The sequence below is a fragment of the Corynebacterium macclintockiae genome (assembly GCF_027570165.1).
GTDB lineage: Bacteria > Actinomycetota > Actinomycetes > Mycobacteriales > Mycobacteriaceae > Corynebacterium > Corynebacterium macclintockiae.
In genome coordinates, this window is the sequence record NZ_JAKMUV010000002.1 from 172,016 (window position 1) to 229,686 (window position 57,671).

The 57,671-nt window shown below is 62.7% G+C and carries 53 protein-coding genes and 7 tRNA genes (1 of these 60 cut by a window edge); 50 read left to right on the top strand and 10 right to left on the bottom strand.

Annotated elements, in window-relative coordinates:
* Positions 1-687 carry the 3' end of a protoporphyrinogen oxidase gene (gene hemG / locus L8U58_RS02440; protein ID WP_269954621.1) on the top strand. Its footprint begins 765 nt before the window's first position, so 687 of the gene's 1,452 nt are visible here — the last part of the coding sequence; its start codon lies beyond the left edge, outside the window; its stop codon occupies positions 685-687.
* 115 nt (positions 688-802) lie between these two features.
* Positions 803-1,519 (top strand): hydrogen peroxide-dependent heme synthase, encoded by a 717-nt coding sequence (gene hemQ, locus L8U58_RS02445; RefSeq protein ID WP_034970708.1) that lies wholly within the window; start codon positions 803-805, stop codon positions 1,517-1,519.
* Positions 1,520-1,560: 41 nt separating this feature from the next.
* On the opposite strand, the gene msrB is transcribed toward hemQ, so the two are convergent.
* The 8 genes from msrB to L8U58_RS02485 all read right to left on the bottom strand — a co-directional run bounded on the left by msrB (position 1,561) and on the right by L8U58_RS02485 (position 3,952).
* A complete protein-coding gene (msrB, locus tag L8U58_RS02450; protein ID WP_269954622.1) occupies positions 1,561-1,986 on the bottom strand; it encodes a peptide-methionine (R)-S-oxide reductase MsrB in 426 nt (141 codons plus the stop codon).
* The gene (locus L8U58_RS02455; protein WP_269954623.1) at positions 1,986-3,239 is read right to left on the bottom strand and encodes a glycosyltransferase family 87 protein; all 1,254 of its coding nucleotides are present in this window, start codon (positions 3,237-3,239) and stop codon (positions 1,986-1,988) included. The genes msrB and L8U58_RS02455 overlap by 1 nt, the downstream gene beginning before the upstream one ends.
* A 99-nt stretch (positions 3,240-3,338) precedes the next feature.
* Positions 3,339-3,414: transfer RNA gene (locus L8U58_RS02460), tRNA-Gly, on the bottom strand.
* A gap of 24 nt (positions 3,415-3,438) precedes the next feature.
* Positions 3,439-3,510, bottom strand: a tRNA-Val gene (locus L8U58_RS02465).
* A gap of 28 nt (positions 3,511-3,538) precedes the next feature.
* Positions 3,539-3,613 (bottom strand) — tRNA-Cys (locus L8U58_RS02470).
* Between the two features lie 43 nt (positions 3,614-3,656).
* A tRNA-Gly gene (locus L8U58_RS02475) sits at positions 3,657-3,732 on the bottom strand.
* A 23-nt stretch (positions 3,733-3,755) separates the two neighbouring features.
* A tRNA-Val gene (locus L8U58_RS02480) sits at positions 3,756-3,827 on the bottom strand.
* A 49-nt stretch (positions 3,828-3,876) separates the two neighbouring features.
* A tRNA-Gly gene (locus tag L8U58_RS02485) sits at positions 3,877-3,952 on the bottom strand.
* A gap of 249 nt (positions 3,953-4,201) precedes the next feature.
* On the opposite strand from L8U58_RS02485, the gene L8U58_RS02490 reads away from it, so the two are divergent.
* The 24 genes from L8U58_RS02490 (at position 4,202) to L8U58_RS02605 (ending at position 27,789) form a co-directional block, all read left to right on the top strand.
* Positions 4,202-4,276: transfer RNA gene (locus tag L8U58_RS02490), tRNA-Val, on the top strand.
* Between the two features lie 192 nt (positions 4,277-4,468).
* A complete protein-coding gene (locus L8U58_RS02495; protein WP_080719771.1) occupies positions 4,469-5,050 on the top strand; it encodes a copper resistance CopC family protein in 582 nt (193 codons plus the stop codon).
* Positions 5,051-5,098: 48 nt separating this feature from the next.
* The gene (locus L8U58_RS02500) at positions 5,099-5,422 is read left to right on the top strand and encodes a hypothetical protein (RefSeq protein WP_035002343.1); all 324 of its coding nucleotides are present in this window, start codon (positions 5,099-5,101) and stop codon (positions 5,420-5,422) included.
* 92 nt (positions 5,423-5,514) lie between these two features.
* Positions 5,515-6,222: a copper chaperone PCu(A)C gene (locus tag L8U58_RS02505; protein WP_269954624.1), complete on the top strand. Its 708-nt coding sequence runs from the start codon at positions 5,515-5,517 to the stop codon at positions 6,220-6,222.
* A gap of 5 nt (positions 6,223-6,227) precedes the next feature.
* A complete protein-coding gene (locus tag L8U58_RS02510; RefSeq protein WP_080719967.1) occupies positions 6,228-7,481 on the top strand; it encodes a Dyp-type peroxidase in 1,254 nt (417 codons plus the stop codon).
* 164 nt (positions 7,482-7,645) lie between these two features.
* Positions 7,646-9,649, top strand: a complete 2,004-nt coding sequence (thrS, locus tag L8U58_RS02515) for a threonine--tRNA ligase (RefSeq protein ID WP_269954692.1) — start codon at positions 7,646-7,648, stop codon at positions 9,647-9,649.
* A gap of 6 nt (positions 9,650-9,655) precedes the next feature.
* On the top strand, positions 9,656-10,216 hold the full coding sequence (locus tag L8U58_RS02520; protein ID WP_051892226.1) for an HIT family protein: 561 nt from the start codon (positions 9,656-9,658) through the stop codon (positions 10,214-10,216).
* An 8-nt stretch (positions 10,217-10,224) separates the two neighbouring features.
* A complete protein-coding gene (pgsA, locus tag L8U58_RS02525; RefSeq protein ID WP_269954625.1) occupies positions 10,225-10,890 on the top strand; it encodes a phosphatidylinositol phosphate synthase in 666 nt (221 codons plus the stop codon).
* The gene (locus L8U58_RS02530; RefSeq protein WP_034982005.1) at positions 10,890-11,834 is read left to right on the top strand and encodes a phosphatidylinositol mannoside acyltransferase; all 945 of its coding nucleotides are present in this window, start codon (positions 10,890-10,892) and stop codon (positions 11,832-11,834) included. Before pgsA ends, L8U58_RS02530 begins: the two co-directional genes overlap by 1 nt.
* The gene (locus L8U58_RS02535; protein ID WP_269954626.1) at positions 11,831-12,994 is read left to right on the top strand and encodes a glycosyltransferase family 4 protein; all 1,164 of its coding nucleotides are present in this window, start codon (positions 11,831-11,833) and stop codon (positions 12,992-12,994) included. The genes L8U58_RS02530 and L8U58_RS02535 overlap by 4 nt, the downstream gene beginning before the upstream one ends.
* On the top strand, positions 12,991-13,632 hold the full coding sequence (locus tag L8U58_RS02540) for a hypothetical protein (protein WP_338078536.1): 642 nt from the start codon (positions 12,991-12,993) through the stop codon (positions 13,630-13,632). Before L8U58_RS02535 ends, L8U58_RS02540 begins: the two co-directional genes overlap by 4 nt.
* An 85-nt stretch (positions 13,633-13,717) precedes the next feature.
* The gene (gene pdxS / locus L8U58_RS02545) at positions 13,718-14,620 is read left to right on the top strand and encodes a pyridoxal 5'-phosphate synthase lyase subunit PdxS (RefSeq protein ID WP_141747037.1); all 903 of its coding nucleotides are present in this window, start codon (positions 13,718-13,720) and stop codon (positions 14,618-14,620) included.
* Complete coding sequence (locus L8U58_RS02550; RefSeq protein WP_034968221.1) at positions 14,620-15,498, top strand: acyl-CoA thioesterase; 879 nt, start codon at positions 14,620-14,622, stop codon at positions 15,496-15,498. The genes pdxS and L8U58_RS02550 overlap by 1 nt, the downstream gene beginning before the upstream one ends.
* 20 nt (positions 15,499-15,518) lie before the next feature.
* Complete coding sequence (gene pdxT, locus L8U58_RS02555; protein ID WP_269954627.1) at positions 15,519-16,109, top strand: pyridoxal 5'-phosphate synthase glutaminase subunit PdxT; 591 nt, start codon at positions 15,519-15,521, stop codon at positions 16,107-16,109.
* A gap of 112 nt (positions 16,110-16,221) precedes the next feature.
* The gene (locus tag L8U58_RS02560) at positions 16,222-16,977 is read left to right on the top strand and encodes a YebC/PmpR family DNA-binding transcriptional regulator (protein ID WP_034968213.1); all 756 of its coding nucleotides are present in this window, start codon (positions 16,222-16,224) and stop codon (positions 16,975-16,977) included.
* 31 nt (positions 16,978-17,008) lie between these two features.
* Positions 17,009-17,572, top strand: coding sequence for a crossover junction endodeoxyribonuclease RuvC (ruvC, locus tag L8U58_RS02565; RefSeq protein WP_051893705.1), 564 nt, complete (start codon positions 17,009-17,011; stop codon positions 17,570-17,572).
* A complete protein-coding gene (gene ruvA, locus L8U58_RS02570; protein ID WP_043015195.1) occupies positions 17,569-18,207 on the top strand; it encodes a Holliday junction branch migration protein RuvA in 639 nt (212 codons plus the stop codon). The genes ruvC and ruvA overlap by 4 nt, the downstream gene beginning before the upstream one ends.
* 15 nt (positions 18,208-18,222) lie before the next feature.
* Positions 18,223-19,308, top strand: coding sequence for a Holliday junction branch migration DNA helicase RuvB (gene ruvB, locus L8U58_RS02575; RefSeq protein WP_034968199.1), 1,086 nt, complete (start codon positions 18,223-18,225; stop codon positions 19,306-19,308).
* A gap of 25 nt (positions 19,309-19,333) precedes the next feature.
* Positions 19,334-19,639 carry a preprotein translocase subunit YajC gene (gene yajC / locus L8U58_RS02580; RefSeq protein ID WP_034968196.1) on the top strand — a complete coding sequence of 102 codons (306 nt, stop codon included), beginning with the start codon at positions 19,334-19,336 and terminating at the stop codon, positions 19,637-19,639.
* Positions 19,640-19,789: 150 nt separating this feature from the next.
* The gene (gene secD / locus L8U58_RS02585) at positions 19,790-21,700 is read left to right on the top strand and encodes a protein translocase subunit SecD (RefSeq protein WP_269954628.1); all 1,911 of its coding nucleotides are present in this window, start codon (positions 19,790-19,792) and stop codon (positions 21,698-21,700) included.
* Positions 21,701-23,029, top strand: a complete 1,329-nt coding sequence (gene secF / locus L8U58_RS02590; protein ID WP_269954629.1) for a protein translocase subunit SecF — start codon at positions 21,701-21,703, stop codon at positions 23,027-23,029.
* Between the two features lie 45 nt (positions 23,030-23,074).
* Complete coding sequence (locus L8U58_RS02595) at positions 23,075-24,769, top strand: ABC transporter substrate-binding protein (RefSeq protein ID WP_269954630.1); 1,695 nt, start codon at positions 23,075-23,077, stop codon at positions 24,767-24,769.
* A 109-nt stretch (positions 24,770-24,878) separates the two neighbouring features.
* On the top strand, positions 24,879-25,424 hold the full coding sequence (locus tag L8U58_RS02600; RefSeq protein ID WP_051892223.1) for an adenine phosphoribosyltransferase: 546 nt from the start codon (positions 24,879-24,881) through the stop codon (positions 25,422-25,424).
* Positions 25,425-25,521: 97 nt separating this feature from the next.
* A complete protein-coding gene (locus L8U58_RS02605) occupies positions 25,522-27,789 on the top strand; it encodes a RelA/SpoT family protein (RefSeq protein WP_034976424.1) in 2,268 nt (755 codons plus the stop codon).
* Positions 27,790-27,871: 82 nt separating this feature from the next.
* On the opposite strand, the gene L8U58_RS02610 is transcribed toward L8U58_RS02605, so the two are convergent.
* On the bottom strand, positions 27,872-28,765 hold the full coding sequence (locus L8U58_RS02610; protein WP_070551423.1) for a peptidylprolyl isomerase: 894 nt from the start codon (positions 28,763-28,765) through the stop codon (positions 27,872-27,874).
* A gap of 113 nt (positions 28,766-28,878) precedes the next feature.
* Here L8U58_RS02610 and L8U58_RS02615 point away from each other — a divergent pair, with 113 nt between their 5' ends.
* The 3 genes from L8U58_RS02615 to L8U58_RS02625 are packed head-to-tail and all read left to right on the top strand — an operon-like array spanning position 28,879 to position 31,415.
* Positions 28,879-29,565 carry an MBL fold metallo-hydrolase gene (locus L8U58_RS02615; protein ID WP_070551420.1) on the top strand — a complete coding sequence of 229 codons (687 nt, stop codon included), beginning with the start codon at positions 28,879-28,881 and terminating at the stop codon, positions 29,563-29,565.
* Between the two features lie 22 nt (positions 29,566-29,587).
* Positions 29,588-30,892 (top strand): histidine--tRNA ligase, encoded by a 1,305-nt coding sequence (hisS, locus tag L8U58_RS02620; RefSeq protein ID WP_034968168.1) that lies wholly within the window; start codon positions 29,588-29,590, stop codon positions 30,890-30,892.
* Positions 30,840-31,415: a hypothetical protein gene (locus L8U58_RS02625; protein WP_269954631.1), complete on the top strand. Its 576-nt coding sequence runs from the start codon at positions 30,840-30,842 to the stop codon at positions 31,413-31,415. The genes hisS and L8U58_RS02625 overlap by 53 nt, the downstream gene beginning before the upstream one ends.
* Before the next feature lie 29 nt (positions 31,416-31,444).
* Here L8U58_RS02625 and ypfJ read toward each other — a convergent pair whose 3' ends face one another.
* Positions 31,445-32,404, bottom strand: a complete 960-nt coding sequence (ypfJ, locus tag L8U58_RS02630; RefSeq protein ID WP_269954632.1) for a KPN_02809 family neutral zinc metallopeptidase — start codon at positions 32,402-32,404, stop codon at positions 31,445-31,447.
* A gap of 125 nt (positions 32,405-32,529) precedes the next feature.
* Here ypfJ and aspS point away from each other — a divergent pair, with 125 nt between their 5' ends.
* The 21 genes from aspS (at position 32,530) to pyrF (ending at position 57,403) form a co-directional block, all read left to right on the top strand.
* On the top strand, positions 32,530-34,320 hold the full coding sequence (gene aspS / locus L8U58_RS02635) for an aspartate--tRNA ligase (protein WP_269954633.1): 1,791 nt from the start codon (positions 32,530-32,532) through the stop codon (positions 34,318-34,320).
* A 58-nt stretch (positions 34,321-34,378) separates the two neighbouring features.
* Positions 34,379-35,626, top strand: coding sequence for a phosphotransferase (locus L8U58_RS02640; protein WP_034974472.1), 1,248 nt, complete (start codon positions 34,379-34,381; stop codon positions 35,624-35,626).
* Between the two features lie 19 nt (positions 35,627-35,645).
* Positions 35,646-37,022, top strand: coding sequence for a replication-associated recombination protein A (locus L8U58_RS02645; RefSeq protein WP_269954634.1), 1,377 nt, complete (start codon positions 35,646-35,648; stop codon positions 37,020-37,022).
* A gap of 51 nt (positions 37,023-37,073) precedes the next feature.
* Entirely contained in the window at positions 37,074-39,737 is a 2,664-nt protein-coding gene (alaS, locus tag L8U58_RS02650; protein ID WP_034976440.1) for an alanine--tRNA ligase, read from the top strand.
* A 24-nt stretch (positions 39,738-39,761) separates the two neighbouring features.
* On the top strand, positions 39,762-40,229 hold the full coding sequence (ruvX, locus tag L8U58_RS02655; protein WP_269954635.1) for a Holliday junction resolvase RuvX: 468 nt from the start codon (positions 39,762-39,764) through the stop codon (positions 40,227-40,229).
* 99 nt (positions 40,230-40,328) lie between these two features.
* Positions 40,329-41,465 carry an endolytic transglycosylase MltG gene (gene mltG / locus L8U58_RS02660; protein ID WP_034982147.1) on the top strand — a complete coding sequence of 379 codons (1,137 nt, stop codon included), beginning with the start codon at positions 40,329-40,331 and terminating at the stop codon, positions 41,463-41,465.
* Between the two features lie 54 nt (positions 41,466-41,519).
* The gene (locus L8U58_RS02665; RefSeq protein WP_269954636.1) at positions 41,520-42,398 is read left to right on the top strand and encodes a shikimate dehydrogenase; all 879 of its coding nucleotides are present in this window, start codon (positions 41,520-41,522) and stop codon (positions 42,396-42,398) included.
* Positions 42,399-42,519: 121 nt separating this feature from the next.
* Positions 42,520-42,975 carry a prepilin peptidase gene (locus tag L8U58_RS02670; protein WP_043012135.1) on the top strand — a complete coding sequence of 152 codons (456 nt, stop codon included), beginning with the start codon at positions 42,520-42,522 and terminating at the stop codon, positions 42,973-42,975.
* A 75-nt stretch (positions 42,976-43,050) separates the two neighbouring features.
* Positions 43,051-44,289, top strand: a complete 1,239-nt coding sequence (gene aroC, locus L8U58_RS02675) for a chorismate synthase (RefSeq protein ID WP_192817084.1) — start codon at positions 43,051-43,053, stop codon at positions 44,287-44,289.
* Complete coding sequence (locus L8U58_RS02680; RefSeq protein WP_043012133.1) at positions 44,286-44,846, top strand: shikimate kinase; 561 nt, start codon at positions 44,286-44,288, stop codon at positions 44,844-44,846. The genes aroC and L8U58_RS02680 overlap by 4 nt, the downstream gene beginning before the upstream one ends.
* A 37-nt stretch (positions 44,847-44,883) precedes the next feature.
* Entirely contained in the window at positions 44,884-45,975 is a 1,092-nt protein-coding gene (gene aroB, locus L8U58_RS02685; protein WP_043012132.1) for a 3-dehydroquinate synthase, read from the top strand.
* A 23-nt stretch (positions 45,976-45,998) separates the two neighbouring features.
* On the top strand, positions 45,999-46,451 hold the full coding sequence (aroQ, locus tag L8U58_RS02690; RefSeq protein WP_034981989.1) for a type II 3-dehydroquinate dehydratase: 453 nt from the start codon (positions 45,999-46,001) through the stop codon (positions 46,449-46,451).
* 48 nt (positions 46,452-46,499) lie between these two features.
* Entirely contained in the window at positions 46,500-47,585 is a 1,086-nt protein-coding gene (locus tag L8U58_RS02695; RefSeq protein ID WP_269954637.1) for a M24 family metallopeptidase, read from the top strand.
* Between the two features lie 74 nt (positions 47,586-47,659).
* The gene (gene efp, locus L8U58_RS02700; RefSeq protein WP_034968099.1) at positions 47,660-48,223 is read left to right on the top strand and encodes an elongation factor P; all 564 of its coding nucleotides are present in this window, start codon (positions 47,660-47,662) and stop codon (positions 48,221-48,223) included.
* 22 nt (positions 48,224-48,245) lie between these two features.
* The gene (gene nusB, locus L8U58_RS02705) at positions 48,246-48,866 is read left to right on the top strand and encodes a transcription antitermination factor NusB (RefSeq protein WP_070551398.1); all 621 of its coding nucleotides are present in this window, start codon (positions 48,246-48,248) and stop codon (positions 48,864-48,866) included.
* A gap of 69 nt (positions 48,867-48,935) precedes the next feature.
* A complete protein-coding gene (pyrR, locus tag L8U58_RS02710; RefSeq protein ID WP_034976464.1) occupies positions 48,936-49,523 on the top strand; it encodes a bifunctional pyr operon transcriptional regulator/uracil phosphoribosyltransferase PyrR in 588 nt (195 codons plus the stop codon).
* Positions 49,524-49,526: 3 nt separating this feature from the next.
* Positions 49,527-50,492, top strand: coding sequence for an aspartate carbamoyltransferase catalytic subunit (locus tag L8U58_RS02715; protein WP_034968087.1), 966 nt, complete (start codon positions 49,527-49,529; stop codon positions 50,490-50,492).
* 72 nt (positions 50,493-50,564) lie between these two features.
* Positions 50,565-51,917 (top strand): dihydroorotase, encoded by a 1,353-nt coding sequence (locus L8U58_RS02720; protein WP_034976466.1) that lies wholly within the window; start codon positions 50,565-50,567, stop codon positions 51,915-51,917.
* A gap of 71 nt (positions 51,918-51,988) precedes the next feature.
* Positions 51,989-53,125, top strand: coding sequence for a glutamine-hydrolyzing carbamoyl-phosphate synthase small subunit (gene carA / locus L8U58_RS02725; protein WP_035001844.1), 1,137 nt, complete (start codon positions 51,989-51,991; stop codon positions 53,123-53,125).
* Between the two features lie 67 nt (positions 53,126-53,192).
* The gene (carB, locus tag L8U58_RS02730; protein WP_269954638.1) at positions 53,193-56,558 is read left to right on the top strand and encodes a carbamoyl-phosphate synthase large subunit; all 3,366 of its coding nucleotides are present in this window, start codon (positions 53,193-53,195) and stop codon (positions 56,556-56,558) included.
* Positions 56,559-56,578: 20 nt separating this feature from the next.
* Positions 56,579-57,403, top strand: coding sequence for an orotidine-5'-phosphate decarboxylase (gene pyrF / locus L8U58_RS02735; RefSeq protein ID WP_269954693.1), 825 nt, complete (start codon positions 56,579-56,581; stop codon positions 57,401-57,403).
* The last annotated feature ends 268 nt before the right edge of the window (positions 57,404-57,671 follow it).

Below are 57,671 nucleotides of genomic sequence, written 5' to 3' on the forward strand. Positions count from 1 at the left end.
AGCCTGGTGGACGCACTGGTGCGTCACGCGAACCCCGAGGTGCTGCGCAATGCGGCGGTGGAATCCATCGGCCGCACCCGTACTGGCTACTACATCGATCCGATCGGTGAGTTCGACGCGGTTATCGTGGCCACTCCCGCCCCGACCGCATCCGCGATTCTGCAGTACATGGCACCCACGGCCGCGGACGTGTTGGGCGAAGTGGAGCTTGCCAGCAGCGTAGTCGTGGGCATGCGCATGGCTTCTGCCCATGGCATCCCGGAGCGCTCTGGGGTTCTTTTGGGAAGTGACGCCCCCACCGAGGCGAAGGCTTTTACGTTCTCTTCCCGCAAGTGGCCGCATCTGGCCGAGCGGGGAGGAGCTTTCGTGCGCGCTAGCTTCGGCAACTTCTCTAACCCCTGGCACTTGGAAGTGGACAACCGTGCTCTGCTGAGTTTCGCGGTCGACGACTTGGAGCGCATCACTGGCGAGCGCAAGACCCCGGAGGAGTACTTCGTTCAGCGCTGGTGGGGTGGCCTGCCACGCTACGGAGTGGGCTACATGGATGCGATGGCGCAGGCCTACGACGACGTGCTCGGTGTGCGTGGGCTGGCACTGGCCGGCGCCATGCTCAACGGCGTGGGCGTGCCAGCTTGTGCAGCCTCCGGTGTGGAGGCGGCCCGGGAGATTATCCGCGAAATGGCGTGACCCTCCCCACGCCTACCCCCTCCCATGTACTGGGTCGCGTAAATTGGATTGCACATGCGGGTGTGGGAAAACCCGCGACACTCAAAACCAAGAAAGGCTAAAAGGCTTAAACACTATGAGTGAACTGAACGCGCAGGAAATCAAGCGCCTCAACGCCGTCGTCCGCTTTGCGAACTACTCGGTTTTCAAGGTTGAGCCGGGTGTGCTGGGGGAGCGCTCGGAGGTGGCTGCAGACTTCCAGGCATTCATTGACTCCTACGCGGACGCGGATCTGGAAATCCGCGGCGTCTACGACCTGTCCGCGCTGCGTGCCGAAGCAGATGTGATGATCTGGTGGCACGCAGAGAAGATGGAAGACCTGCAGGCGGCTTACCGTCGCTTCCTCAAGGAAACTCAGCTGGGTCAGGCTTGCGAGCCGGTATGGTCCAACACCTGCCTGCACCGCCCGAGCGAGTTCAACAAGGCGCACCTACCGTCCTTCATCATGGGCGAGGATCCGGGCGACTGGATCTGCGTCTACCCGTTCGTCCGCAGCTACGAGTGGTACACCATGGAGCGCGCGGAGCGTTCCCGCCTGCTGCGCGAGCACGGTCAGGCTGCACTGGGCTTCGATGAGGTCCGCGCCAACACCGTTCCTGCTTTCGCACTCGGCGACTATGAGTGGATCTTGGCCTTCGAATCCCCGACCTTGGAGCGCATTGTTGAGCTGATGTACAAGATGCGCTACACGGAGGCCCGCCACCACGTGCGCGAGGAAACCCCGTTCTTCACCGGCCGCCGTGTGAACGGCTCCCAGGAGAACCTGGCCGGCTTCGTAGAGTCGCTGGCTTAACTCAAAAAGGCGCCCACTGGGCGCCTTTTTCTTTGGCTCTTTTAGCCCTCGGTGGGCTTGAGAGTCAGCGCAATGCTGTTGATGCAATAGCGCTGATCCGTGGGGGTGGGGTAGCCCTCACCCTCAAAAACATGGCCAAGGTGGCTTTCGCAGCGTGCACAAAGCACCTCGATCCGGCGCATACCCAACGAGTTATCCACGCGGGTAATCACCGCGTCGGAATCTTTCGGATCAAAGAAACTCGGCCACCCACAGTGCGAGTGGAACTTTTCGCTGGAACGGAACAGCTCTGCGCCACAGCCCTTGCAGGCGTACACGCCCTCGGTTTCGGTATCGGTGTACTCGCCCTTAAACGGGGCTTCGGTACCCGCCTGGCGCAGCACGGTGAACTCCTCAGGGGTCAACCGTTCGCGCCACTGCTCCTCGGAGAGCTGGCGGTAGTCGACGGAAGGGTTCAGCTCTACCATTAGTCTTTCCTCTCACTTACCGATTCGGCTGGTGCCCGGTAGAACAGGCCATTCGTGTGCAGATCGCCGAGGGGGTGGACGCTGTGGCGTCGATCCCTAAGGAACCACAACACCGAAACCACCGCGGCAGACACTATCAACAATGACCAACCGATTGCGCCGCGAGTATACTCCGCTATACGGCCATAGTTGACCCACCGGTCGGAAAACCACTCGTCGAAACTGAAAAACAGGTACACGCCCAACCACGCCACCGGGTTGTGCATGGTGGAACGGGATCGCAGTACCGTGAAGATCATCGGCAACAGCAGCATCGAGTAGTACATCTGCCCCAGGCTGCTGATCAAGAACACGCCTGTCAATAAGACACCGGCCGTGGTTGCAGACCACATGACGGGGTCGCGGTCACGGAAGCGCAACAGCATCGCGAGGGCCACGATCACGCCCAGAGCCGCCAAGATCCGCCACAGCCAGATCGTCCAATCCGGGAAACCGAAGTACACGCCGACCCCAGGAATGGAGGAATTGGCGAAGTCGCGAACGCCGCCGAGGTAAGGCAGCAGCTTGTCGAAGTAATCGTTGGCGTTGGCGGTCAGTGGGAAGGCGATGGCGTTCAGCCCAACCGGAATCGCCACTGCAATGCCAATGGTGGAAAGCTGACGGCGCATCAGTGGAATGAACAGCAGGGGGAGGAACTGGGGCTTGACCGTGATGGCTAGGCCGATCACGAGCCCCGCCAGCAGGCTCCGGTTGTTAATGAGCAGCCAGAGGAATAGCGACTCGGCCAGCAGCAGCACGCCGTTGATGTTGCCGAAGCCCAGGGTGTTCGCGATCGATTCGGAGCTGAAGAGGAAGAAGACGCCGACGGGCACAACCCAGGAGGAAAGGCGGAAGCCGAACAACCTTGTCAGCACCATCACCGCGAGTACGGCCGCGATGGCGTTGCCGACCACGTAAATCGCGCGGGCGGCATCGATGTTGCCAACCAGCGACAGGGGGCTCAGCAGCAGCGTGGCGCCGGGGGAGTACAAGTAGTGGGGGTCGGTGGACGAATAGTCCTGGTCGTAGATCGCCTCGTGCGCGCGGAATTTGTACAGGGCGTTAATGACCGTCCCGAAGTCATCGGTCAGCCGTGCGTTCCAGGGGTGCAGGAACGCGCGGTGGATAAAAGTCATCACGGCTAGCGGCCAGAACACCACGCAGAGCAACCGGGAGGTGTCTACACGGGGAGAAGTAGATTTGTCGGCATTCATCGCGGAATGATTTTAGCCCCGGAAGTTCCCCGCGCCCCGGTGCCACGCCGCTGGTAAGAAAGCAAAAAGAGGGAGGCGCGGAGCCTCCCTCAAATTTTTTGGAGCGGATGACGAGACTCGAACTCGCGACCCTCACCTTGGCAAGGTGATGCGCTACCAACTGCGCTACATCCGCATTCGGATCCTCGGGGGGATCCTGTGCGCGATACTGGGATCGAACCAGTGACCTCTTCCGTGTCAGGGAAGCGCTCTCCCGCTGAGCTAAACGCGCCTAATAGTTCACTTTGTGTTTAAGAATGTGGAGGTGGAAACGGGAATCGAACCCGTGTACACGGTTTTGCAGACCGTTGCCTAAGCCACTCAGCCATTCCACCGCGGCAAGTGAAGTGCTTGCTCGTGGTCCACTTTAGTGAACCGTGGAGCGGATGACGAGACTCGAACTCGCGACCCTCACCTTGGCAAGGTGATGCGCTACCAACTGCGCTACATCCGCATTCGGATCCGCATGGGATCCTGTGCGCGATACTGGGATCGAACCAGTGACCTCTTCCGTGTCAGGGAAGCGCTCTCCCGCTGAGCTAAACGCGCAGGAAATCAACGACCCAAGTCCTATTAGGGAACCTACTAGGCTTGAGCGTGGAGCGGATGACGAGACTCGAACTCGCGACCCTCACCTTGGCAAGGTGATGCGCTACCAACTGCGCTACATCCGCACTCGCAAACATTGATCGGTGCTACTGAATGTGCAATCGATCGTTGTTGTGAAAACAAACACTAGCGTGTTTATCTGCCAGATCACAAATCCCCAGGTTAAACAGCGCTTCGTTGCCGGAGATACTGCCGGGGTCGCAGCCATAGAACTACATCGTTGGGATTTTCGGCACCGCTGACTTCAAGGGGGTTTGGTTCTGCTGAGTCCCTAGTGGTAACTTTCTTCCCCAGTGGTCGCAAAGGATCACTAAGGTTCCATAGCTCAGTGGAAGAGCGTTCCGCTCACACCGGAAAGGTCGCTGGTTCGAACCCAGTTGGAACCACCAACATCCGCTCGGCGCGCAGGCGCCGGGCGGTTTTTCTTTTCCCCCTCTAGGGGGTGGGGGATCTGGGTTGGGAACTATTGTCAGCCCGCGCCCGACTACTCATGCAGTGTCGAAAGTGTTCGCAGGATTTCATCCATCGTTTTCGGCGCTATGGTGTTAGCAGTGTCTGTGACAGAAAGGTTCACCGTTTTCATGCCTCGCCGTTTTTCTTCTTTTGGACGCCCCCTCGCTCGCGGCCTTGCCGCGTGTGGAATGGTCGCTGCCGTCTCGGTGGGGGTCAGTGCTCCTGCGGAGGCTCACGACGTGGTGCTGAATTCGAACCCTTCTGCCAACTCCACGGTTGACCATTTGCCAGGCAAGATCGTGCTGGATTTCTCCGGCGCGCCGCAGGATGGTTTCAACAACATCGCGTTGTCCCACAACGGCGATGTTCTGTTCCGCGGGGAACCGAAGGCAGATGGTCGGCAGTTGAGCATCGACGTGCCCGAGGATGTCCAGTCGAAGAAGGACAACGGCGAGTACGTTATCGGCTACCAGATCACTAGCTCCGATGGTCACTCCACTCGCGGTAGCGTCAAGTTCACTCTCGAAGCTGAGGGCGGAACGGTTAACGGCGCTGGCGATAGTGGAGAGGAGAAAAAGAGTGAAGAGGGGGAAGCGGGGGAGCAATCCCCGAGTGTTCCTTCTTGGTTATTGCCTTTGGGCGGTATCGTCGTAATTGTAGGTGCACTGGCGCTCGCCATTGCCCGCTTTCGCGATGTGAAGAACGACTAGGTTCTTCGCGCGTGATTTGTTGACGTTTACCTGATCAGGAGAATTCCCGTGAAGAAGTTCCGCTCTGCAACCGCCGCTGCACTGGCTCTTTCCACCGCTCTCGCGTTGTCCGCCTGCACCCCTCCGCATGAGAACGACGGTGACAAGCGCGAGGACACTGCCACCACCGGCCCGGCTACCCCGAGCATCCAGTCCACTGAGGAGGCAGCTACGGATTCCGCTGAGTCTAAGACCGAGTCTGAAACCGAGTCTGAGGCTGAGTCTGAATCCGCGACTGCAGAGTCCGAGATGACTGAGATGGACGGTACGGCCGGGAACAACGCCGAGGCAACCGCCTCCGGCGCAGCTTCCGCGTCTGGTTCCGCCAACTAACGCACGAGACTTATAGTTGCGTGCGTGCCGGGGATATTCCCGGGCACAACGATGGTGGTGGGCCTGAACGCCTTTTAAACGAAAGGTTCGTTATGTCCCTGACCTCCCTGAATGCTTCCAAGAAGAGCTTGCGTGCCGCTTCGGTGGCCGCGATTGCCCTCAGCGGTGCGCTGGTTCTTTCCGCATGTTCTGATAGCGGGGATGAGAAGAAGGATTCCACTAGCTCCCAGAGCGCTTCGGCAACCGAGTCCTCGGCCGCTGAATCCGCCGAGCAGGGTGGAGAGTCTGCAGCGATTGGCAGCGAGGAGCTGCAGTTCAAGGACGCTTATGTGACGGCCAAGGGTGCAGACAAGATGATGACTGCCGTCTTCGGTACTCTGCACAACACCACTGACAAGGACATCACCATCACCGAGGTCAAGGGCGACATCGATGGTGCTGATTATCAGCTGCACACGGTTGACAATGCCGGTGTGATGAAGCAGGTCTCCGACATGAAGATTCCTGCGGGCAAGGACAAGGCTCTGGAGCCCGGCGGCGATCACATCATGATCATGGAGGTTAAGAAGGAGCTCTCCGCCGGTGATGCCCTGACCCTGACCCTCGTGGACGAGGACGGCAAGGAATACGAGATGAAGAACATCCCGGTGCGCGTCCAGCAGTCGACCCACGAGCACTATGGCGAAGGCCAGGGCGACAAGGGGCACGAGGGTCATGATCACATGGGGCACGATCACATGGGCCACGATCACGGTGATCACATGAGCCACGAGGACCACGAGGGCCACGAGCACCACTAATCGCCATGTCTGATCCTGTAGATTCCCGTTCTTCGCTTTCTGACGCCCCCACGCCCGAACCCGCCAGCGGGCATAAGCTCACCCGCCGAGGTTTCTTCGCCGGGCTGGGCATGACCGGCGCCGCATCCGTACTGGCAGCATGCAGCTCGGCGGATGATTCCGCTGCGTCAGCTGGCAATGCTGGGGCGGACAGTGGGGCGTCAATAAGAAAGATAGATTTCGACGGGCCGCACCAAGCAGGAATCCAGGAAGACTCGCAGACCCATGCGCTGGTCGTAGCTTTTGACCTGAAGAGGGACGGGCTGCCCAGCGGTGGGTTGAAGCAGAACCTCACACGCTTGATGCGGATCTGGACGGGTGACGCTCGCTCGATGACGCAGGGCAAGACCGCCCTGGCGGATCTGGAGCACGAGTTGACCGTCGCACCCCAGAACCTGACGATTACCGTCGGGTGGGGGCCGAAGCTGATTGAGGAAGTAGGCCTTCTGGGCGATGCTCCGTCGTGGGTAAAGAAGAACCTGGACGGCTTGCCGAAGTTCAAGGGGGACAAGCTCAACGATGATTTCGGCGCAGCCGATGTGGTTCTACAGATCTGCGGCGACGATCTGACGGCCGTCAGTCACGCGGCTCGCGTTTTGACCCGTGGCGGGCGCGACTACGCCACGCCGAAGTGGACCCAGCGCGGATTCGTCGACTCACCCACAGGTGAGACTCCCCGCAACCTGCTGGGATTCAAGGATGGCACGGCCATTCCCCGCAAGGAAGAGGAATACAACGAGTTCATCTGGGACGACCAGGGCGGCAGCGCTATGGTCGTGCGCCGGATCGTTTTCGACATGCCGGCCTGGGAGCAACTGGATCGAAAGTCGCGGGAGGTCGTGTTCGGGCGCCACGTCGATACGGGCGCCCCGATCGGCGGCAACGACGAATTCGACCCAGTGGATCTGAACAAGGCGGGCGATGACGGTCTGCCGTTGATCGACGAGCGCAGCCACGTTGGCATTACCGCCGGCGAGGGCACGCACATACGCCGTCGCGCCTACAACTGGGACAACGAAGTAACGCCACTGGGCAACAGCGGCCTTATCTTCATCTGCTTCCAGAACGACCCCGACAAGGCCTTCACTCCACTGCAGAAGCGACTGGCGGAAAAGGATCGACTGAATAAGTGGATTACCCACGTCGGCTCCGCGGTGTTTTGGGTACTGCCCGGCACCCAACACGGGGCGTACTGGGGCCAGAAGATTCTAGAGGGGTAGAATCTACGGGCGTTGAGGACTGTCACCAGGTATGTGACCGTCACATGAGCCTTTAGAAGGAGCGCGATCCACAAGTGAGTAACCCCGCAAACCCTCCAGCAGCCGATGCCCATCAGGCACCCGTAACCTTCCGGGTGCCGGCAGGCACTCCCGCAGGCGCTGCAATGCGCGAGCTGGAACTGCCGAACAAGGGCCCGGAAGCCATCGTCTGCGTCAAGGAAGCTGAGGGCGACAACGTCGGCCAGCTGCGCGACCTTTCCTGGGCACCAGAGCAAGACACCGATGTGACTGCGGTGCCCGCCAATACCGATGAGGGGCGCGGGGTTATTCGCCACTCCTGCGCACACGTCCTGGCTCAGGCCGTGCAGAAGGAGTTCCCCGGCACGAAGCTGGGCATCGGCCCGGCCATCGAAAACGGCTTCTACTACGACTTCCAGGTTGCAGAGCCCTTCACCCCGGAGGACCTGAACAAGCTGGAAAAGGCGATGAAGAAGATCATCAAGTCCGGCCAGAAGTTCGAGCGCAAGGCCTACGACGACGTAGAGCAGGCGCGTGCGGAGTACAGGGACGAGCCTTTCAAGACCGAACTGATCGCCGACAAGGGCAACGTCGACCCGAATTCCGACGAGGCTACCGAGGTCGGCTCCGGCGAGCTGACCGCCTACAGCAACGTCAACCCGCGCACCGGCGACGTCGAGTGGTACGACCTCTGCCGCGGCCCGCACGTGCCCACCACTCGCTACATTCCGGCCTTCGCGCTGACCCGTTCCTCCGCCGCTTACTGGCGCGGTGACCAGTCCAAGGCTGGTCTGCAGCGCATCTACGGAACCGCGTGGGAATCCAAGGAAGCGCTGGCCGAGTACCAGACGATGCTGGCGGAGGCGGAGAAGCGTGACCACCGCCGACTGGGACAGGAACTGGATCTGTTCAGCTTCCCGGACGAGATCGGCTCTGGCTTCCCCGTGTTCCACCCGGACGGCGGCATCGTGCGCCTGGAGATGGAGGAGCACTCCCGCAAGCGTCACATTGCCTCCGGCTACAGCTTCGTTAACACCCCGCACATCACCAAGGGTGACCTGTTCCAGAAGTCCGGGCACCTGGACTTCTACGCAGACGGCATGTTCCCGCCCATGCAGCTGGACGGGGAGACCGATGACGAGGGTAACGAGACCAAGCCGGCGCAGGACTACTACGCCAAGCCGATGAACTGCCCGATGCACAACCTGATCTTCGCCTCACGCGGGCGCTCCTACCGCGAGCTGCCGCTGCGCCTGTTCGAGTTCGGCACTGTGTACCGCTACGAGAAGTCCGGCGTGATCCACGGACTCACCCGCGCCCGCGGCTTTACCCAGGACGATGCGCACATCTACTGCACCGAGGACCAGCTGGAACAAGAGCTAACGACGGTGCTGGAGTTCATCATTTCCCTGCTGCGCGACTACGGTCTGGATGACTTCTACCTAGAGCTATCCACCAAGGATCCGAACAAGTTCGTCGGTAGCGACGAGATCTGGGAGCGCTCCACCGAGATCCTGGAGCGCGTGGCCACCAAGTCGGGTCTGGAACTCGTTCCGGATCCGGCCGGTGCGGCCTTCTACGGTCCGAAGATCTCCGTGCAAGCCCGCGACGCCATCGGCCGCACCTGGCAGATGTCCACCGTGCAGTTGGACTTCAACCTGCCGGAGCGCTTCGACCTGGAATACACCGCCCCGGATGGTTCGAAGAAGCGTCCGATCATGATCCACCGTGCCCTGTTCGGCTCCATCGAACGATTCTTCGGCGTGCTGTTGGAGCACTATGCCGGTGCCTTCCCGGCCTGGCTGGCTCCGCACCAGGTCGTCGGCATCCCCGTCGCCGACGAGTTCAACGACTACTTGGAGGACTTCGCTGCCGAGTTGCGCTCCCAGGGAATCCGCGCGGAGGTCGATACGTCGGACGACCGCATGCAGAAGAAGATCCGCAACCACACCACCGGCAAGGTGCCGTTCATGCTGCTGGTCGGCGGGCGCGACGTCGAGGCCAACGCGGTGAGCTTCCGCTTCCTCGACGGCACCCAGGTTAACGGCGTGCCACGCGAGGATGCCCTGCGCATCATCTCCACCTGGATTCGCGAACGCCGCAATGCCCAGCCGAGCGCGGAACTGGTACAGCCGTTGGTGGAGGCTTAAATCGCTGTGGGGGACCAGTACGTAGACCAAGGCGCAGGCTCGCAGCCCGACCTGCAAGGCGGGCTCGATCGGCTGTGGGCTCCCTACCGCTCGCAGTACATCGCGAAGTCAGATCGTTCCGCTGACCCTTTTTCCACCCTGCCGGAGCAGTCGGACGAGGAGGCGCTGATCGTCGCCCGCGGCCAGACCGTCTACTGCGTGCTGAACCTGTACCCCTACAACCCCGGGCACATGCTGGTGGTTCCTTACCGCCAGGTTGCGGACTACACGGAGCTCACGGACGAGGAAACCGCGGAGCTCGCGGAGTTTACGAAGATTGCGCTGAAGACCCTGCGCGCCGTGTCAAAGCCCGATGCGGTGAATGTCGGCCTGAATCTGGGCAAGGCATCGGGTGGCTCCATTCCGACACACCTCCACCAACATATAGTGCCTAGGTGGGTTGGTGATGCTAACTTCATGACAGTCATGACCGGTGCCAAGGTGCTGCCACAGACCTTGCGCGAGACCCGTGCGCTGTTGGCGGAGGCATGGGAGCGCACCGTCCTTTCCGCAGACAAGGGAGAGTAACTTCAGCGATGCTTAGCGTGCACGGCCGCGGTCCCGCCGCGGTCATCATCGAACCGATCGCCCGGGTGCTGCACAAGGTGGGGATCACCCCCAACGCGGTGACCGTCTTTGGCACCATGCTGGCGATCGGTTTCGCACTGTGGTTGATTCCCACCGGACATCACTTCGCCGCGGCGGTGCTGATTGGCCTGACCGTGGCTACGGACATGGTCGACGGCACCATGGCCCGCATGCGCGGCGGCGGCACCCGCTTTGGCGCCACGTTGGACGCAACCTGCGACCGCCTCAGTGACGGGGCAATCTTCGGAGCCCTCGTCGTCTGGTTCGGCCTCCTGGATCCCGTCAACACCATCATGATGTGCGTCTGCCTGGTGATTCTGGTCGCCAGCCAGGTCACCAGCTACGTCAAAGCCCGCGCCGAGGCCTCCGGCATCAAGGTCGTGGGTGGCCTGATCGAACGCCCCGAGCGCCTCATCATCTCGCTCGTAGCCGTCGGCCTGAGCGGTCTGGGCATCCCGCACATCCTCGCTTGGGGCCTGTGGATCCTCGCTGCTGGTTCGCTGTTTACGGTCATTCAGCGCTTGGTTGTTGTCGCGCGTTCTGACGCCGCGTCTGAGACCATCGCCGCCCCCGAAGGAGCCCGCGAGTTCCCGACCGACGGGGGTGAGCAGTAATGCGCGAGCGGCTCACGGCCGCGGCCTATATTGCCGGCTGGAAGATCACCTCCAAGCTGCCGCAGCCGGTGGCGAAAGTACTGTTCGAATGGGGCGCAGACGTGGCGTCCAAAAACGGCAAAGGCCCAGAGCAGCTGCGCCGCAACCTGGCGCGCGTCGTCGGGCCAGAAAACGTCACTCGCGACCTGGTGCGCCGGTCGATGCGCAGCTACATGCGCTATTGGCGCGAGGCCTTCCAGCTACCAGCCATGGCAGGGCCGGAGCTGGCTGCGGAGCTGAACCGGAACTTCGTGCCCGGGTCGCTGGAGGCGCTGCACGCCAGCGCAGAATCCGGGCGCGGAACGATCATCGCGCTGCCGCACGCGGGCAACTGGGATATGGCCGGTGTGTGGCTGGTCCACCACTACGGGACGTTCACGACGGTGGCGGAACGGCTGAAGCCGGAGAGCCTTTTCGAGGCGTTCGTGGAGTACCGCGAATCGCTGGGCTTTAAAATCATCGCCCTAACGGGTGCAAAGGTACCGCCGCTGGAGCAGATGGAAGAAGTGCTGCGGGGCGGCGGGACGATATGCCTGATGGGGGAGCGCGACATGACCGGCCACGGCGTGCACGTGGACTTCTTCGGTGAAAGGACTTCCATGCCCGCTGGTGCGGCGCTACTGGCACAGCGCACCGGGGCTAACCTGTTCACTGCCCGCGTGGCTTTCCGTGGTGGGTCGACCGATTCGGATGCCGCCCGACGGGGCCAGCCCGAGACCTGGGAACACGAAACCACCCCGGTCGCCGTGGAGGGACGCGAGCTGCAGGACATCGTGCAGGAGATGGCCGATAACTTCGCTCGGGGTATCGCCATGGATCCACAGGACTGGCACATGCTGCAGCCTCTGTGGTTCGCCGACCTATCCGAGGCACGGCGCAAGCGACTGGGGTTGGAGGACGCATGAGGATAGGAATGGTCTGCCCGTACTCCTTCGACGAACCCGGCGGAGTACAGATCCACGCCATCGACCTGTGTACGGAGCTGCGCAAGCGCGGACACGAGGTCAGTCTGATCGGCCCGGGGAAGTCCACGGAGGGGCTGCCGGATTTCGTGGAGCTAGGTGGTTCCAGCATTCCGATCCGCTACAACGGCTCGGTCGCCCGACTGAGCTTTGGTCCGCGCACCAAAAAGCACCTGAAGCGCTGGATCCGTGATAATCAATTCGACCTGCTGCACATCCACGAGCCGAACTCGCCGTCCTATTCCATGATGGCTATGGCTGTGGCGGAGGGGCCGATCGTGGCCACGTATCATGCCTCTGCCAGCGAGTCGAAGATTCTGAAGGTAGCCCTGCCGTTTCTGCGGCCCTTCCTGGAACGCATCCACGGCGGTATCGCAGTCTCTGAGGAGGCGCGCAAGTGGCAGGTGGAGAACCTGGCCGGCGACCCGGTGCTGATTCCCAACGGCGTGGATACCTCTGTCTACCGGGAGGCTCGTCCCTTGGAGGGCCTCGGGCAGCCCGGTGTGGAGCGCCCCCGCTTGATGTTCCTTGGCCGTTTCGAAGAGCCCCGGAAGGGACTGCAGGTTCTGTTGGAGGCCATGCCGCGGATCGTGGCGGAGGTGCCCGATGTGGAGCTGATCATAGCCGGTGGCGGCGACATCGATGCGCTGGTCGAGCGGGTACGTAACCTGGGGCTTTCCTCGTGTGTAGGGCTAGGTCCTAGTGACGCCCACGTGCGCGTGCTCGGGCGCGTCAGCGACGCAGACAAGGCCAGCGCCTTGAGCGCTAGCGATGTCTATGTGGCGCCGAACACCGGTGGCGAGAGCTTCGGAATCGTCCTGGTTGAAGGCATGGCGGCTGGTGCCGCGGTGCTGGCCAGCGACATTCCGGCTTTCGAGGCGGTCGGTCAGCACGGCAAATCCGCCCGGCTTTTCCACAATGGCTCGGCCGATAACCTGGCGAAGCAGGCCGTGCAGCTGCTGCGAGAGGGAAACACCCGGGCGGAGCTCATCAAAGCCGGCGTGGCAAGGGCGATGGACTTCGACTGGAAAACCGTGACCGACCAGGTGGAGCAGGTCTATGACACGGTGACGGTGAAGGGGCGAAAGGTGACGTTGGCATGATCACGATTCCGGTATGGGCAATGATCGCCGCGCTAGTGGTGATCGTCGCGATCATTGTCGGCGTGTGGGCCTCTGGCATGGCCACCAGGCTGAACCGCCTGCACATCCGCACGGACTCCGCCCGCGTGAGCCTGGAAGGCGCGTTGCATTCCCGATCGGCCGTGATTGCGGCACTGCAGCCGGACCTGAGCCAGGAGGTGGCGCAGGTGAACCGGGTGGCACTGCGGGCCACTGACATGGGGGCACGCAGCGGCGCGGAAAACGAGCTGCTGAGCGAATTGAAACCGGAGGTCTGGAACGCCGCGAGCTTCGTGGAGGCCTCCTCGAAGGTGGATCTGGCCGCGCGGTTCTACAACGACGCGGTATCCGACACGCTCAGTGTGCGTACGCGACCGCTGGTCCGTGCCCTACGTCTGGCCGGTCGCGCCCCGCTGCCGGAATACTACGAGGCGCTGCTGTCCAGCCCTGCGCCCGCACAGGGTGACGCCCAACCCAGTGACGCCCAGCGCGGTGACGCCCAGCGCGGTGAGGCCCAGCGCGGTGAGGCCCAGCGCGGTGAGGCCCAGCGCGGTGAGGCCCAGCCCGGTTACGCGCAGGATTCCGCAGGTGAGGCATACTCTGTGGAGGGCCAGATTTAAGCGCCCGCCCGATAGCGTTTCCGCAAACTAGACAGGTTAGACTAGAGCAAATCCACATTTCTTGAAAGATGGGAAGTCAAGCATCGTGACTAATAACTCTTCTGCTGCCCACACTGGCACCGCTCGCGTCAAGCGCGGCCTGGCCGACATGCTCAAGGGCGGCGTCATCATGGACGTCGTTACCCCCGAGCAGGCTAAGATCGCCGAGGATGCCGGCGCTACCGCCGTCATGGCCCTAGAGCGCGTGCCCGCCGATATCCGCGCCGAAGGTGGTGTGTCCCGCATGTCCGATCCGGACATGATCGAGGGCATCATCAACGCCGTCTCTATCCCGGTGATGGCTAAGGCTCGTATCGGCCACTTCGTGGAGGCTCAGGTACTGCAATCCCTCGGCGTGGACTTCATCGACGAGTCCGAGGTGCTGACCCCCGCCGATTACAAGAACCACATCGACAAGTTCGACTTCGAGGTGCCTTTCGTCTGTGGCGCCACCAACCTGGGGGAGGCACTGCGCCGCGTCAACGAGGGCGCAGCCATGATTCGCTCCAAGGGCGAGGCCGGCACCGGCGATGTTTCCAACGCCGTGACCCACATGCGCACCATCCGTGCGGAGATCAACCGACTGACCTCCATGGCTGATGACGAGCTCTACGTTGCAGCCAAGGAGCTGCAGGCGCCGTACGAGCTGGTTCGCGAGGTAGCGACCAACGGCAAGCTTCCGGTTGTGCTGTTCACCGCCGGTGGCATCGCCACCCCGGCCGATGCTGCAATGATGATGCAGCTCGGCGCCGAAGGTGTCTTCGTTGGCTCCGGCATCTTCAAGTCCGGCAACCCGGAGCAGCGCGCCCGCGCCATTGTCCAGGCCACCCAGAACTACGATGACCCGGCGACCATCGCCAAGGTTTCCCGTGGACTGGGCGAGGCCATGGTGGGCATCAACGTGGATGAGATTCCGCAGCCGCACCGTCTGGCGGAGCGCGGCTGGTAATGGCAGATCACCGTCCGAAGATCCTTGACATCCTGGATCTGGAGCGCGTCGACCGCGACATTTTCCGCGGTAGTCCACTGCCGTCGAAGTTGGCTCGCACCTACGGAGGCCAGGTGGCCGCCCAAGCTCTGGTGGCAGCTACCCGCACAGTGAGCGACGAATTCAGCGTGCACTCCCTGCACGGCTACTTCGTCGGCCCCGGCAACCCCGACGCGCCGACGGTGATGTTGGTCGACCGCGTGCGCGATGGTCGATCTTTCGTTTCCCGTTCCGTTAAGGTCGTACAGAACGGCAAGGCCATCTTCATCATGCAGGCCAGCTTTCACATCCGGAACGACTACGGCCCCGAGCACTCCGATGAGATGCGCGCGGTTCCGGACCCAGAATCGATTGTGGTTGATCCGAGATCGCTGACCAGCATGCAGCGCCTGTTCCGTGACGAGTGGGCGGATTGGGACGTGCGGATTGTGCCACCGGAGGACTACGAGCACAACAAGTACACCGCCTCCCAACAGGTGGTGTGGTTCCGCACGAAGACCCCGCTGCCGGAGGTAGAGGGTTTGGACGCAGACACACTGCACGTCTGCACCCTGGCATACATGTCCGACATGACGTTGCTGTCCTCGGCGTTGGTTCCGCACCGCCCGGCGGAGTTCCAGGAGGCCTCGCTGGACCACGCGATGTGGTTCCTACGCCCCTTCCGTGCCGACGAGTGGCTTTTGTACGACCAGATTTCCCCGTCCGCCCACGGTGGTCGAGCTTTGACCCATGGGCGGATCTTCAACCAGCAGGGCGACCTTGTTGCCGTGGTTACGCAGGAGGGTCTGACCCGCAGCCTGCGCGACGGTGCCTCCTCGGTGCCTTTGAAAAAGCAATAGCTAGAAGGAGCAGTAGCGCTGTGATCATTGGTGTGTTGAGCGTGCAGGGCGGCTTCGTCGAGCACATGCGTAGCATTGAGCGCCTGGGCCACGAAGCCCGTGCTGTCCGCCGGATCGAACACCTGGAGGGCCTCGACGGGCTGATCCTGCCCGGTGGCGAGTCCACTACGATGTCCAAGTTGTTGGATCTCGGCGGAATGCTGGAGTCTCTGCGCGCCCGCATCGCCGATGGCCTGCCGGTGTTTGGTACCTGCGCCGGGTTGATCCTGCTGGCCGATCGGGTTCTGGATACTCGTGCGGACGCCCACAGCTTGCACGCGCTAGACATCACAGTGCGGCGCAACGCTTTCGGCCGCCAGGTGGATTCCTTCGAGACCCAGTTGCAGTTCGGGGATATCGAGACGCCGGTCGAAGCCGTGTTCATCCGCGCCCCCAAGGTCGAGGAAGTGGGCGATGGGGTCACGGTGGTATCCACCCTGCCCGATGGAACTATCGTGGGCGTGCGCCAGGGGAACGTGCTGGGATGCAGCTTCCATCCGGAGCTGTCCGAAGACGACCGCGTGCACGGCTACTTCCTACGGATGGTGGAAGGTCACCGCGCTGGGGTGTAGGGCGGTGCCGGCGTGGGGGCGTCAATAAAAAAGGCCATGCGCGTGACTGTCGGTGCAGCGGGAGGTCTAGTATGGAAGCGATACAGACGAACCCGACTACCGAAAGAGGACCATGTCCGGCCACTCAAAATGGGCAACGACCAAGCACAAGAAGGCTGCCAACGATGCTAAGCGCGGCAAGGAATTCGCCAAGCTGATCAAGAACATCGAAGTGGCTGCCCGTACCGGTGGTGGTGACCCCAGCGCGAACCCGACGCTGCAGGATGCGATCACCAAGGCCAAGAAGTCCTCGGTGCCCAACGACAACATCGAGCGCGCCCGCAAGCGCGGCTCTGGCGAAGAAGCCGGCGGCGCTAACTGGGAAACGATCATGTACGAAGGTTACGGCCCCAACGGTGTGGCCATGCTCATCGAGTGCCTGACCGACAACCGCAACCGCGCCGCCACCGACGTGCGCACTGCCATGAACAAGAACGGCGGCAACATGGCCGACGCGGGCTCCGTTTCCTACCTGTTCAACCGCAAGGGCGTGGCTGTGCTGGAGAAGGGCGACCACACCGAGGACGACATCCTGCTGGCCGTGCTGGACGCGGGTGCGGAAGAAGTCAACGACATCGGCGAGAAGTTCGAGGTCGTGTGCGAGTCTTCCGACATGAACGCGGTGCGCGACGCGCTGAAGGAAGCGGAAATCGACTACGACTCCGTTGAACAGGACTTCCGCGCCACAATGGAAGTTCCGGCCGATGCGTCCACGGCGAAGAAGGTGTTTAACCTTATCGACGCGCTGGAGGATTCGGACGACGTGCAGAACGTGTTTACGAACATGAACCTGTCGGACGAGGTGCTGGCGGAGCTGGACGGGGAGTAATTGGAACATCTGTGCTATTCTTTATGGCACGATGAGTACTCCACAGAATTCCGCCTGGGGCGCCCCCGCTGCTAGCCCGACCTCGCTGGCCGGGCTGCGCGTCATGGGGATCGACCCTGGGCTGACGCGCTGCGGACTTTCCGTGGTGCAGGCGGGGAAGGGGCGGGCCGTGTACCCCGTGGCCGTGGGGGTGGTGCGGACTCCCGCTGATATGGCGCTAGAGCAGCGACTGCTTAAGCTATCCGCCGCGGTAGAGCAGTGGTTCGACGATTACCAGCCGCATGTGGTGGCGCTTGAGCGCGTCTTTGAACGTTCCAATGTGTCCACGGTGATGAACACCGCCCACGCATCGGGCGTGCTGATGCTTGCCGCGGCGAAGCGGGGAGTGGACGTGCACATGTACACGCCCAGTGAGGTCAAGAAGTCCATCAGCGGCAATGGCCGGGCAGACAAGGCACAGATGACCCGCATGATCACCCGCATCCTGGGGCTCGGCGAGCCGCCGAAGCCACCGGACGCGGCGGATGCGTTGGCGCTGGCGGTTTGTCATTGCTGGCGAGCGCCGCTGAACCATCTTGTGAAGGGGAAACTATGATCGCATCACTGCGCGGAATCGTCATTGATAAGGGTCTTGATTACGTGGTTATCGAGTGCGCCGGTGTCGGCTACCAGTGCGCTGGCACGGCCACGACCATCGCGGAGCTGCCACGCGGCGAAGAAGTGTTCGTGACCACCGCGATGGTGGTGCGCGAGGACTCGCAGACGTTGTACGTATTCAAGGATGCCGACGAGAAGCGTGCGTTCAACACCCTGCAGTCCGTTTCCGGCGTGGGCGCACGGCTGGCACTGGCTATCCTGTCCGTGGTGTCGCCCGCAGAGCTCGCCGTGGCGGTATCCAACGGCGACCACAAGACTTTGCAGAAGGCCCCCGGAGTGGGCAAACGTCTGGCCGAGCGCATGGCTGTGGATCTGAAGGGCAAGGTTGCAGACTTCGGTGATCCGGCCGGCGAAGGCGCACTGGGAACTGCCGTCGGGGCAACCGGCACATCCGGCACCGGCGGGGCGGTGGCCCCGGACGTCCGTGAACAAGTCATCGAAGCCCTGGTGGGATTGGGCTTCACTGAGCCGAAGGCGAACGCGGCCGTCGACGGCGTGCTGGCACAGTGGCCGGAGCAGACCCCGCCGGATGCCTCCGCGCTGCTGCGCGCTTCCCTGGCCGCGGTGAAATAGGGGAGACTGTAGAGCATGAGCGATATTGAGCGCACCGAGTTCGAACTGCCGCCGGGCGTGGGCAACAACTTTGCGCCCAACAACCTCGCCCCGAACGAGCAGCTGAACCCTCAAGAAACCTCCGGGGATTCCGATATCGATACCTCCCTGCGCCCGAAGTCTCTAGACGAATTCATCGGCCAGCCGAAGGTACGCACCCAGCTGGATCTGGTCCTCGGCGGGGCGCGCTCCCGCGGCGTGGCTCCCGACCATGTGCTGTTGGCCGGTCCGCCGGGACTTGGCAAGACCACGATGGCCATGATCATTGCTCAGGAACTCGGAACCTCCCTGCGCATGACTTCCGGCCCCGCGCTGGAGCGCGCGGGTGATCTGGCTGCCATGCTCTCGAACCTCATGGAGGGCGACGTGCTCTTCATCGACGAGATCCACCGCATGGCCCGCCCCGCCGAGGAAATGCTGTACATGGCCATGGAGGACTTCCGCATCGACGTCATCGTCGGCAAGGGGCCGGGCGCTACCTCTATCCCCATCGAAATCGCCCCGTTTACCCTGGTCGGCGCTACGACGCGCGCGGGCATGCTCACCGGGCCACTACGCGACCGCTTCGGCTTTACTGCACAGATGGAGTTCTACGACGTCGCCGACCTCACGCGCGTCGTCACGCGCGCTGCGGGAATCTTGGGGGTTGATATTACTGGGGACGCCGCAGCGGAGATCGCCTCCCGTTCCCGCGGAACCCCGCGTATCGCCAACCGATTGCTCCGCCGGGTCCGCGACTTCGCGGACGTCAACGCCGACGGGAAAATCACCGTCGAGGTGGCGCGTGCCGCATTGTTGGTTTTCGACGTCGACGAGTCGGGGCTGGACAGGCTTGACCGGGCGGTCATTGAAGCGTTGGTGAAAGGCCATGGTGGTGGACCGGTGGGCGTCAATACCCTTGCGCTGGCGGTAGGGGAAGAACCGTCAACGGTCGAGGAAGTCTGCGAGCCCTACCTCGTGCGCGCCGGAATGGTCAGCCGCACACCGCGCGGGCGAGTGGCCACCGCGGCGGCGTGGCGCCACATCGGGCTGGAACCACCAGAGGGCACCATCGGGGTCTAGCGGGCGGTATGGCAAGATTGGCCTTATGCCAAATGACATTATTCTTATCGTCCTGGTCCTTCTGGTTTTCGTTGGTCTGCCTCTGATCCAGATCCGCAAGCAGAACAAGCGGGTGCAGCAGATCCGTGACTTCCAGGATCGCCTGGGGCCGGGCATGGTCGTGAAGACGACCTCTGGCCTGCACGGTCGCGTTACTCACGTGGGGGAGACCACCGTTGACCTGGAGGTTGCGAAGGGGGTTGTGACGACCTGGGAGAAGGTTTCGATCCTCGAGACCGTTGATGCGGTCGAGCCGGGCTCGCAGCAAGCTTCGCAGCTGACGGAAGACTAACGACCTAAGAATTACCTGCTAACTAGCGCCACGACGAGCGTCGGGTGTTTTCAATGCCCCAAGTAGGCGCTAGTATCACGGGGTTGGATTTTTCTAAGTACACCGGCCACGCCGACGGGTGCAGGGCTGGATTGTAGGAGACATAAAGCGGTGGCAAAGAAGCAAAAGAGAAAAGCTACGCGGGGTGGCTTCGCATGGCCGAAACGGGCGATCGCCGCATTCGTAGTGATTGCCCTGATCGTGTTGGGCTTGATCATGTTCACGGGCAACAAGTCCTTCGGACCCAAACTGGGCATCGACCTGCAGGGTGGCACGCGCGTGACGCTGGTGCCACAGGGCGATACCCCGACGCCGGAACAGCTCAGCCAGGCTCGAACGATCCTGGAGAATCGCGTTAACGGCATGGGCGTATCGGGCGCATCGGTGGTGACCGACGGCAACAACCTGGTCATCACCGTGCCAGGGTCGGACGCAGGTGAGGCTCGCACGCTGGGCAAGACCTCCCAGCTGCTGTTCCGCCCGGAGTCCCAGCCAGGGCAGCCGACGAAGGACTTCCCCAAGGCGCTGAAGGACATGGCTAACAGGTGGGTGGAGAACGGCATCATCACGCCGGAGTTCGCCAACGAGCGCCTGGCCAAGATGGCGAAGGGCCTCCCGCAGGCCGGTCTGAAGGTCGACCCGAAGGACATGAAGGTCACAGCCAAGCCGCCGGCGACGCCGAAGGACTCGGTGGAAGAGCAGGAGCGCCGCGACAAGCAGGTGGAGGTGCTGAAGGCTGACCGCCAAAGCACCGATGGCAACAAGCAGCAGGCTGCAGGCTCCCTGCTGGACTGCGAGAAGAGCGACCCCATGGCGGGCTCCGACGATCCGGCGAAGCCACTGGTGACTTGTAGCGACCAAGGTCCGATGATCCTCGGCCCGGCACCGCTACTCAAGGGCGAGACCGACGAGAAGCACGGCGAGCGCCTGACCGGTGAAATGATCGATACGAACTCGCAGATCACCGGTGGCCTGCAGCCGAACTCGGCGCAGATGGCCATCACCTTCAAGTTCAAGACCGGCGACAAGACTCCGGGTGGCGAGACCTGGTACGCACTCGGCCAGCAGATGCTGGGCAAGCGCGTGGCTATCACCCTGGACTCTAAGGTGATCTCCGCACCGCAAATCCAGTCTCCAACCCCTCCGGGCGAGGTATCCCAAATCACGGGTAGCTTCTCCGAGAAGGAAGCCCAGGATCTGGCTAACAACCTGCGCTACGGCGCGCTGCCGCTGAGCTTCGTCGGTGAGAACGGCGAGCCGGGCGGAACCACCACCACGATCTCCCCGTCGCTGGGAGCCGCCTCCCTGAAGGCCGGAGTGATCGCTGGCCTGGTTGGCCTGGTGCTGGTGGGCCTGTACGCCCTGGCTTACTACCGCGGCCTGGGCGTGGTGGCCATCGTCTCCCTGATCGCTGCGTTCTCTCTGGTGTACGGCTTCATCGTTCTGCTGGGTCGCTGGATCGGCTACAGCCTGGACCTGTCCGGCATCGCCGGCCTGATTATCGGCCTGGGCACCACCGCTGACTCCTTCGTGATCTACTTCGAGAGGATCAAGGACGAGATCAAGAACGGCTCGACCTTCCGCTCCGCCGTGCCGCGTGCTTGGCAGCGAGCTCGCAGCACGATCGTTACCGGTAACATCGTTTCCCTGATCGCAGCCGTGATCCTGTACTTCCTGGCCATCGGCGACGTGAAGGGCTTCGCGTTTACGTTGGGTCTGACCACCCTCTTCGACCTGGTGGTTGCGTTCCTGCTCACCGCACCGCTGATCATCCTGATGTCCCGCCGGGCGTTCTTCGCTTCCCCGAAGCTCAATGGCCTGGGCTCTGCGTACCGCGTTGCGGAGCGCAAGTACGGGCGTAAGCCCCACGCGCACGCTGTGAGCGCCAAGGAGAAGGCGAAGGCTGAGAAGTCGGCGTCGAAAGCAAAAGACAGCTCGACAGACACCGACACAGACACAGCAGACACCGCATCCATGGACGACCAAGAGTCCTCGACCTCCGAGACCAAGGAGGGGAAGTAAATGAGTAACGCTGAAACCCTAAGTGCGGCAGAAGCAACGACCGCTGAGACGACCACTGAAACGACCGCAGTAGCAACCCCGGTCGACGCGCCAGACACCCAAGCCGGTGGCTTCTTTGAAAAGATCTACAACGGCACCGGTGGCTTCCGCATCGTGCAGAATCGTGGGCGCCTCTACGGCATCCTCGTCGCTGTGCTCGTTGCCTGCGTGCTGTCTATCGCGGTACGCGGCTTTACCCTCGGCATCGATTTTGAGGGCGGTACCCGCATGACGATGCCGCCCGCGGGTGGAGCCACCGAGTCCAGCGTGTCCGAGGTGTTCGAGGAAGCAACTGGCATCGCGCCACAGTCGACCCAGACCGTCGGCAGCGGTGACGCGGAATCCATCGAAATCACGGCGGAGCGCCTGTCGGAAGAACAGATCCGCAAGGCACGCTCCGCACTGTTCAACGAGTTCCACCCGAAGAACAACGTCGGCGAAATCACGCAGGACGCAATTAGCGATTCCACCGTGTCCGAGTCGTGGGGCAGCAGCATCACCAAGAAAATGCTTATCGCCCTCGGCGTGTTCCTGCTGGTGGTGTTCCTGTACATCGCGATCCGCCTGGAACGTGATATGGCCGCCGCCGCAATTATCTGCCTGCTGATCGACCTGACTGTTGTTTCGGGCACCTACGCCCTCATCGGCTTCGAGGTTTCGCCGGCTACCGTCATCGGCCTGCTGACGATTCTCGCGTACTCGCTGTATGACACGGTGGTGGTGTTCGACAAGGTACAAGAGAACACTGCCGGGCTGTTCGGATCCACGCGCTCGACTTTTGCCGAGGAGACAAACCTGGCCATCAACCAGACGATCATGCGTTCCATCAACACGTCGATCTTCTCCCTCGTGCCGATCGCCTCTCTGCTGGTTGTCGCTGTGGGCATCATGGGAGTGGGAACGCTCAAGGATCTGGCGCTGGTGCAGTTCATTGGCGTGATCGCCGGTACGTTTAGCTCCATCTTCTTCGCCGCCCCGCTGTTGGTGACCTTCAAGATGCGCCAAAAGAAGTACAAGCAGCACGAGGCTCGAGTGGAGCGCGCGCGTTCCCTTGCCGTTGCTCCTACCGACGATTCTTCGGAGGATGACGCCGCAGTGGAGGCCGCCGAAGAATCCAGCGCACAGGACGAAGCAACCGATACTCCGGCGAAGCGCGGAGTATCTAGCCCCAACGCGAAGCTGGAGTCCAAGGCCGCGGACAAGAAGCGTGCGGTGGATGACTCCACCGAGGACTTCCTGCGCGAGACCGGCAACGAGGATGCCGGACGGTCCTGGCGCCCGGGCATGTAAAACGGTTGTCGGGAACGCTGGGCAGAAGAGTTGAGGAGGCAGGCAGTGATTCGCAGGCGGCGCGCAGCACAGCACACAACCACGGCCACCGCGGCGCTGGCACTAACTGCCGCGCTGACCGCGGGAGGTCTGGCGGCCTGCTCCGAGGGTAGCGGGCTGAAGCCGGCACCGGAGCAGTTTGGGTACGTGTTGACGAGCGACCTGGTGACCTCCAACGCCGGCACCGCTGTCGGCGTGGCGACGGATGCTGCGAAGATTTCCGCCCGGCTGTACCCGGGGGCCTTCATCGCTGGTTCCAGAGGACAGAACCTGCCCAACGGGGACCTAGTGACGGCCAAGCCGGGCCAGGATGACCCCCGGCGGGTCGACTACACCATCAACGAAAAGGCCAGCTACTCCGATTCCAAGCCCGTAGTATGCGACGATTTTCTGTTGGCCTACCAGGCCAGCAAGCGCGCAGATCTCTTTAACTCCGACATGCCGCTGTTTGGGCAGGTAGAGCGCGTGGACTGCGCCGCCGGTGCGAAGAAGTTCAGCGTGCATTTCGCGGAGAAGCGGGGTAGCCGCTACCGCGAACTATTCGGCCCGGGCACGGTGCTGCCCTCCCATACTGTGGCGCAGAAGGCCGGAGTGGAAAACGTGGTGGCTGCCATCGATAGTGCCGATGAACAGGCACTGACGGAACTGGGCAAGGCCTGGCAGGACGTGTTTAACTTCCACAAGACCGACCCGGCTGAGGTTCCTACCTCTGGGCCGTACAAGATCGGCGCCCGGGAGGACAACGGGTCGTTGAAGCTGGAGAAGAACCCCGAGTGGAAGGGCGTTGAGGCCAACCAATCGCCGGTCTACCTGTGGCCGCACGACGCGGATGTGAAGAGCCTGGGGGAGCACAACCAGCTTTCCGTCGTGGACATCAACCGCGGATCCGGTGATAAGCCCGGCAAGCTCGCTGGTGACCTGGGTCTTAACGGCGATGATTACCGCGTGGTGGAGGCGCATTCCCAGCGCGTCGACACACTGCGGATCTCCGACCTCGGGATCCTGCAGGATCCGGCGACGCGCCGCGCCCTGAACTCCTGCATCGATCGCACGGCCATTGCGAAGACGGTGGAAAAGGACACCGGCGCTGCGGTGGAACCCACCGGCCTGCGAATCCTCGGCACGACCCACCCGTTGCGGGAGTACCTCGAGGACATCAACCGTCGGAACACCGCGACCGACATCGAGGCAGCCCGTCCGTCCCTGCAGGGTTTGACCATCCGGATCGGCTTCCTGGACAGCGTGCCGCGCTATCGAAAGATTTTTGACGCCCTCAAGGATCAGTGCTCCAAGGCTGGCGTGGAGATCCAGCCTGTGCCCCGGAAGGCAGAGGACTATGGACTGCTTGGCGTGGACTACGACGTTGCGCTAGACACCCGCTCTGCAGCGGGCAGGAATTCGGCGGTTAACGCCACGGAATCTTCCACGCTGAAGGAGATCCGCGTTGCGGAGCACACCCTGGCTGAGGACGCTCTGACGCTGCCCCTGATCACGGAACCGCGGACCGTCTTGGCGGAGGTGCATGCGGCGAATGTTCTAGACAGTTCATCCGACACTGGGGTGAGCTGGAACATGGACCGATGGGTCGAGGCCGATGAGCCCGTATCCACGGGGCGTGCTTCCGATGACGCGAAGGATACCGGGGACGACGAGGGTGCCGGAATGGCTACCGAGGAAAAATCTAAGGCGCCGGAAAAATAACCCTGAAGATTAACCCCGCCCTGCAGCGCCGAGCCTGAGGGTGGCGTTAGAGTGGTACGGGTTACCTGCCACACCAGCTAGCTTGTTCAGAAAAGAGGACTGTAGAGCTTTGACATCCACAGAAACTGCCTCCCAGGCGCTGCGCCGACTGATCCGTATCGTCCCCGACTTCCCCTCCCGGGGGATTGTGTTCGAGGACCTAACCCCGGTGCTAGCTGACCCAGAGGCCTTTAGGCTGCTGGTCAAGGATCTGGCGGATCACTGCCGCAACTTCGACATTGACCTCATCGGCGGACTGGACGCCCGCGGCTTTCTGCTGGGTAGCGCCGTGGCCTATGAGCTCGGAGTGGGCATTCTGGCAGTACGCAAAGGTGGCAAACTGCCACCCCCGGTTCACCACGTGGACTACGCTTTGGAATATGGCACGGCTGCTCTAGAGATCCCCGCCGGGGACGCGATTCCGCTGCACGGCAAGAATGTTTTTCTTATCGACGATGTCCTTGCAACCGGCGGTACCCTCAGCGCCTCCCGGGAACTGCTGGAAAAAGCTGGTGCCAACGTGTGTGGCCTCGGCGTGGTGCTAGAGGTAGCCGCGCTGGACGGTCGGGATCGCCTAAAGGATCTGCCGCTCTACGTGGTCGATCAGGCCCGTTAAACTCGTCCCGGCGGCGGAGCCGCGGGTGGCGTCAATAAAAGAGCACGGCACAACTCAATAGATCGAGCTAAAGACTAAGAGGCAGGGTAGAGCGGCAATGAGTAACGAAAAGGGGTCGCTGTGGATGGCGGCTCGCATCGCGCGCAGCCTCACCGGCACCGGTAAACCTAAGATCAACCCTGTGCTGGGGCCGCTGATCTCCGTGCATCGGCGCTTCCACCCGAGAGCCGACCTCGCCCTGCTAAACCGTGCCTACGCCACCGCAGAGAAGCTGCACGAAGGCGTGAAGCGGAAATCGGGCGAGCCATACATCACCCACCCGCTGGCCGTGGCAACCATCGCCGCCGAGATCGGCATGGATACCACCACCGTCGTCGCAGCGCTGCTGCACGACACAGTGGAGGACACGGAGTATTCGCTGGCGGATCTCTCCCGCGATTTCGGCTCCGAGGTCGCGCGCTTGGTGGACGGGGTGACGAAGCTCGACAAAGTGGTGCTGGGCTCTGCGGCGGAGGCAGAGACCATCCGCAAGATGATCGTCGCGATGGCCGAGGATCCGCGCGTGCTGGTGATCAAGGTCTCCGACCGCCTGCACAACATGCGCACCATGCGCTTCCTGCCGCCGGAGAAGCAGGCGAAGAAGGCACGGGAAACCCTAGAAGTTATTGCCCCGCTGGCGCACCGCCTGGGCATGGCAACGGTCAAGTGGGAACTCGAGGATCTGGCCTTTGCGATCCTGTATCCCAAGAAGTACGAAGAGATCGTGCGGCTGGTGGCCGACCGTGCCCCGAAGCGCGACCAGTACCTGGCCAAGGTCAAGCAGGAGATCGAGCTGGCCATGTCCCGCAGCTCGCTGCACGCCACGGTGGAAGGCCGACCCAAGCACTACTGGTCGATCTACCAAAAGATGATTGTGCGCGGGCGCGACTTTGACGAGATCTTCGACCTGGTGGGTGTGCGCATTCTGGTCGATAACGTGAAGGATTGCTATGCCGCTGTCGGTGCGATCCACACGATTTACCAGCCGATGCCGGGAAGGTTTAAGGACTATATTTCCGCGCCACGCTTCGGCGTATACCAGTCGCTGCACACGACGGTGATCGGCCCCGACACTAAGCCGCTGGAGGTGCAGATCCGCACCCACGAAATGCACCACAACGCCGAATACGGCATTGCGGCGCACTGGCGGTACAAGGAAACCCGCGGTAACAACAACAGCGAGTCTCAGGAAGTCGATCAGATGGCGTGGATGCGCCAGCTGCTGGACTGGCAGAAGGAAGCCGCGGACCCCAACGAGTTCCTAGATTCGCTGCGCTACGACCTATCGACGAACCAGATTTTCGTGTTCACACCCAAGGGCGATGCGATTACGCTGCCGAACGGGTCCACGCCCATCGACTTTGCCTACGCCGTGCATACGGAGATCGGCCACCGCTGCATTGGTGCGAAGGTCAACGGCAAGTTGGTGGCGCTGGAATCGAAGCTGAAGACTGGCGACAAGGTGGAGGTGTTTACCTCCAAGGATCAGAACTCCGGGCCGTCGAAGGACTGGATGAACATCGTCGTATCGCCCCGGGCGAAGGCGAAGATCCGCCAGTGGTTCGCCAAGGAACGGAGGGAAGAAGCGGCGGAGAAGGGCCGCGACATGCTGGCGGCCGAGGCGCAGCGCGGCGGGCTGGCAGTGCACCGACTGTTCACCCACGAATCCCTGCGGATGCTGGCCAGCGACCTGAACTATTCGGATGTTGATGCGCTGTACACGGCGATCGGTAGGGGAGAGATCACCCCGGGCCACGTGTGCCACCGCCTGGTAGAGGGCTTGGAGCCGGAGTCCGAGGCGGACGATGTTCTGCAGTCCGGCTCGGCCACCTCAAAGATCGCGAATACTCCGCAGGAGGGGCGCGGCGACGGCTCGGGAATTCTGGTGCAGGGAGAGGCAGACTTCTCGGCGAAGCTGGCGAAGTGTTGCACCCCAGTACCGGGGGACAAGATCTTTGGCTTCATCACCAAGGGCGGGGGAGTCAGTGTGCACCGCACGGACTGCACCAACGCAGAGAAGCTGCATCAGGAACCGCAGCGGATCATCGAGGTCTCGTGGGCCAGCAGCTTCCACAATGCGGTGTTTATGGTCACGATCCAGATCGAAGGCCTGGATCGGAATGGGTTGCTATCCGATGTCACGCGCGTGGTCTCGGAGCAGAAGGTGCCGATCATCGCCACCAATTCGCATACTGCGGGCGATCGGGTGGCGACGATCCGGTTCACGTTCGAGGTCTCGGACACGAAGCAGCTGGGATACATGATGAACCAGCTGCGCAACGTCGAAGGCGTGTACGACGTCTATCGCGTGACCACCGGCGGTTAAGCCGGGAAACGCTAGAGCGCTGAGGCGCCAGGGCACCGATGCACGATGGCGCCGGGGTGCCCGGGCGCTGGTGTGCCCGGTTCTAGCCCAGCACGGCGGACTCGATGTTGATGTCCTCGGTCGGAGCAGCATCGCCCTCCGGAGCCTTCTCCATCAACTTGTCCAGAACCTTCAGCCCAGCCTTGTCGATGGTGCCGAAGATGTTGTAGCTCGGTGGCAGGGTGGTATCGCCGGTGACCAGGAAGAACTGGCTTCCGTTGGTGTTCGGACCGCTGTTGGCCATCGCCAGGGTTCCGCGCTTGTAGTTAACGGGCTGCTGGGCCTTGTCCTTATCCACACCGTTGAGCGGGTATTCGTCAGCGAAGGAGTAGCCCGGGCCGCCGGCACCGCTGGCCTCCGGGTCGCCGCACTGCAGGATCGTCATGGAGTCGGACTTCACGGAGCGGTGGCACTTCGTGGAGTCATAGAACTTCTTCTGCACCAGGTGCTTGAAGGAGTTCGTGGTGCACGGGGAAACACTGTTCTCCAGCTCCAGGCCAACCTTCTGACCGTTCATGGTTAAGGTGACCTTCTCGGTGCCCTGGGACTGGACTCCATCGCCATTCGGCAGCCCGGCCTTGCTGAGCTTGCCCTGAGGGTCCTTCTTGTACTCGCACTTCACCGTCACTCCATAGGGCTCCTTCGGGCCACGCGGCAGAGATGCGGGTTTGATGTCCTTCTCTTCGCTCTGCTTGGTCTGCTCATCCTGCTGTTCGCTCTCTGCGACCTGGTCTTCGTTCTCGTCGGAGCTGTAGGTGGAGGCGAACCAGATACCACCGACAATCACGACCAGTACGGCCAGAGTTGCGGCGACCACGCCCAGCGGCGCGACCTTTGCCTTGCGCTCGCGGGACTTGAGGGCCTTGGATAGCTCGTCCAGCGCCTCGTCGCGGTAGGCGGAGTTAGGGTAGTTATTCTTGTCAGGCGAATCAGACACGTCTTCTAGAGCCTTTCTTGTGCTAGATACGGTGATCCATTATGCCTCATGCGATGCCCGGATAGTGTGAAGGGGGCGAGTGGTTTCGGCGCTTTTCGCTAGGCTGTAGTGGCATGAGCACCGATAGCGCGCCCAGCCCCGTTGACCTTCCGGAGAGCACCCAGATCTTGAGCTTTCCCGCCGGACCTTTCGAAACCAGTTGTTATGTGGTGATTGATGGTTCGGACGCCACCTCGGGGGAAACCTCCCCGGCGGTCGTTATAGACCCTGGCCTGGGTGCTTTTGCCCATATCCAAAGGCTCGCTGAGGAGAATAGGTTCTTCGTGGAGAAGGTCGTGCTAACCCACGGGCACATTGACCACATCCGCGACGCAGGTGCATTCGGAGTGCCTGTGTACGTCCACGAGCTCGACCGCTTTATGCTGGAGATGGATCAGGCGGCCAGCCCGCTGGCGCAGCCTTTCGATGTAGCAAACATGCCGAAGATCGAGGACATCCGCCCTCTGGGGGATTCCATCAGTATCGGTGGCGCGGAGTTCGAGATCCACCACATGCCGGGCCACTCGCCCGGGCACGTGATGTTCCGCGTGAATGGTCTGATCTTCGGTGGGGACGTGCTGTTCCGCGGGGGAGTAGGCCGCACAGATCTGCCGGGATGCTCGCCGGAGGACATGATGCTGAGCCTGAAGAAGCTCACCACTGATTTCGCCGACGGCGACATCGTGTTGCCGGGACATGGCCCGCACACCACCATTGGGGAAGAAAAGCGCACTAATAGCTTCCTGGCAGCAGTGAAATAGCGGTGCAGTACACTGATCTTTTGTGACTGAGAGCGACAAGAAGCAACAGAAGGCCCAGAAGTTCACCGCGCTGAGCGCGCCCAAGGGCGTGCCGGACTACGTGCCGCCGACATCCGCGGAGTTTAAGGCGGTCAAGGATGCCTTTACCAGTGCCGCGCATGCCGCGGGCTACGAGCACGTAGAGCTGCCGATCTTCGAGGAGACCTCACTGTTCGCCCGTGGCGTGGGCGAGTCGACGGACGTCGTGTCGAAGGAAATGTACACCTTTGCAGACCGGGGTGGGCGTTCGGTGACGTTGCGGCCGGAGGGAACGGCGGGCGTCATGCGATCCGTCATTGAACACAACTTGGACCGAGGGCAGCTGCCGGTCAAGTTGGTCTACAACGGTCCCTTCTTCCGCTACGAGCGCCCGCAGGCGGGGCGCTACCGCCAGCTCCAGCAGGTTGGTGTGGAGGCCATCGGCGTGGACGATCCCGCGCTGGATGCCGAGGTCATCGCGCTGGCACACCGCTGTTTTACCTCCATTGGTCTGAACGGCTTCCGCTTGGAACTGACCAGCCTGGGCGATTGGGAGGATCGCCCTGCCTACCGCCAGAAACTCCAGGACTTCCTGGCTACCTTGCCGCTGGATGAGGAAACCCAGCGTCGCGCGCAGCTGAACCCGCTGCGGGTCCTGGACGACAAGCGGCCTGAAATGCAGGAGATGCTGGCCGAGGCACCTTTGATTCTGGATCACCTCAGCGATTCTTCCCGCGAGCACTTTGAGACCGTGACTGGCCTGCTGGATGACCTAGGCGTTGGCTACACCATCAACCCCCGGATGGTGCGCGGCCTGGACTACTACACCAAGACCTGCTTCGAATTCGTTCACGACGGCCTGGGGGCGCAGTCTGGAATCGGTGGCGGTGGCCGCTACGACGGCTTGATGGCGCAGCTGGGCGGGCAGGACCTTTCTGGAATCGGCTTCGGCTTGGGAGTCGACCGAGCCTTGCTGGCGCTGGAAGCGGAGGAGAAGAAGGCGTCCACAGGAAGAAGGGTCGATGTCTACGGCGTGGCACTGGGCGCAGAGGCCAAGCGCCGCATGGTGAGTATCGTCAACGACCTGCGTGGCCGCGGTATTTCCGCCGACATGTCCTACGGCGACCGCGGTCTGAAGGGGGCGATGAAGGGCGCCGACCGCGCAGGTGCGCTGTACGCTCTAGTGCTCGGTGACAAGGAGCTGGCCGAGGGAACAGTGACGGTCAAGGATCTGGCGGCGCACGAACAGCAGCAGATTGATCTGGCAGCGGTGGTGGAGCTGCTGGAGGAAAAGACGGCCGAGGCTTAGAGATGCCATCCGCATCATCGAAGAGGCTGGCTTTACCAACCTGGAGGGCAAGTACGAGGCGGGTCATTCTTACCAGTTCGGTGGCCGTGTCGGCTCGCTGGATCACGTGCTGGCGAATGAAAAGGCTACGAAGCTGACCACCGGCGCTGACGTGTGGGACATTAACGCTGACGAGTCCGTTGCGTTCGAGTACTCTCGTCGCAACAACAACGTGGTTGATTTCTATGAGGAGAACGTGTTCCGCGCGTCGGACCACGATCCGATCAAGGTCGGTTTTAACGCACCGGGTGCGGATCCCAAGCCGGCTCCGGAACCGGGGAAGCCGGGTGGATCCTCTGGTTCCTCCGATAGCTCCAAGCCGGGTCTCGACGGCTCGTCGAAGGCGGGCATCATCACCACGATCATGCTGGGCGTCATCGCACTGGGCACCGCGGGGGCGGGTCTGTGGGGTTGGGTCAACCACCTGATTCCGGCTCACATGGTTCCGAATTGGCTGCGCCCGTTCCTGCCGCCGCAGCGCTAACCACGGGGACTAGCGGCAAACCCGGGCGACTAGCGCTGGAAGTCCTGGTGGCAGGACTTCATGGTGCCGCCCTGGTAGCCGCGCATGAACCATTCCACGCGCATCTTTGAGGATCCGTGGGTCCACTTGTCAGGGTTAACTTCCTGGCCGGCGCTGGACTGGATGGCGTCATCACCAATGGCACGGGCGGTCTTAATTGCCTGCTCGACCTGCTCCTGGGTGAGGGGCTCCAAGAGAGCTCCCTCGCCCTTATCTGCGTTCTGGGCCCACACACCGGCGTAGCAGTCGGCTTGGACTTCCATTTTCACCGCATTGGAGTCCTCGCCTGGATTGTCGTAGTCGCTTAGCCCCAGGTTCCCTTCCAGCTGCTGGATGTGGTGGCCGAACTCGTGGGCGGTGACGTACATCTGCGCGAACGATCCATCGGAACCGCCCATCTGCTTTAGCTCCTTAAAGAAGGGCGTGGACATATACACCGTCTCGTCGCCCGGGCAGTAAAAAGGCCCGGTGTTGGCGAGGTTTGCCGATCCGCACTTGGTACTGGTTTGGCCTTCGGCAATCACAAGCCCCGGCTTGGTGTAATCGATCCCGGCCTCCTCGGGAAGTGCTCGACCCCAGAAATCGTCGACGGAAGTCGCGGTCGCCAGGATTCGGCAGTCGTCGTTCTTATTCGCGTCATCGGCGGTCTTGCAGTGCTCGAAGCCTTCACCCTGCCTACTGTTACTGACGCCCGCACTCTGGTCGGAGGCATTGTTTCCACCCAACATGCCGAGTCCGCCGTTAAAGAGGAACACCAGAATGGCGGCAACGATGATTCCCGGAATGCCGAAGCGGCGGGCGAGGGCGCCAAAAAGTAGGCCGGTAAAAAGGCCACCGCCCCCACCTTGGTTGCCACCCCCGCCCCCGAGGCCGAAACCGCCTCCGCCGGAGCCGCTACCTCCGCGCTGTCCACGGTCGGAATAGTTGTTCAGATTGTTGTTAAAAGTCACAAGTGAATCGTGCCATACCCGGGCGCCGTATACAGCCCTATGGGGACAAGGTAGGCTATAAGGTCGATAAAGGCTAGAAAAGCTGAAAGCTAGAGAGCTTAATACGAGGAAGGACTTATAGGAACGTGCTGCGCACACACCTTGCGGGCGAACTGCGCCCAGAAAATATCGGCGATGAAGTGACCCTGACCGGATGGGTTGGTCGCCGACGCGACCACGGTGGCGTCATTTTCATCGATCTGCGCGACCGCACCGGCGTGGCACAGGTCGTCTTCCGTGAGTCCGAGGTAGCCGAGCGCGCACACGACCTGCGCAGCGAGTACTGCCTCAAGGTCACCGGTGTGGTGGAGGCTCGCCCGGAGGGGTCGGAGAACCCGAACCTGGCTTCCGGCGGCATCGAGGTTAATGTCTCCGAGCTCGAGGTTTTGAACGAGGCTGCGGCGCTGCCGTTCCAGATCGACGATCCCTCATCCTCCGGCGAGGTGGGCGAGGAGACTCGTCTGAAGTACCGCTACCTGGACTTGCGCCGCAAGACCCAGGGCGATGCGCTGCGCCTGCGCTCCCGGGTTAACCAGGCTGCCCGCGGTGTGTTGGCCAACCACGACTTCACGGAGATCGAGACCCCGACGCTGACGCGCTCCACCCCGGAGGGCGCTCGTGACTTCCTGGTGCCGGCGCGTCTGCGCCCGGGCACCTTCTACGCCCTGCCGCAGTCTCCGCAGCTGTTCAAGCAGCTGCTGATGGTGGCTGGCATGGAGCGCTACTACCAGATCGCCCGCTGCTACCGCGACGAGGACTTCCGCGCCGACCGTCAGCCGGAGTTCACTCAGCTGGACGTCGAGATGTCGTTCGTCGACCAGGAAGACGTGATCTCCCTGGCCGAGGAAATCCTGGTGGCTATCTGGAAGGAGATCGGCTACGAGATCTCCACCCCAATCCCGCGCATGACTTACGCCGATGCGATGAAGTACTACGGCTCCGACAAGCCGGATCTGCGCTTCGACATCCAGATCACCGAGTGCACCGAGTTCTTCAAGGACACCACGTTCCGCGTGTTCCAGAACGAGTACGTCGGTGCCGTTGTGATGGAAGGCGGCGCCGATCAGCCCCGTCGTCAGCTGGATGCGTGGCAGGAATGGGCTAAGCAACGCGGCGCTAAGGGCCTGGCCTACATCCTGGTGGGCGAAGACGGCGAGCTGTCGGGCCCGGTGGCCAAGAACATCACCGCCGAAGAGCGCGCAGGCATCGCCGAGCACGTCGGCGCGAAGCCGGGCGACTGCATCTTCTTCGCCGCGGGCGAGACCAAGCCGTCCCGTGCCCTGCTGGGTGCTGCCCGCGGCGAGATCGCTAACAAGCTGGGTCTGATCAAGGAAGGCGACTGGGCCTTCACCTGGGTCGTGGATGCCCCTCTGTTCGAACCGGCTGCAGACGCAACCGCCTCCGGCGACGTGGCCCTGGGCAACTCCGCTTGGACCGCCGTGCACCACGCCTTTACCTCCCCGAAACCGGAATACCTAGACAACTTCGACGAGAACCCGGGCGAGGCCCTGGCCTACGCCTACGACATCGTGTGTAACGGCAACGAGATTGGTGGCGGTTCTATCCGTATCCACCAGCCCGACGTCCAGGAGCGCGTGTTCAAGGTCATGGGAATCAGCGAGGAGGAAGCTCGCGAGAAGTTCGGCTTCCTGCTGGACGCCTTCGCCTTCGGCGCCCCGCCGCACGGCGGTATCGCTTTCGGCTGGGATCGCATCGTCTCCCTGCTGGGCGGCTTCGATTCCATCCGCGATGTCATCGCATTCCCGAAGTCCGGCGGTGGTGTTGATCCGCTGACCGACGCCCCGGGTGAGATTTCCGCGGCACAGCGCAAGGAATCCGGCATTGATTTCAAGCCGAAGAAGGATAAGAAGGCCTAGCCCTGCAAGGCTTATCCCTGCCTGCTAGCAACCCACACGAGGAAATAGGCGAAGAGAAGTGCAATCAGTCGAGTCCACCGTCGAAGCGGCCACAGCTCTACTAGTGGCTCGCTTTGGAGGTTCCCCTGAACTCAGCGATCCGGAGGATCTGGGTGGCAGTGGTTCCTCGATGGTTCTGCGGTGCCGACTTTCCGCCGACCCGTTCCTGCAGGAGCGCACGGTCGTTATCAAGCAGCTGCCGCCGCAGAAGGTCGGCGAGCCCGTGGCAGCTAAGGCCACCGATGGTGGGGAGGACTTCGGTCCGGACGCACTAGGCATGCTGCGCGAGGTTGTGGCCTACCAGTACACCAACACCCTGGCCGAGTCCGTGCGCCCCGGCCCGGTGCTGTTGGCTTACGACATTAACCAGCGCCTGCTGGTGTTGTCGGACGCGGGTGATGGCACCAGCTTCACCGACGTGCTGACGCTGCAGGATTCGAAAGCGCGCACGGGCGCACTGCGCAAGCTGGGGCGTTCCCTGGGCAAGATGCACGCCGCGACCTTCGGTGGCGCCGATTCCTACACCACGCTGATGCGCCGTCAGTGCCAGCGCCATCACATCAGCCCCGAGGCGATCCAGGAATCCGATATCAACGTCGGCGAGCTCATCGAATCGGGTGTGGAGCTGATGACCACCAACGGCCTGACCATCGATCCGGTGGTGCAGCGCTACGCCATGGAGGCCGCGGAGCGCCAGACCAAGTCTGAGTACCAGGTCTTTACTCCGTTCGACCTTGCGCCGGACAATGTGATGCTCACGACCAATGTCGTGTTGCTGGACTACGAATGGGCGGGCTTCCGCGATGCTGCTTTCGACGTCGCGTGCGTGGTCGCGGGCTTTCCGCAGGACAACTCCACCCCGAGCTTGGACGAGCCCGAGACCACGGAGTTCCTGGCCGCCTGGCGCGCGGAGGCGCAACACATCTGGCCGGTGCTCTCGGACGACGAGGTGTTCCACGATTGGGTCATGTCCGCCCTCATCGGCTGGGCTTTCCTGTCGCTGATCATGATGTACTACGGCCGGCTGTCCGTCGCCGAGCACTCCTCCTTCGTCTTCGGCGAGGATCCCGATAACCAGGAAGTCTCGCGCTCTCTTCGCCACATGTCAGAGGAGCAGCTGGAGGATCTTGCCACGACCGTAGAGGCGATCCAGCGTTTCTCCCGTCGCCGCGATTCCAGCAACTTCGAGGCCGTCGGCGCCTTCGCAGGGGTACTGCTGAAGGTTCTGGCACAGCTGGGCGCGTTCCCGCACGAGCGCGCCGACTAGCGAGGCGAGGTCCGAGCCCGTGGATGATCTTTTTTCGCAGCCGGACAAGGGCGCCAGCACCGAGTCCTCGGCAGCCGAGGCCTACTTCCACCCTGGCACCCACGCGCCCTTGGCGGTGCGCATGCGCCCCCGCAACCTGGACGAGGTGGTGGGACAAGACAAGGTGCTGGGACCCGGTTCACCGCTGCGCCGGCTTATCGAGGGGCAGGGCGACACCTCCGTCATCCTCTATGGCCCTCCCGGCACGGGCAAGACCACCATCGCCAGCCTGATCTCCCAGGCCTCCGGTCGCCGTTTCGAGGCCTTAAGCGCCCTGAACTCCGGCGTCAAGGAAGTCCGCGCCATCATCGAACAGGCCCGGAAGCGTCTGCTCCTCGGCGAGCACACCGTGCTGTTTATCGACGAGGTCCACCGATTCTCTAAAACCCAGCAGGATGCTCTCCTCGCCGCCGTCGAGAATCGGACGGTACTGCTTGTCGCCGCCACCACCGAAAACCCGTCGTTCTCCGTGGTCTCGCCACTGTTGTCGCGGTCGCTGTTGGTGCAACTGTCTTCTCTTAGTGACGCCGACATCCGCACCGTGCTCCAGCGCGCGCTCGACGACGAGCGCGGGTACGCCGGTCGTTTGCGCGTGACTTCCGAGGCCATGGATCAGCTTGTTGCCCTGGCCGCTGGGGATGCCCGCCGCAGTTTGACATACCTGGAGGCCGCCGCGGAGGGAGTCGAGCTGGATGGGGAAGATGGCGTGGGGGAGCTGGTGGCGTCCCAAGTAAAAAAGTCCTTGAACAAGGCCGTGGTGCGCTACGACCGCGACGGCGATCAGCACTATGACATCACCAGTGCCTTTATTAAGTCCATCCGCGGCTCGGATCCCGACGCGGCGCTACACTACCTAGCCCGCATGCTCGAAGGTGGCGAAGACCCGCGTTTTATCGCCCGTCGGCTCGTGATTCACGCCAGCGAGGACATCGGCATGGCCGACCCGCAGGCGCTGCAGGTGGCGGTGGCCGCCTATCACGCCGTGAGCTTCATCGGCATGCCGGAAGCGCGGCTTAACCTGGCACAGGCGACGATTCACTTGGCCACTGCGCCGAAGTCCAACGGCGTGATCGCAGCTATCAACGCGGCGATCGGCGATGTGCGGGCGGGCAAGGGTGGTGCCGTGCCAGCCCACCTGCGCGACGGGCACTACCAAGGCGCAAAAGCACTGGGTAACGCGGTGGGCTACGTCTATCCGCACGACGATCCGAAGGGTGTGGTGCCGCAGCAGTACCTGCCCGAAGACCTGCGCGATGCGGTCTATTACCGGCCGACGAACCACGGGCACGAAAAGACCATCGGCGCGCGCTTGAGTAGCTTGAGGGCTATCGTTCGCTCCTTCCTTACCCGGGGGTAGAATAAACGCAATCCGTACACTGTCGACACAAATTGACGAGGTAAAGCCAACGTGCAAACGCATGAGATTCGCCAGCGCTTCATTGAGCACTTCACCAAGGCCGGGCACACCGAGGTGCCAAGCGCTTCGCTGATCCTGGACGATCCGAACCTTCTGTTCGTCAACGCAGGCATGGTTCCGTTCAAGCCTTACTTCCTGGGCCAGCAGAACCCGCCGTTCGAAAGCGGCACGGCTACCTCCATCCAGAAGTGCGTGCGCACCCTGGATATCGACGAAGTCGGCATTACCACCCGCCACAACACGTTCTTCCAGATGGCGGGCAACTTCTCCTTCGGCGCCTACTTCAAGGAAGGCGCCATTACGCACGCCTGGACGTTGCTGACCAACCCGGTAGAGGAAGGCGGCCTGGGGCTGGACCCGGAGCGCCTGTGGGTCACCGTCTTTACCGACGATGACGAGGCCGCGGAGATCTGGAACAAGAAGATCGGCGTGCCCGAGCACAAGATTCAGCGCCTGGGCATGGAGGACAACTACTGGTCCATGGGTATTCCCGGCCCGTGTGGTCCGTGCTCGGAGATTTACTACGACCGCGGGCCGGAGCACGGCCAGGAAGGCGGCCCGATCGTCGACGACACGCGCTACATCGAGATCTGGAACCTGGTGTTCATGGAGAACGAGCGTGGCGAAGGCCTGGGAAAGGGCAACTTCGAGATCGTTGGCAAGCTGCCGAAGAAGAACATTGATACCGGCCTGGGCATCGAGCGCGTGGCCTGCATCCTGCAGGACGTCGACAACGTGTACGAGACCGACCTGCTGCGCCCCGTGATCGACGTTGCCCAGGAAGTAACGGGCGCGAAGTACGGCGCGGACAAGGCCAACGACGTGCGCTTCCGCGTGATCGCCGACCATTCGCGCACCGGCCTGATGCTGATGCTCGACGGCGTGACCCCCGGCAACGAAGGCCGCGGCTACATCCTGCGCCGCCTGCTGCGCCGCATCATCCGCTCCGCCCGCCTGTTGGGTGCTACGGGGGAGACGCTGGAGAAGTTCATGGATACCGTGCGGGAGACCATGACGCCTTCCTACCCGGAGATCGCGGACAACTACGAGCGCATCCGTTCCGTTGCTTTGGCGGAGGAGAAGTCCTTCCTGAAGACCCTGGAATCCGGTTCCCAGATGTTCGACAACTGGGTCACCGGCGCCAAGGAGCGCGGCGAGGACACGGTGCCGGGCGACGTTGCATTCTCCCTGCACGATACTCACGGCTTCCCGATCGACCTGACCCAGGAGATGGCTGCCGAAGCCGGCCTGAAGGTCGACATCGACGGATTCCACAACCTCATGGCCGAGCAAAAGGCCCGTGCAAAGGCCGACAACAACGCCAAGAAGCTGGGGCACGTAGACCAGACGATCTACCGCCCCTTCGTCGACAACCAGCCGACCGTGTTTACCGGCTACGAGAACCTGGCCGACGAGGCCACCGTTCTGGGCATCATCCGCGACGGCGCGCTGGTGGAGACCGCGACCGAGGGTGCGACCGCCCAGGTGATCCTGGACCGCACCCCGTTCTACGCCGAGGCTGGTGGCCAGATGGCTGATCGTGGCGAGATGACCTCCACCTCCGGTGCCGTGCGCGTCGAGGACGTGCAGAAGGTCGGCAAGAAGGTGTGGGTGCACCACGTGACCGTCAGCGGCGGCGAGCTGGCTGTGGGCCAGAAGATTCAGGCCACCGTGGACAAGGCATGGCGCCACCAGGCCCGCCAGGCGCACTCTGGTACTCACCTGATCCACGCAGCGCTGCGCGAGGTGCTGGGACCGACAGCCGTGCAGGCAGGCTCGATGAACAAGCCCGGTTACCTGCGCTTCGACTTCAACTACGGCGAGCAGCTGACCGAGCACCAGCTGGGCCAAATCGAAGAGATCGCCAATGGTGCGGTGGACAGTGATTACCAGGTCAACACCATTGAGACCTCCCTGGAAGAGGCCAAGGCCATGGGCGCCATGGCACTGTTCGGCGAGAACTACGGCACCGAGGTGCGCGTGGTGGAAATCGGTGGTCCGTTCTCCATGGAGCTGTGTGGTGGCATCCACGTGGAGCACTCCTCCCAGATCGGCCCGATCTCCGTCCTGGGTGAGTCCTCCGTCGGCTCCGGCGTGCGCCGCATCGAGGCCTATACCGGCATGGATTCCTTCCGTTTCCTCAGCACCGAAAAGTCCCTGGTCGCGGGTCTGGCTTCCAGCCTGAAGACTCCCAGCGAGGAACTACCCGAGCGCATCGATGCCCTCACCGCCAAGCTGAAGGCCGCCGAAAAGCAGATCCAGCAGCTACGCACCCAGCAGCTCGCGGGTCAGGTCGGCCAGCTGGTCGAGAAGGCCGAGACCATCGGCGAGGTCAAGGTTCTGGCCGAGCAGCTGCCCGAAGGCGTGGCCGCTGGTGACCTGCGCACCCTGGCCATGGACGCGAAGAACCGCCTGGGCTCCGAGCCCGCCGTGGTGGTCTTTGCCTCCGTCGACGGCGAAAAGGTCCCCTTCGTCGCCGCGGTCAACGATGCCGCCGTGGACAAGGGAATCAAGGCCGGTGAGCTGGTCAAGACCTTCGGGGACAAGGTCGCTGGTCGCGGTGGAGGTAAGCCGGCCATGGCGCAGGGCTCTGGTTCGGACGCCGCCGGCATCCCCGCCGCCATCGAGGCAGTCAAGGGCGCGCTGCGCGGTTAACCGCCAACAGGGGAGTTGTCACCGATGCAAACCGAGAAGCCGAATCCCGCCACCGACCCCGGAAGGGGGCGGCGGCTGGGGCTGGACGTGGGGACCGTACGCATCGGCGTGGCGATCTCTGACCCGGACTGCATCCTGGCCACCCCGGTGGAGACGATCCAGGCCAGTGCCGACGACGCTGACGTTCAGCGCGTCGTGGAAATCTGCGAAGAGAACTTCGTCGTGGAAATCGTGGTCGGGCTTCCTGTCGCACTGCGCGGAAATCATACTCAGAGCACCGTCAATGCGGAGGAATTTGCCCGCTTGATTAAAGAGGCACTGCCCGATATTCCTGTGCGCATGGTGGATGAGCGAATGTCTACGATGGCCGCGACACAGGCGTTCCACGCATCTGGCGTCAATAGTAAAAAAGGCCGAAAGAAAATAGACCAGGCGGCCGCAGTACACATCCTGCAGGGGTGGTTAGACACGCGGCGGCGCGCGCTTTCCTAAAATTTATCAATTCGTGAGAAAATGGGCGCTGTATTATCTACACCCGCGTAAATCAACCTGTACGAAAGGCCACCTTTACCTATGGGACCGACCCGTAACATGCAGCCAAAGTTTCGCCGTCGCCGGCAACTCGCCTTGGCGCTAGGGATCGCTCTGGTAGTACTTTTGGTCGGTACCTGCACTTACGTCTGGTATCAGCGCGACGTGGTGGCCGTGCGCGACTACGCAGGTGAGGGCAACGGCAACATTGTGATGGTGCGCGTCAGTCCGGGTGATTCTGTAGACAGTCTGTCCACGCAGCTGGTGGAAAAGGGCGTGGTGGGCTCCCGCCGGGCCCTGATGTCCGCCGCAGAGCGGAAGGAACCCGAACTGCAGGCGGGGTACTACCCCCTGCAGGAGGAAATGTCCGCGGACAAGGCTCTGGAATGGCTGTCCAGTGAAGATCGCCGCCGCGGCGTGGTAGACATTCCGAACGGCTTGACCCTTAAAGACGTGAAGGTCGTCGGCGGTGATAACCGCAAGGGCATCTTCACCCTGATTTCAGAACAGACCTGCCAGGACGAGCACAACTGCGTCTCCGTTGAGGAGTTGGAGAAGGCCGCCGGGCAAACCCCGCCGGAAGAGCTAAACATTGCGGAGTGGGCGCTGGAGCCGGTGAAGGCTCGCGGCGATGACCCGAAGCGCATCGAAGGTTTGATCTCTCCCGGTGTGCACCTGTTCGACCCGACCAGCAGCGCCAAGGACATCCTGGCCTCGCTGCTGGACACCTCCAAGAGCGAGTACGAGGACACCGGGTTGTTGTCCTCCGCACAGGCGGTGGGTCTTAGCCCCTACGACATGCTTGTCGCTGCGTCTCTGGTGGAGCGCGAGGCTCCCGAGGGTGACTTTGACAAGGTTGCCAGGGTGATCCTGAACCGCCTGCACGAGAACCAGAAGCTGGAGTTCGACTCCACCGTCAACTACGACCTGAGCGAGGTCGAGGTCGCCACCACCGACGAAGATCGTAGGCGCCCGACCCCGTGGAACACCTACGCCAAGGAAGGCCTGCCCGAAACGCCGATTTCCTCCCCGGGCCTGCAGGCGATGCATGCGATTGAGAACCCGGCGGACGGCGACTGGCTGTACTTCGTTACGGTGGATCGCAACGGCCGCACGGTGTTCAACCGCGACTTCGATGCCCACGAAAGGGCCATCGAGGAGTCCCGCCGGAACGGCGTGCTGGACTCTAACCGCTAACAGCGGCCACAGTAGGATTTCTCTAGTTTTTCAACCATAGGGGTGTGTGAAAGTATGTCCGCCGCAGGCCTGGTGCTGACGGTAGATGAGTTCCTGGAAAAGTCCGGCCCGCGCTGCGCGGTTCTGGGAAGCCCAATCGAGCACTCGCTGTCGCCGGAGCTGCACACTGTCGGTTACCGTGCCCTCGGGTTGGACATGGACTACTTCCGCGTGGAGGCCGGCGAGTCCCGCGACATCCGCCGCCTTCTCCGCGAATCCGATGCAGACGTCCGTGGTTTCTCCGTGACGATGCCTGGCAAGCAGGCTGCCCTGGAGCTGGCGGACCTGGCGACCAACCGGGCGCAGGAGATCGGCTCTGCCAACACCCTGGTTCCGCAGGGCGATGGTCAGTGGCTGGCGGACAACACTGACGTCGCCGGTGTGGCCAGCTGCCTTTCCTACCTGCGTGGCGATGATCCTCTGCAGGGCACCAACGCGGTGATCGTCGGCAATGGAGGCACCGCGCGCCCGGCGGTCGCCGCGCTGGCGGCAGCTGGGGTTTCCCAGGTCACGGTGCTGGCGCGTTCCGAGCGAGCCCTGAACCTGCAGGCCGTGGTGGAGACGTTGGGCATGAAGTTTTCCTGGTCCCGTTTCGAGGATGCTGACATCGCCCAGACCTGCGCCGATGCGGCCGTGGTTGTGTCGACGATCCCCGCCCACGCTGCCGAGGAGCTAGCGCCCGCTCTGTGCTCTGCCGCCGGTATTGTGGACGTGATCTACGACCCTTATCCCACGCCATTGCTGTCCGCCGCTCGCGCGCAGGGGGTTCCGCATGCCGATGGGCTGCGCATGCTCGCGGGCCAGGCCGAGGAGCAGTTCCGCCTGTTCACGGGGCATTCCGCCCCGGAAGGGATCATGTTGGATACCGTGCTGCGCGCCAAGGGTCAAGACTAATTTTTCTGCCCTGTGGAAAACTCTTGGCTTTCCACAGGGCTCTCTTTCCGCCGGGGTAGAACCGCACTCGCCGTCCGGTCTACCGGTTACTTTCCGAGGTGTGTTCGTTCATTCGTGGCCTGTGGCCTGTTGCTTATTGCTCCTCTTTCTGCCGTGGGGCGTGGCGCTCTTTGTTCTTGACGCCCACACCTCCCGACTACCCAACGTCCTTACCCTGCCAGCCTTCGCGGTCGCCGCAGCGGTGCCCGCGATGATTCCGGGCGCCAATAGTCTGGCTTTCCTAGGAGGCTTAGGTTGGTGTGCGATTGCGTTTGCGCTTCCCGCCGTGCATCCGCGTCTGCTGGCCGGGGGAGGTGATGCGAAGCTGGCGCTATCGACCGGCACGTTGGCTTCGATCGCTGATCCGCTGGGGGCCTTCGTGGCCATGGCTCTCAGTGGCATACTGCACTGTGTTTTCGTATCGCCCGCCGGGGTCGCCCGGGGTGCAGACCGTATCCGGGGCACACCGCACGGCCCGGCGATGTTGGTGGGCAGTGGGATTGTGGTGGTGGCGTCAATAATCCTCATTGCGCCGTGAGCACCGTTAACGCGGTGTTAGTTAATGGGCACGTCAGTGGGGCTAGGGTCGTGTGTGGCCTGTATTATGCTTCTTATGCTTCGTTGGACTACTGCAGGTGAATCCCACGGCCAGGCGCTCATTTCTTTGATTGAGAACCTCCCGGCCGGTCTGTCGGTTACTCGGGAAGATGTTTCCTATCAACTCGCTCGGCGCCGGCTGGGCTATGGGCGTGGTGCGCGCATGAAGTTCGAGGCCGACGAGGTCACCTTTGTCGGCGGTGTGCGGCACGGCAAGACGCTGGGCAGCCCTGTTGCAATCATGGTCGGCAACACGGAATGGCCGAAGTGGACCACGATTATGTCCGCCGACCCGATCGATGAGTCCGATCCGGAGGTGGCTAAGGAAATGTCCAGTGGCCGTGGTGCGAAGCTCACCCGCCCGCGCCCGGGGCACGCGGACTTCTCCGGCATGGTGAAGTACAACCACGCTGAAGCGCGCCCGATCCTGGAGCGTTCCTCCGCCCGCGAAACTGCCGCTCGTGTGGCCGCCGGAACTTTCGCCCGCGCCCTGCTGCGCGAGGTGCTGGGTGTGGAGGTTCTATCCCACGTGATCAGCATCGGCCGTTCAGAGCCGTACACGGGCCCCACCCCCGAGTTTGCGGACCTGGAGGCCATCGATGCTTCTCCGGTGCGCGCATTCGATGCAGCGGCCGAGGAGTCGATGATCGACGAAATCAAGGCGGCCAAGAAGTCCGGCGATACCCTAGGTGGCATCGTGGAGGTCGTTGTGAAGGGGTTGCCGATCGGCCTGGGCTCTCACGTTTCGGGCGAGGAGCGACTGGACGCACAACTGGCAGCGGCCCTGATGGGAATTCAGGCCATCAAGGGCGTGGAGATCGGCGATGGCTTTGAGGAAGCTCGCCGCCGCGGCTCTGAAGCGCACGATGAGATGGAGGCCGCCGACGATGGTGGCGTCCGTCGGCTGAGCAACCGCGCCGGTGGGCTCGAAGGTGGCATGACCAACGGCGAGGAGCTACGGGTGCGGGCGGCAATGAAGCCCATCAGCACCGTGCCGCGCGCCCTGAAGACCGTGGATATGGCCAATGGCGAAGCGGCCACGGGCATCCACCAACGCTCCGACGTGTGCGCCGTACCCGCCGCCGGTGTGGTCGCAGAGACCATGGTCGCGCTGGTGCTGGCTCGCGCCGTACTGCAGAAGTTCGGTGGCGACTCTGTGGAAGAAACCAAGCGGAACGTAGAGTCCTACTTGGAGTACGTCAATGACCGGCTGGACTGGTCCGAGGCGCAGGCTGAGGTAGGAGAGAGTCGATGAGTCCCCGCGCGGTGTTGGTTGGGCTTCCCGGCTCTGGCAAGACCACGATCGGCAAGCGCCTGGCTAATGCCCTGAACGTTCAATTGGTCGATACCGACCATCTGCTTGAAGCGAAGCTGGGCAAGACCTGCAGCCAGATCATGGCGGAGCTGGGGGAGCCCGGCTTTAGGGAAAAGGAAGCCGATGTGGTCGCTGAGGCTTTGCACAGCGATGGCATCGTTTCCCTTGGCGGTGGGGCAGTGGTCACCGAGCGCACCCGCCAACTGTTGGCGGACCACACGGTGGTGTACCTGAACGTCTCCATCGACGAGGGAGTGCGCCGCACGTCCCGCTCTAACGCCCGCCCGCTGCTGAACGTCCCCGATCCACGCAGCAAGTACGAGGAGCTTTTCGCCCAGCGCTCCGCGTTCTACGAGGAAGTCTCCAACTTTATGGTGCGTTGCGACGGCAAGGAGCCACGCCGCGTAGTCACGGACATCCTCATGTTCATCGAGGAAATCCGCCTGGAGCGCCTCGACGAACGCGATCACGTCCAACCGGACCCGGCCTTCCGATAATCTTCCCCGCAACCATTACCAACGAGGATCCCCGCCCATGAACACCTTTGAACAGCAGCGCATCACCGTGGCCTCCCAGTCGCCCTACGATGTGGTGATCGACCGCGGTACCGACTTCGCAGCGCAGGAGATCCTCAAGGTTGCCGGTGCGACCGCGACCTACCTGATTATCCACCAGCCTGCGCTATCCGAACGCGCCAAGACCCTGGCAGGACGTCTAACCGAGGCGGGATACGCCGCGCATACGCACGAGATTCAGGATGCCGAATCCGCCAAGACCGCTCAGTCTGCCGCCGAGTGCTGGGACGTGTGTGCGGACATCGGCCTGACCCGCGCCGATACGATCATCGGTCTGGGCGGCGGCGCGGCAACGGATCTGGCCGGATTCATCGCCGCCACCTGGATGCGCGGAATCAAGGTCGTGCACTATCCCACCACCTTGCTTGCCATGGTGGACGCTGCCGTGGGCGGCAAGACAGGCATCAACACCCCGGCCGGAAAGAACCTCGTCGGCGCATTCCACGAGCCCAGCGCCGTGATCGTTGACCTGGAGGTTCTGGAAACTCTGCCGCGCGAAGAAATGGTGGCCGGGTCGGCAGAAATCATCAAGGCTGGCTTCATCGCAGACACGAAAATCCTAAACATCTACGAGGCCGACCCCGAAGCGTCACTCGACCCGCGCGGCAGCCTGCCGGAGCTCATCGCCCGCGCCATCCAGGTGAAGGCGGACGTAGTGGCGGTGGATCTGAAGGAGTCCAGCCTGCGCGAGATCCTCAACTACGGCCACACCTATGGTCACGCAGTTGAACATTACGAGGACTACCGCTGGCGCCACGGCCAGGCGGTCGCCGCCGGCATGATCTTCGAGGCGGAGCTGGCCAAGGCAGCTGGGCTGCTGGATGAGGCGGACGTTCGGCGTCACCGCGACATCCTTAGTTCCGTAGGTTTGGCGACCAGCTACAACGGCGCCGAGCTCGACGAGCTTCTGGCTGCGATGGGGCGCGACAAGAAAAACAAGGGCGGCAAGATTCGCTTCGTCGTGCTCGAAGAGATCGGCAAGCCCACCCGCTTGGAAGGCCCCAGCGAAGATCTGCTGCGCGCGGCGTATGCCGCTAGCGTGGAGGCCTAAAGACCCAAAGACTGGAGACAGCGATGAATGCAGAGGAAACCAACGCGCCGAAGGTGTGCGTCATCAACGGGCCGAACCTTAACCGCTTGGGCAAGCGCCAGCCGGAGGTGTACGGCAGCACCACACTGGCCGATGTGGAGGATCTGCTGGCCCGCGAAGCCACCGCGCTGGGCATCGCGGTCGACTTCTTCCAGTCCAATCACGAAGGCGAGCTGCTGGATCGCATCCACCGCGCCGCCGACGAGGGCAACGCGGTGATCATCAACCCGGGTGGATTCACCCACACCTCCGTTGCGCTGCGCGACGCGCTGGCGGAAATCGCCGACGGCGCCGGCTTCGTGGAGGTGCACATTTCCAACGTCCATGCGCGCGAAGAATTCCGCCACCGCAGCTACCTCAGCCCCCTGGCCAGCGGCGTGATCGCCGGAATGGGTATCTACGGCTACGTCGCCGCCCTGCGCTATTTCGCCCAATAACTCCCCCCGCATAGCCCCTGCGTAACGCTACATCTTTAAGGAGAGTTGATGTCTATAAAATTTTTTGACGCCTACCGCACCCGCCGCGCCAAGGCCACAGGTCTAGTCAAAGACTCAGAGCACGCTGGGTTGCTGATTAGCGACTTGAAGAACGTCCGTTACCTCACCGGCTTCTCCGGCTCCAACGGGCTGTTAGTCATCCGCGAAGACGGCCAGCACCTGTTGCTGACGGATGGGCGCTACGACACACAGGTGCGCATCGAGACCGGAGAGCCGGAGGACGTGCGCATCGAGATCGGCCGCAAGCTGTTCGACCGCGCGGCCGAGTTTGCCAAGGAGGCGGGGGAGTCCTTCGCAGTTGAGCCCAGCCTCGACTACGGCCAGGCCCAGGCACTGGGCAACCCGCCGGTGCTGGGATCCGTGGTCGAAGGGCTGCGCCTGGTGAAGGACGAGCTGGAAGTTGCGGCGCTGGCCGAGGCCGGCGAGCTAGCCGATAGCGTGTGGCGCTCCTTCATCGAGGACGGCGGCATTCGCGAAGGCATCACCGAGATCCAGGCAGCGGCGGAGCTGGAGTTCCAGCTGCGCACCGCAGGCGCGGACGGCCTGAGCTTCGACACGATCCTGGCCAGCGGCGTGAACGCTGCAAAGCCCCACGCAGGGGTATCGCGGGAGAAGATCGTGCCGGGGCTGGTCACTGTGGACTTTGGGGTGTACCTCGATGGATACGCCTCCGATCAGACCCGCACGGTCTGCGTGGGCGAGCCCGACGAGCTGGCCCGCGAACTCTACGACGTGGTGTACCGTTCGCAGAAGGCAGGCGAGGCCATTCTGGCCCCGGGCGTAGAGCTGCGAAACGTGGATGCCGCCTGCCGCGACGTGATCGCCGAGGCCGGTTACGGGGAGTTCTTTGTACACTCCACCGGGCACGGCGTGGGTCTCGACGTGCATGAGGCCCCGCGGGCAGCGGCGGGCGTCAATCCCGAAGAAAAGCTGGTGGAAGGCATGACCGTGACGGTCGAGCCCGGCATTTACATTCCCGGCAAGACAGGCTTGCGCATTGAGAACACGTACGTGATCACCGCCGACGGAGCTAAGAGCTTCAATGCCTCGCCGACGGAACTCATCGTCGTTTAGGCGTGGGCAGCTGCTAGACTGTAGCAGCAAAAAATTTTTTTTGAACCCTATATCCCAATACAAGGAGACCATTCGTGGCAACCACCGCTGACTTCAAGAACGGCCTTGTCCTCAAGGTTGACGGCAAGCTGCAGCAGATCGTCGAATTCCAGCACGTAAAGCCGGGCAAGGGCCCCGCATTCGTGCGCACGAAGCTCAAGGATGTCGTCTCCGGCAAGACTGTTGACAAGACCTGGAACGCAGGCGTCAAGGTGGAGACCGCTACCGTCGACCGTCGCGACATGACCTACCTGTACAACGACGGCACCAGCTTCGTTCTGATGGACGAGAAGACCTACGACCAGGTCGAGCTGGCCCCGCACCTGATGGGCGATGGCGCCAAGTTCCTGCTGGAGAACACCAGCGTGCAGGTTTCCTTCCACGAGGGCGAGCCGCTGTTCGCCGAGCTGCCCGTCGCCGTCGAACTGAAGGTTGAGCAGACCGATCCGGGCCTGCAGGGTGACCGCTCCACCGGTGGTACCAAGCCCGCAACCCTGGAGACCGGCGCAGAGATCCAGGTTCCGCTGTTCATCGAGACCGGCAACGTACTAAAGGTCGATACCCGTACCGGCGAGTACCTGTCCCGCGTCAGCAACTAATCCAGCGAACGTTTTTCACCCCATGACTGAAGAACACACAGCTGATAAGAGTGCCTTCAAGCGCCACGGTGCGCGCTACAAGGCACGTCGCCGCGCCGTTGACATCCTCTTCGAGGCCGAGTTTCGCGACATCGATCCGGTCGAGATCGTCGAGGAACGCATCACCCTGGCTAAGGACGCAGCCAACCAGGTCAAGCCCGTGCCGGAGTACACCCAGCAGATCGTGCCCGGCGTGGCGACGAACCTAGATGCGCTGGACGAGGCCATCGCGCTGCACCTGTCCAGCGAGTGGCGTCTGGATCGTCTCCCTGCCGTCGACCGTGCGGTGCTGCGCGTAGCGGCCTGGGAGCTGAAGTTCAACGACGATGTGGATGCCAAGGTAGCCGTCGTCGAAGGCGTTGAACTGGCCAGCGAATACTCGCACGACAAGGCGCCCAACTACATCCATGCGGTGTTGGACGGCATCAACAAGGATCTGCAGATACAGGCCGACCTGCAGTTGGCAGATGCGGCGGCTGCACAACGTGCGGCGGCCGCGGGCGCTGCAGGTACTGAAGGCGCTGCAGGCGCTAGCGAAACACCAGGCCAGGACGATCTGGACGAGCTTCTCGGCGGAGTCATTAACGAGTCCAACGAAGCGTGATAAACTGCCAGTCGGACAATGTAGACATCCTTTAACGGACCGCACAGAGAGGCGGGAAAGGAGGTCACGATGAACCCGACGGCTGGGGAAGCTGGCGTCACCCTACTCGACGCAGATCAAGTTTCCCGTACTGTCGCGCGCATCGCGCACCAGATTATTGAAAAGACCGCGCTGGACGGACAGAACTCCCGGCGCGTAGTTCTACTTGGCATTCCATCGGGGGGAGTGCCACTCGCGGCGCGTCTCGCCGAGAAGATCCAGCATTTTACGGGGGTGGAGGTCTTCCAGGGCTCGCTGGATATCACGTTGCACCGTGATGATCTGCGCACCACGACCCACCGCGCCCTCAAACCCACCAAGGTTCCCGCAGAAGGAATCGACGGCACCACCGTCGTGCTGGTAGACGATGTCCTCTATAGCGGGCGTTCCATCCGCGCGGCTCTGGACGCGCTGACCGACATTGGTCGCCCGGATTCCGTGCAGGTGGCGGTTCTGATCGACCGCGGCCACCGCAAGTTGCCTATCCGCGCGGATTACGTGGGCAAGAACATTCCCACCGCAGCGGACGAGGACGTAACGGTGAACCTCGCCGAATTGGATGACGTGGACAACGTGGTTCTGTACCGCCACGCGGCCACCGGGGAAGGGAGCAAGTAACCCATGAAGCACCTCATTAGCATTGCTGACCTCAGCAAGTCGGAGATTCTGGGGCTGATGGACGAGGCCGACCGCTTCGCCGAGGCTTTAGAGGGGCGCGAGATGAAGAAGCTGCCCACGCTGCGCGGTCGCACCGTCTTCACCATGTTCTATGAGAACTCTACCCGCACGCGATCCTCCTTCGAGACCGCGGGTAAGTGGATGAGCGCCGACGTCATCAACATCTCCGCCTCCAGCTCTTCGGTCAAGAAGGGCGAATCCCTCCGCGATACTGCCCTGACCCTGAAGTCGGTCGGCGCGGACGCGATCATCATGCGCCACCCGTCCTCCGGCGCAGCGCGTCAGGTCGCGGGGTGGCTGGGCGATACGGCCGTCATCAACGCTGGTGACGGTTCGAACCAGCACCCCACCCAGGCTCTTTTGGACGCCACCACGATGCGCAACCGCATTGGGGACATTAGCGGCAAGAAGGTCGTTATTGTCGGCGATATCCTGCATTCCCGCGTGGCGCGCTCGAACGCCCAACTGCTCACGACTCTGGGAGCGGAAGTGGTGTTTGTGGCGCCTCCGACGCTGGTGCCTTTGGGCATCGAGCACTGGGGCAACTGCTCTGGAAACAGCGCTGGCAATGGCGGGGGCAAGGACAGCGTCCGAGTCAGCTACGACTTCGACAGCGAGATCGCAGACGCGGATGTCGTGATGATGCTGCGCGTGCAGGCCGAGCGTATGAACGGCGGCTTCTTCCCCTCGCACCGCGAATACGCCACCCGCTATGGCCTGTCTAAGGCTCGCGCAGAGCGGATGAAGGAGGGTGCGATCATCATGCACCCAGGCCCGATGCTGCGGGGTATGGAGATCAACTACGACGTGGCAGACGCACCGCAGACCGTGGTTCTGAACCAGGTCACCGCAGGCGTGCACGTGCGCATGGCGGTGCTGTTTACCCTGCTGGTTGGGGAAGAGGGTTAGAGGCGCACGATGGCCACAATCCCCACAAAGGCACAGACAAACTCCAAAACGAGCGACAAAGGGACTTCCACCATGACTTCCGATTACCCGGCCACCGGCGAGCTGGCCAGCCACCCCACCGGCGCCGATAATGCAGTTCTGCTGCGTGGCGTGCTGATCTACGGCGAGGGCGACAAGCAGGACGTGCTGGTGCAGGACGGCGTGATTGCAGAGATAGGCAGCGACCTGTCGGCCAAGGCACCGGAAGGAGCAGAGGTGCTGGATCTGGACGGCCAGGTGCTGCTGCCGGGCCTGGTGGATATGCACGTACACCTGCGCGAACCGGGGCGGGAGGATACCGAGACGATCGCTACCGGATCCGCCGCGGCCGCCCAGGGTGGGTTCACGGCGGTGTTCACCATGGCGAACACCGCACCGGTCACCGACAACCCCGCTATTGCCGAGATGGTTTGGTACAAGGGTCAGAACACGAACCTGTGCGATGTGCACCCGGTCGGTTCCATCTCCAAGGGTTTGGAGGGTAAAGAGCTCACGGAGTTCGGCATGATGGCCGATTCCGATGCGAGGGTGCGCATGTTCTCCGACGACGGCAAGTGCGTGGACGATCCGCGCCTCATGCGCCGCGCAATCGAATACTCCAAGGGTATGGACGTACTGCTGGCCCAGCACTGCGAGGAGCCGCGTCTGACGATCGGCGCCGTAGCACACGAGGGCGAGACCGCCGCCCGACTCGGTCTGGGTGGCTGGCCGCGCGTCGCCGAGGAATCCATCGTCGCCCGAGACGCGATCATGGCCCGCGACTACGGCGGCCGCCTGCACATCTGCCACGCCTCTACGGAAGGCACCGTTGACCTGCTGCGCTGGGCAAAGGCACAGGATATTCCGCTGACTGCGGAGGTCACCCCGCACCACCTGCTGCTCACCGACGAACGGCTGGAAACCTACGACGGTGTGAACCGCGTGAACCCGCCGCTGCGCGAACAGCGCGACGTAGAGGCGCTGCGCGCCGCCCTGATCGACGGCACGGTCGACTGCGTGGCCACCGACCACGCTCCGCACGGTTCCGAGGACAAGTGCTGCGAGTTCGACCAGGCGCGCCCCGGCATGCTGGGAATCGAGACTTCGCTGGCGCTGATCGCCAAGATCTTCGTCATCGACGGCGATCAGGACTGGCGCTTCGTGGCCAAGGTCATGTCCGAGCGCCCCGCAGAGATCACCAAGCTGCCCGGTCACGGCCGCCCGATCGCGGTCGGGGAGCCTGCGAACCTATGTGCCGTGGATGTGAACCAGTCCTGGGTGGCTCGCGGCCAAGACATGGCTTCCAAGGCCAACAACACCCCATACGAGGGCATGGATATGCCGGTCAAGGTCAGCACAACGCTGTTGCGCGGCAAGGTGACCTGTAGGAACGGCTCATCAGTGTAGAAAGAACCCACGAGTGGGCGTCACTAAGAAGAACCGAACACAACAGTCCAACAGTTAAGGAAAGAGACACAATGAGCTACACCCCAGCAGCACTGGTTCTGGCCGACGGGAAGATCTTCCGCGGCAGGGCATTCGGCGCGACGGGTCGCACCCTCGGCGAGGCCGTGTTCACGACGGCCATGACCGGCTACCAGGAGACCATGACGGATCCCTCGTACCACCGCCAGATTGTCGTGGCGACCGCTCCGCACATCGGCAACACGGGCTGGAACGACGAGGATTCCGAATCCCGCGGCGACAACATCTGGGTGGCCGGGCTGGTTATCCGCGACCTGTCCCGCTCCGTGAGCAACTGGCGGGCCAATCGCAGCCTGCCGGAGGAGATGATTGCCCAGGACATCATCGGTATCCAGGGTGTGGATACCCGCGCGATTGTCCGCCACCTGCGCGACAAGGGCTCGGTTGCTGCAGGCATCTTTAGTGGTGACGCCCTAAGTTCCGACGACGACATGATCAGCCAGGTTCAGGCTCAACCGTCGATGGCCGGCGCGGACCTGTCTGGCGACGTCAGCACCGACGAGCTTTACATTGTGGAAGCAGACGGCGAGCGCAAGCACACCATCATCGCCTACGACATGGGCATCAAGACCAACACCCCTCGCGAGTTCGCCAAGCGCGGCGTGCGCAGCGTGGTGGTTCCGTCGACCACCAGCTTCGAAGAGGTACAGCAGCTGATGGGGGAGTACGACGCGACCGGCGTGTTCATCTCCAACGGCCCGGGCGACCCCGCGACGGCCGACGCGACGGTGGACGAGCTGAAGAAGATCCTGGGAGCCAAGATCCCGTTCTTCGGCATCTGCTTCGGCAACCAGCTGCTGGGGCGTGCGCTGGGGATGGAAACCTACAAGCTCAAGTTCGGCCACCGTGGCACCAACGTACCGGTGCTGGATCACCAGACCGGCAAGATCGACATCACGGCGCAGAACCACGGCTTCGCCCTGAAGGGCAAGCCACTGGAGAAGTTCGATACCCCGTTCGGCGAAGCGCAGGTGACCCACACTTGCCTCAACGACGATGTGGTCGAGGGCGTGGCACTGGTGGACGGCAGCGCGTTCTCCGTCCAATACCACCCGGAATCCGCAGCTGGTCCGCACGACGCGAACCCACTGTTCGATAAGTTCCTGGAGAACTTGGAAAAGAACAGCTAGCAGCCAACAGCCAACACAGATCTTTAACGAAGAAGATTCAGCAACAGGGATAGTAGGGAAAACACCAATGCCACGTCGCGAAGACATTAACCACGTACTCGTCATCGGCTCCGGCCCGATCGTTATCGGCCAGGCCTGTGAGTTCGATTACTCCGGCACCCAGGCCTGCCGCGTGTTGAAGGAAGAGGGGCTGCGCGTCACCCTGATCAACTCGAACCCGGCGACGATCATGACCGATCCGGAGTTCGCCGATCACACCTACATTGAGCCGATCTCCCCGAAGTACATCGAGAAGATCTTCCAGGAAGAGCAGGAGGCCGGCCACAAGGTCGACGCTGTCCTGGCGACCCTCGGTGGCCAGACCGCACTGAACGCCGCGATCCAGCTGGATCGCCTGGGCATTCTGGATAAGTACGGCGTTGAGCTGATCGGCGCAGACATCGAAGCGATTGAGCGCGGCGAGGATCGCCAGAAGTTCAAGGACATCGTTGCGAAGATCGGCGGCGATTCCGCCCGTTCGCGCGTGTGCCACAACATGGAGGAGGTCCACGAGACCGTTGCAGAGCTGGGCCTGCCGGTCGTCGTTCGCCCATCGTTCACCATGGGTGGCCTGGGATCGGGTCTGGCCTTTAACGAAAAGGATCTGGAGCGCATCGCCGGTGGTGGTCTGGCGGCGTCGCCCGAGGCCAACGTGTTGATCGAGGAGTCCATCCTCGGCTGGAAGGAGTTCGAGCTGGAGCTCATGCGCGACGGCAAGGACAACGTAGTGGTCGTCTGCTCCATCGAAAACGTGGACGCCCTCGGCGTGCACACCGGCGACTCCATGACCGTTGCCCCCAGCATGACGCTGACCGACCGCGAGTTCCAGGTGATGCGCGACCAGGGCATCGCCATCTTGCGTGAGGTCGGCGTGGACACCGGCGGCTGCAACATCCAGTTCGCCGTGAACCCGAAGGACGGGCGCATTATCACCATTGAGATGAACCCGCGCGTGTCCCGTTCTTCCGCACTGGCTTCCAAGGCCACCGGCTTCCCGATCGCAAAGCTGGCCGCGAAGCTGGCCATCGGCTACACCCTGGACGAGGTCCGCAACGACATCACCGAGGTCACCCCGGCTGCCTTCGAGCCGACCCTCGACTACGTTATCGTCAAGGCTCCGCGCTTCGCCTTCGAGAAGTTCCCCGGCGCCGACGACACCCTGACCACCACCATGAAGTCCGTGGGCGAGGCCATGGCCATCGGCCGCAACTACATCACCGGCCTGAACAAGGTCATGCGTTCCCTGGAGACCAAGCAGGCGGGCTTCTGGACCATCCCGGACGAGGCTTTCGCCGGCGAGCGCGCCACCGACAAGCAGGCCGTCCTGGAGGATCTGAAGCGCCCGACCGAGGGGCGCATGTACGACGTGGAGCTCGCTCTGCGCCTGGGCGCCACCGTCGAGGAGGTCTACGCCGCCTCCGGCATCGACCCCTGGTTCCTGCACGAGCTCGCCGGTCTGGTCGAGTTCCGCCAGCGCCTTATCGACGCCCCAGTCTTGGACGTCGACCTTCTCCGCGAAGCGAAGTACATGGGTCTGTCGGATAGGCAGATTGCAGCACTGCGCCCGGAGCTGGCAGGGGAGGACGGCGTTCGCGCCCTCCGTTGGGCACAAGGTATCCGCCCGGTGTTCAAGACCGTCGATACCTGCGCTGCCGAGTTCGAGGCGAAGACCCCGTACCACTACAGCTCCTATGAGCTGGACCCGGCCGCCGAGTCCGAGGTTGCACCGCAGCCGGACAAGAAGAAGGTTCTTATCCTGGGCTCCGGCCCGAACCGCATCGGCCAGGGCATCGAGTTCGACTACTCCTGTGTGCACGCAGCTCTGGAGCTGTCCCGTGTGGGCTACGAGACCGTGATGATCAACTGCAACCCAGAGACGGTCTCCACCGACTACGACACGGCCGACCGCCTGTACTTCGAGCCGCTGACCTTCGAGGACGTCATGGAGGTCTACCACGCCGAGGCCGAGTCCGGCGAGATCGCTGGCGTAATCGTGCAGCTGGGTGGCCAGACGCCACTGGGCTTGGCACAGCGCCTGGCAGACGCTGGCGTGCCGGTCGTGGGTACCTCCCCGGAGGCCATCAACCTGGCCGAAGACCGTGGCGAGTTCGGCAAGGTTCTGGAAAAGGCTGCCCTGCCTGCGCCGGAGTTCGGCACCGCCACTAGCGTTGAGGAGGCCCACGATGTGGCAGCCCGCATTGGCTTCCCGGTACTGGTCCGCCCCTCCTACGTTCTGGGTGGTCGAGGTATGGAAATCGTCTACGACGACGAAAGCCTGACCGACTACATCCAGCGCGCCACCGAGATCACCGACGATCACCCGGTATTGGTTGACCGCTTCCTGGATTCCGCCATCGAGATCGACGTCGACGCGCTGTGCGATGGCGAGAGCGTGTACCTGGCGGGCGTGATGGAGCACATCGAGGAGGCCGGCATCCACTCCGGTGACTCCGCTTGCGCCATCCCGCCGATGACGCTGGGCTCCGAGGACATCGAGAAGGTGCGTAAGGCAACGGCAGCACTGGCCCACGGTATTGGTGTAAAGGGTCTGATGAACGTCCAGTTCGCTCTGAAGGACGACATCCTGTACGTCATCGAGGCCAACCCCCGCGCCTCCCGTACCGTTCCCTTCGTATCCAAGGCCACGGGCGTGCAGCTGTCCAAGGCAGCGGCCCGGATCATGCTGGGCACGAAGATCTCCGACCTGATCGAGGAAGGCGTGCTGCCGCACGACCGCGACGGCGGATCCCTGCCGCAGGGCCACCCGATCGCCGTGAAGGAAGCCGTGATGCCTTTCAACCGCTTCCGTAGCCCGGAAGGCCACGTGCTGGATTCCCTGCTGAGCCCAGAGATGAAGTCCACCGGCGAGGTCATGGGTCTGGACGACGACTTCGGCACCGCCTTCGCCAAGTCCCAGGAGGCCACCGGCGACCTGCCGACCGAGGGCACCGTCTTCGTCTCTGTGGCGAACCGCGACAAGCGGACCTTGATCCTTCCGATCCAGCGACTGTACTCCCTGGGCTTCAAGATCCTGGCCACCCAGGGCACCGCAGCCATGCTGCGTCGCAACGGCGTGGAGTGTGAGGTTGTGGCGAAGATCTCCGACGAGCGCCGCGCTGCCGCTGACAACACCCCGCTGGTCGATACCGATGGCAACCCGCTGCGCACCGTTGGCGATTGGATCAAGGACGGCGACGTTGACCTGATTCTGAACACGCCAGCCGGCTCCGCCGGGGCGCGTCACGATGGCTACGACATTCGCTCTGCCGCCGTCAACATGGGCGTGCCGTGCATCACCACGGTTCAGGGCGCTGTTGCCGCGGTGCAGGGCATCGAGGCGCTGCAGGGCGCGGAGCCTACCGTGCGCCCGATCCAGGAGGTTGATCACTCGTGACCGCAAGTTCGGGCGAGCGTCTGACCTTCGGCGAGCGTTTCCTCGAGCGTGCCGAGAACTTTGGCCAACTCTGCGTAGGAGTGGATCCGCACCTTAGCATCCTGGAGGCCTGGGGCCTGCCAGCGAATGTCGAGGGCGTGGAGGCCTTCAGCAAGATCTGTGTGGAGGCCTTTGCGGACGTCGCCTGTGTGGTCAAACCCCAGGTGGCTTTCTATGAGCAGTTCGGTTCTGCAGGTCTTGCTGTACTGGAGCAGTCTATCGCGGAGCTGCGTCGCGCTGGCGTGTTAGTGGTAGCCGACGCGAAACGCGGCGACATTGGCTCCACCATGGCGGGTTACGCTCGCGCGTGGCTGGATCCGGACTCGCCGTTGAGCAGTGACGCTGTGACGGTCTCCCCGTGGCTGGGCTTCGATTCCCTGCGTCCAGTAATCGAACTGGGTGAACAGCACGGCAAGGGAGTGATCGTGCTGGCGGCAACCTCCAACCCGGAGGCCGTTGAGCTGCAGCGTTCTTTGTTCCATGGCTCCGAGGCCAACCTGGCACAGCACATCGTCGACCGGGTGGCGGAGGAAAACTCTGTCCACGGCCAGGCCGGCAACCTCGGAGTGGTCGTTGGTGCCACGCTAGCCCAACCGCCCCGCCTGGATAGGGTAGGCGGAATGGTGCTGATGCCAGGCGTCGGTGCGCAGGGCGGCACCATCGAGGATGTGCGGCGTATCGCTGGAGGAAAGCAGACAGCGCGCCTGGTATCGCCCAATGTTTCCCGTGGGGTACTCAAGGCAGGGCCGGACGTCGCCGCCCTCCGCGCGGCGGTAGTTGAGCACGCCGCTACCTTGCGCCTCTAGAGGCCATAAGCTGGGTCTTTTGCTGGTTTATCAGCCTAGAGGTGATACACTGATGGGCGTTGTTTCGAGCCTGCCGTTGCGGCGCCCTGTCTGCGCTTATCGCAGTTCACGAGGTCGTGTACAGTAGTCAGGAACATAGGCTCGGTGTGTCAGGTTGGCATATTAGACCGAGACAATTTAATATCCAGCGGTGCTTGGCGTACCCTTTCGGACCCACAGCATGCTGGTTATGACCAGATAATTTTCATTTTTTTACGAGCATTACATA

What these genes read in the sequence shown, in the direction of transcription:
- L8U58_RS02530 (WP_034982005.1), top strand. Translation starts at nt 10,890, where the DNA reads ATGCGCGAGCGGCTCACGGCCGCGGCCTATATTGCCGGCTGGAAGATC.
- L8U58_RS02695 (WP_269954637.1), top strand. Translation starts at nt 46,500, where the DNA reads ATGTCTATAAAATTTTTTGACGCCTACCGCACCCGCCGCGCCAAGGCC.
- L8U58_RS02540 (WP_338078536.1), top strand. Translation starts at nt 12,991, where the DNA reads ATGATCACGATTCCGGTATGGGCAATGATCGCCGCGCTAGTGGTGATC.
- aroQ (WP_034981989.1), top strand. Translation starts at nt 45,999, where the DNA reads ATGAATGCAGAGGAAACCAACGCGCCGAAGGTGTGCGTCATCAACGGG.
- aroC (WP_192817084.1), top strand. Translation starts at nt 43,051, where the DNA reads ATGCTTCGTTGGACTACTGCAGGTGAATCCCACGGCCAGGCGCTCATT.
- nusB (WP_070551398.1), top strand. Translation starts at nt 48,246, where the DNA reads ATGACTGAAGAACACACAGCTGATAAGAGTGCCTTCAAGCGCCACGGT.
- pyrR (WP_034976464.1), top strand. Translation starts at nt 48,936, where the DNA reads ATGAACCCGACGGCTGGGGAAGCTGGCGTCACCCTACTCGACGCAGAT.
- L8U58_RS02615 (WP_070551420.1), top strand. Translation starts at nt 28,879, where the DNA reads ATGAGCACCGATAGCGCGCCCAGCCCCGTTGACCTTCCGGAGAGCACC.
- yajC (WP_034968196.1), top strand. Translation starts at nt 19,334, where the DNA reads ATGCCAAATGACATTATTCTTATCGTCCTGGTCCTTCTGGTTTTCGTT.
- ruvA (WP_043015195.1), top strand. Translation starts at nt 17,569, where the DNA reads ATGATCGCATCACTGCGCGGAATCGTCATTGATAAGGGTCTTGATTAC.
- ruvX (WP_269954635.1), top strand. Translation starts at nt 39,762, where the DNA reads ATGCAAACCGAGAAGCCGAATCCCGCCACCGACCCCGGAAGGGGGCGG.
- L8U58_RS02605 (WP_034976424.1), top strand. Translation starts at nt 25,522, where the DNA reads ATGAGTAACGAAAAGGGGTCGCTGTGGATGGCGGCTCGCATCGCGCGC.
- L8U58_RS02560 (WP_034968213.1), top strand. Translation starts at nt 16,222, where the DNA reads ATGTCCGGCCACTCAAAATGGGCAACGACCAAGCACAAGAAGGCTGCC.
- L8U58_RS02510 (WP_080719967.1), top strand. Translation starts at nt 6,228, where the DNA reads ATGTCTGATCCTGTAGATTCCCGTTCTTCGCTTTCTGACGCCCCCACG.
- ruvB (WP_034968199.1), top strand. Translation starts at nt 18,223, where the DNA reads ATGAGCGATATTGAGCGCACCGAGTTCGAACTGCCGCCGGGCGTGGGC.
- ruvC (WP_051893705.1), top strand. Translation starts at nt 17,009, where the DNA reads ATGAGTACTCCACAGAATTCCGCCTGGGGCGCCCCCGCTGCTAGCCCG.
- hemQ (WP_034970708.1), top strand. Translation starts at nt 803, where the DNA reads ATGAGTGAACTGAACGCGCAGGAAATCAAGCGCCTCAACGCCGTCGTC.
- carA (WP_035001844.1), top strand. Translation starts at nt 51,989, where the DNA reads ATGAGCTACACCCCAGCAGCACTGGTTCTGGCCGACGGGAAGATCTTC.
- pgsA (WP_269954625.1), top strand. Translation starts at nt 10,225, where the DNA reads ATGCTTAGCGTGCACGGCCGCGGTCCCGCCGCGGTCATCATCGAACCG.
- aroB (WP_043012132.1), top strand. Translation starts at nt 44,884, where the DNA reads ATGAACACCTTTGAACAGCAGCGCATCACCGTGGCCTCCCAGTCGCCC.
- carB (WP_269954638.1), top strand. Translation starts at nt 53,193, where the DNA reads ATGCCACGTCGCGAAGACATTAACCACGTACTCGTCATCGGCTCCGGC.
- L8U58_RS02550 (WP_034968221.1), top strand. Translation starts at nt 14,620, where the DNA reads ATGGCAGATCACCGTCCGAAGATCCTTGACATCCTGGATCTGGAGCGC.
- msrB (WP_269954622.1), bottom strand. Translation starts at nt 1,986, where the DNA reads ATGGTAGAGCTGAACCCTTCCGTCGACTACCGCCAGCTCTCCGAGGAG.
- L8U58_RS02455 (WP_269954623.1), bottom strand. Translation starts at nt 3,239, where the DNA reads ATGAATGCCGACAAATCTACTTCTCCCCGTGTAGACACCTCCCGGTTG.
- L8U58_RS02720 (WP_034976466.1), top strand. Translation starts at nt 50,565, where the DNA reads ATGACTTCCGATTACCCGGCCACCGGCGAGCTGGCCAGCCACCCCACC.
- L8U58_RS02495 (WP_080719771.1), top strand. Translation starts at nt 4,469, where the DNA reads ATGCCTCGCCGTTTTTCTTCTTTTGGACGCCCCCTCGCTCGCGGCCTT.
- thrS (WP_269954692.1), top strand. Translation starts at nt 7,646, where the DNA reads ATGCGCGAGCTGGAACTGCCGAACAAGGGCCCGGAAGCCATCGTCTGC.
- L8U58_RS02665 (WP_269954636.1), top strand. Translation starts at nt 41,520, where the DNA reads ATGTCCGCCGCAGGCCTGGTGCTGACGGTAGATGAGTTCCTGGAAAAG.
- L8U58_RS02715 (WP_034968087.1), top strand. Translation starts at nt 49,527, where the DNA reads ATGAAGCACCTCATTAGCATTGCTGACCTCAGCAAGTCGGAGATTCTG.
- L8U58_RS02535 (WP_269954626.1), top strand. Translation starts at nt 11,831, where the DNA reads ATGAGGATAGGAATGGTCTGCCCGTACTCCTTCGACGAACCCGGCGGA.
- secF (WP_269954629.1), top strand. Translation starts at nt 21,701, where the DNA reads ATGAGTAACGCTGAAACCCTAAGTGCGGCAGAAGCAACGACCGCTGAG.
- L8U58_RS02680 (WP_043012133.1), top strand. Translation starts at nt 44,286, where the DNA reads ATGAGTCCCCGCGCGGTGTTGGTTGGGCTTCCCGGCTCTGGCAAGACC.
- L8U58_RS02505 (WP_269954624.1), top strand. Translation starts at nt 5,515, where the DNA reads ATGTCCCTGACCTCCCTGAATGCTTCCAAGAAGAGCTTGCGTGCCGCT.
- mltG (WP_034982147.1), top strand. Translation starts at nt 40,329, where the DNA reads ATGCAGCCAAAGTTTCGCCGTCGCCGGCAACTCGCCTTGGCGCTAGGG.